This is a genomic window from Paraburkholderia tagetis, from assembly GCF_022213065.1.
GTDB classification, from domain to species: domain Bacteria; phylum Pseudomonadota; class Gammaproteobacteria; order Burkholderiales; family Burkholderiaceae; genus Paraburkholderia; species Paraburkholderia tagetis.
The window spans coordinates 1-44798 of record NZ_JAKLJA010000047.1; the positions used below are offsets into that span (position 1 = coordinate 1).

Annotated in this window: 41 protein-coding genes and 3 pseudogenes; 33 read left to right on the forward strand and 11 right to left on the reverse strand. The window is 62.4% G+C overall.

Features of this window, described 5'->3' with window-relative positions; genetic code table 11:
- Positions 1-125: 125 nt before the first annotated feature.
- The 6 genes and pseudogenes from L5014_RS32425 to L5014_RS32450 all read left to right on the forward strand — a co-directional run.
- Positions 126-944 (forward strand): annotated as a pseudogene (locus tag L5014_RS32425) (SPASM domain-containing protein); the annotation flags it as partial.
- Between the two features lie 537 nt (positions 945-1481).
- Positions 1482-1805, forward strand: a complete 324-nt coding sequence (locus tag L5014_RS32430) for an energy transducer TonB (RefSeq protein ID WP_238467884.1) — start codon at positions 1482-1484, stop codon at positions 1803-1805.
- A gap of 13 nt (positions 1806-1818) precedes the next feature.
- Positions 1819-2517, forward strand: a complete 699-nt coding sequence (locus L5014_RS32435; RefSeq protein WP_338019366.1) for a MotA/TolQ/ExbB proton channel family protein — start codon at positions 1819-1821, stop codon at positions 2515-2517.
- Complete coding sequence (locus L5014_RS32440; RefSeq protein WP_238467885.1) at positions 2514-2930, forward strand: ExbD/TolR family protein; 417 nt, start codon at positions 2514-2516, stop codon at positions 2928-2930. Before L5014_RS32435 ends, L5014_RS32440 begins: the two co-directional genes overlap by 4 nt.
- 82 nt (positions 2931-3012) lie before the next feature.
- Positions 3013-3537, forward strand: a complete 525-nt coding sequence (locus tag L5014_RS32445; RefSeq protein WP_238467886.1) for a helix-turn-helix domain-containing protein — start codon at positions 3013-3015, stop codon at positions 3535-3537.
- Between the two features lie 10 nt (positions 3538-3547).
- The gene (locus tag L5014_RS32450) at positions 3548-4051 is read left to right on the forward strand and encodes an IS630 family transposase (protein WP_238467920.1); all 504 of its coding nucleotides are present in this window, start codon (positions 3548-3550) and stop codon (positions 4049-4051) included.
- A gap of 912 nt (positions 4052-4963) precedes the next feature.
- Here L5014_RS32450 and L5014_RS32455 read toward each other — a convergent pair.
- Together L5014_RS32455 and L5014_RS32460 are read right to left on the reverse strand one after the other, a co-directional pair.
- Positions 4964-5407 carry a hypothetical protein gene (locus L5014_RS32455; RefSeq protein WP_238467887.1) on the reverse strand — a complete coding sequence of 148 codons (444 nt, stop codon included), beginning with the start codon at positions 5405-5407 and terminating at the stop codon, positions 4964-4966.
- A 161-nt stretch (positions 5408-5568) separates the two neighbouring features.
- On the reverse strand, positions 5569-5994 hold the full coding sequence (locus L5014_RS32460; protein WP_238467888.1) for a GNAT family N-acetyltransferase: 426 nt from the start codon (positions 5992-5994) through the stop codon (positions 5569-5571).
- A gap of 141 nt (positions 5995-6135) precedes the next feature.
- Between L5014_RS32460 and L5014_RS38885 the strand changes: the two genes are divergently transcribed.
- The gene (locus tag L5014_RS38885) at positions 6136-6324 is read left to right on the forward strand and encodes a hypothetical protein (protein WP_338019367.1); all 189 of its coding nucleotides are present in this window, start codon (positions 6136-6138) and stop codon (positions 6322-6324) included.
- 39 nt (positions 6325-6363) lie between these two features.
- Positions 6364-6543, forward strand: a pseudogene (locus L5014_RS38890) (DUF7673 family protein); the annotation flags it as partial.
- Positions 6544-7129: 586 nt separating this feature from the next.
- Here L5014_RS38890 and L5014_RS32470 read toward each other — a convergent pair.
- From L5014_RS32470 to L5014_RS32480, 3 genes are read right to left on the reverse strand one after another with little or no spacing between them, the layout of a single operon-like run.
- Positions 7130-8188 carry an LLM class flavin-dependent oxidoreductase gene (locus L5014_RS32470; RefSeq protein WP_238467889.1) on the reverse strand — a complete coding sequence of 353 codons (1059 nt, stop codon included), beginning with the start codon at positions 8186-8188 and terminating at the stop codon, positions 7130-7132.
- A gap of 31 nt (positions 8189-8219) precedes the next feature.
- Positions 8220-8624, reverse strand: coding sequence for a DoxX family protein (locus tag L5014_RS32475; protein WP_238467890.1), 405 nt, complete (start codon positions 8622-8624; stop codon positions 8220-8222).
- A complete protein-coding gene (locus tag L5014_RS32480; RefSeq protein ID WP_238467891.1) occupies positions 8621-9313 on the reverse strand; it encodes an alpha/beta hydrolase in 693 nt (230 codons plus the stop codon). Before L5014_RS32480 ends, L5014_RS32475 begins: the two co-directional genes overlap by 4 nt.
- Positions 9314-9488: 175 nt before the next feature.
- Between L5014_RS32480 and L5014_RS32485 the strand changes: the two genes are divergently transcribed.
- From L5014_RS32485 to L5014_RS32515, 7 genes are all read left to right on the forward strand, one after another.
- Entirely contained in the window at positions 9489-10400 is a 912-nt protein-coding gene (locus L5014_RS32485; RefSeq protein ID WP_238467892.1) for a LysR family transcriptional regulator, read from the forward strand.
- 531 nt (positions 10401-10931) lie between these two features.
- Positions 10932-11666, forward strand: coding sequence for a type IV toxin-antitoxin system AbiEi family antitoxin domain-containing protein (locus L5014_RS32490; protein WP_238467893.1), 735 nt, complete (start codon positions 10932-10934; stop codon positions 11664-11666).
- Positions 11663-12646, forward strand: a complete 984-nt coding sequence (locus L5014_RS32495) for a nucleotidyl transferase AbiEii/AbiGii toxin family protein (protein WP_238467894.1) — start codon at positions 11663-11665, stop codon at positions 12644-12646. The genes L5014_RS32490 and L5014_RS32495 overlap by 4 nt, the downstream gene beginning before the upstream one ends.
- Before the next feature lie 1080 nt (positions 12647-13726).
- A complete protein-coding gene (locus L5014_RS32500) occupies positions 13727-14776 on the forward strand; it encodes a fatty acid desaturase family protein (RefSeq protein WP_238467921.1) in 1050 nt (349 codons plus the stop codon).
- A 60-nt stretch (positions 14777-14836) separates the two neighbouring features.
- Entirely contained in the window at positions 14837-15145 is a 309-nt protein-coding gene (locus tag L5014_RS32505; protein WP_238467895.1) for a MocE family 2Fe-2S type ferredoxin, read from the forward strand.
- A 4-nt stretch (positions 15146-15149) separates the two neighbouring features.
- Positions 15150-16382 carry an NAD(P)/FAD-dependent oxidoreductase gene (locus L5014_RS32510; RefSeq protein WP_238467896.1) on the forward strand — a complete coding sequence of 411 codons (1233 nt, stop codon included), beginning with the start codon at positions 15150-15152 and terminating at the stop codon, positions 16380-16382.
- 79 nt (positions 16383-16461) lie between these two features.
- Positions 16462-17325, forward strand: coding sequence for a sugar phosphate isomerase/epimerase family protein (locus L5014_RS32515; protein ID WP_238467897.1), 864 nt, complete (start codon positions 16462-16464; stop codon positions 17323-17325).
- 6 nt (positions 17326-17331) lie between these two features.
- On the opposite strand, the gene L5014_RS32520 is transcribed toward L5014_RS32515, so the two are convergent.
- Positions 17332-18396 (reverse strand): LacI family DNA-binding transcriptional regulator, encoded by a 1065-nt coding sequence (locus L5014_RS32520; protein ID WP_238467898.1) that lies wholly within the window; start codon positions 18394-18396, stop codon positions 17332-17334.
- Between the two features lie 310 nt (positions 18397-18706).
- On the opposite strand from L5014_RS32520, the gene L5014_RS32525 reads away from it, so the two are divergent.
- The 11 genes from L5014_RS32525 to L5014_RS32575 all read left to right on the forward strand — a co-directional run bounded on the left by L5014_RS32525 (position 18707) and on the right by L5014_RS32575 (position 32915).
- Complete coding sequence (locus L5014_RS32525; protein WP_238467899.1) at positions 18707-19552, forward strand: TIM barrel protein; 846 nt, start codon at positions 18707-18709, stop codon at positions 19550-19552.
- Between the two features lie 147 nt (positions 19553-19699).
- Entirely contained in the window at positions 19700-20620 is a 921-nt protein-coding gene (locus L5014_RS32530; protein WP_238467900.1) for a sugar ABC transporter substrate-binding protein, read from the forward strand.
- An 80-nt stretch (positions 20621-20700) separates the two neighbouring features.
- The gene (locus tag L5014_RS32535; protein WP_238467901.1) at positions 20701-22266 is read left to right on the forward strand and encodes a sugar ABC transporter ATP-binding protein; all 1566 of its coding nucleotides are present in this window, start codon (positions 20701-20703) and stop codon (positions 22264-22266) included.
- Positions 22267-22308: 42 nt separating this feature from the next.
- Positions 22309-23331: an ABC transporter permease gene (locus L5014_RS32540; protein WP_238467902.1), complete on the forward strand. Its 1023-nt coding sequence runs from the start codon at positions 22309-22311 to the stop codon at positions 23329-23331.
- Positions 23332-23372: 41 nt separating this feature from the next.
- Positions 23373-25337 carry a bifunctional 5-dehydro-2-deoxygluconokinase/5-dehydro-2-deoxyphosphogluconate aldolase gene (locus tag L5014_RS32545; protein ID WP_238467903.1) on the forward strand — a complete coding sequence of 655 codons (1965 nt, stop codon included), beginning with the start codon at positions 23373-23375 and terminating at the stop codon, positions 25335-25337.
- Positions 25334-27247, forward strand: coding sequence for a 3D-(3,5/4)-trihydroxycyclohexane-1,2-dione acylhydrolase (decyclizing) (iolD, locus tag L5014_RS32550; protein WP_238467904.1), 1914 nt, complete (start codon positions 25334-25336; stop codon positions 27245-27247). Before L5014_RS32545 ends, iolD begins: the two co-directional genes overlap by 4 nt.
- Positions 27244-28203 carry a myo-inosose-2 dehydratase gene (gene iolE / locus L5014_RS32555; protein WP_238467905.1) on the forward strand — a complete coding sequence of 320 codons (960 nt, stop codon included), beginning with the start codon at positions 27244-27246 and terminating at the stop codon, positions 28201-28203. Before iolD ends, iolE begins: the two co-directional genes overlap by 4 nt.
- A complete protein-coding gene (iolB, locus tag L5014_RS32560; RefSeq protein ID WP_238467906.1) occupies positions 28200-28997 on the forward strand; it encodes a 5-deoxy-glucuronate isomerase in 798 nt (265 codons plus the stop codon). Before iolE ends, iolB begins: the two co-directional genes overlap by 4 nt.
- 207 nt (positions 28998-29204) lie before the next feature.
- Entirely contained in the window at positions 29205-30323 is a 1119-nt protein-coding gene (locus L5014_RS32565; RefSeq protein WP_238467907.1) for a porin, read from the forward strand.
- 96 nt (positions 30324-30419) lie between these two features.
- A complete protein-coding gene (gene iolG / locus L5014_RS32570) occupies positions 30420-31442 on the forward strand; it encodes an inositol 2-dehydrogenase (RefSeq protein ID WP_238467908.1) in 1023 nt (340 codons plus the stop codon).
- 753 nt (positions 31443-32195) lie between these two features.
- A complete protein-coding gene (locus tag L5014_RS32575; RefSeq protein WP_238467909.1) occupies positions 32196-32915 on the forward strand; it encodes an IS6 family transposase in 720 nt (239 codons plus the stop codon).
- A 632-nt stretch (positions 32916-33547) separates the two neighbouring features.
- On the opposite strand, the gene L5014_RS32580 is transcribed toward L5014_RS32575, so the two are convergent.
- The 4 genes from L5014_RS32580 to L5014_RS32595 form a co-directional block, all read right to left on the reverse strand.
- Positions 33548-34564 carry an IS110 family RNA-guided transposase gene (locus L5014_RS32580; protein WP_238467922.1) on the reverse strand — a complete coding sequence of 339 codons (1017 nt, stop codon included), beginning with the start codon at positions 34562-34564 and terminating at the stop codon, positions 33548-33550.
- 283 nt (positions 34565-34847) lie between these two features.
- The gene (locus L5014_RS32585; RefSeq protein ID WP_238467910.1) at positions 34848-35978 is read right to left on the reverse strand and encodes an IS110 family RNA-guided transposase; all 1131 of its coding nucleotides are present in this window, start codon (positions 35976-35978) and stop codon (positions 34848-34850) included.
- 458 nt (positions 35979-36436) lie between these two features.
- Entirely contained in the window at positions 36437-37456 is a 1020-nt protein-coding gene (locus L5014_RS32590) for an IS110 family RNA-guided transposase (protein WP_238467911.1), read from the reverse strand.
- Positions 37457-37940: 484 nt separating this feature from the next.
- A complete protein-coding gene (locus L5014_RS32595) occupies positions 37941-38846 on the reverse strand; it encodes a LysR family transcriptional regulator (protein ID WP_238467912.1) in 906 nt (301 codons plus the stop codon).
- A 96-nt stretch (positions 38847-38942) separates the two neighbouring features.
- Here L5014_RS32595 and L5014_RS32600 point away from each other — a divergent pair, with 96 nt between their 5' ends.
- From L5014_RS32600 to L5014_RS32630, 7 genes are read left to right on the forward strand one after another with little or no spacing between them, the layout of a single operon-like run.
- Positions 38943-39893 (forward strand): ketopantoate reductase family protein, encoded by a 951-nt coding sequence (locus L5014_RS32600; RefSeq protein WP_238467913.1) that lies wholly within the window; start codon positions 38943-38945, stop codon positions 39891-39893.
- On the forward strand, positions 39890-40282 hold the full coding sequence (locus L5014_RS32605) for a VOC family protein (RefSeq protein ID WP_238467914.1): 393 nt from the start codon (positions 39890-39892) through the stop codon (positions 40280-40282). The genes L5014_RS32600 and L5014_RS32605 overlap by 4 nt, the downstream gene beginning before the upstream one ends.
- A 2-nt stretch (positions 40283-40284) precedes the next feature.
- Positions 40285-40743, forward strand: a complete 459-nt coding sequence (locus tag L5014_RS32610) for a MaoC family dehydratase (protein ID WP_238467915.1) — start codon at positions 40285-40287, stop codon at positions 40741-40743.
- Positions 40743-41966, forward strand: coding sequence for a CaiB/BaiF CoA transferase family protein (locus L5014_RS32615; RefSeq protein ID WP_238467916.1), 1224 nt, complete (start codon positions 40743-40745; stop codon positions 41964-41966). The genes L5014_RS32610 and L5014_RS32615 overlap by 1 nt, the downstream gene beginning before the upstream one ends.
- Entirely contained in the window at positions 41963-42796 is an 834-nt protein-coding gene (aroE, locus tag L5014_RS32620) for a shikimate dehydrogenase (RefSeq protein ID WP_238467917.1), read from the forward strand. Before L5014_RS32615 ends, aroE begins: the two co-directional genes overlap by 4 nt.
- A gap of 29 nt (positions 42797-42825) precedes the next feature.
- Positions 42826-43332: an enoyl-CoA hydratase-related protein gene (locus tag L5014_RS32625; RefSeq protein ID WP_238467918.1), complete on the forward strand. Its 507-nt coding sequence runs from the start codon at positions 42826-42828 to the stop codon at positions 43330-43332.
- A gap of 43 nt (positions 43333-43375) precedes the next feature.
- Complete coding sequence (locus L5014_RS32630) at positions 43376-44077, forward strand: IS6 family transposase (RefSeq protein ID WP_238467919.1); 702 nt, start codon at positions 43376-43378, stop codon at positions 44075-44077.
- Positions 44078-44359: 282 nt separating this feature from the next.
- On the opposite strand, the pseudogene L5014_RS32635 reads toward L5014_RS32630, so the two are convergent.
- A pseudogene (locus L5014_RS32635) lies at positions 44360-44634 on the reverse strand (DUF4148 domain-containing protein); the annotation flags it as partial.
- Between the last annotated feature and the right edge of the window lie 164 nt (positions 44635-44798).

Sequence of the window (44798 nt, forward strand, 5' to 3'; positions counted from 1 at the left end):
TGCGCATCTTCTCGGCAAAAATCGAGAATGTACGCAGGAAACCGAACTGTTAACAGAGCCACGCCCGGACGCTGTTGCGCGTAAACGTCAGCATGTCGCGGCCAGATTTATGCAACAACGCCGCGGCGCGTATCGAGCGGCTCAAACTGGCCGGACTCGATCACATTCAGTTGTCCCTGCAGGACTCCACGCGCGAACTGAACGACTTCGTGACGAGCACGCGCACATTCGCGCTCAAGCAGGATGCCGCCCGGCTCATCAAGGCGCACGGCTATCCGATGGTGCTCAACTGCGTCCTGCATCGTTACAACTTGCCGCATGTGGCGCAGATCATCGAGATGGCACTCGATCTCGGCGCCGACTACCTCGAACTCGCCAACACGCAATACTACGGCTGGGCCATGCTCAACCGCGACCAGTTGATGCCGACGGCAGAGCAACTTCTCCAGGCCGAAGAGACGGTCAATCGCTATCGCGAGATCATTGGCGGGCGCTGCAAGATCCTGTTCGTCGTGCCCGATTACTTCGAGCGGCGTCCCAAAGCCTGCATGAGTGGTTGGGGCTCGGTGTTTCTTGGCGTCGCGCCAGACGGCGCCGCACTGCCGTGCCACGCGGCGCGCTCACTGCCGGGACTCGTGCTGCCCAACGTGCGCGACATGCCGCTCAGCCAGATCTGGTACGAGAGCGACGCATTCAACACCTTTCGCGGCGACGGCTGGATGCGCGAGCCATGCCGCGACTGCGACGAGCGTCACGCCGATCATGGTGGTTGCCGCTGCCAGGCCTGGATGCTGACTGGCGACCCGGCGGCGGCCGATCCGGTATGCGAAAAGTCGGCGCATCACGGACAGGTCGTGCAGACGGTGCAGCTTGCCCGGCAGCCCAAACAGGCGGACGAGCGGCCGCTCATCTTTCGGAGCAAAGAGAATTCGCTGGCGCTTTGAACGGAGAGGGGCATGAGTTCGGTCGCCGCACAGGCGGATCATGACAGTCGTCCAATGCTTTTACGTGGCGTGGATGGCGGCACAAAAACCGCGAGGGCGACGAAGGCGACGAGAGCAGCAGGGCGCGCGTCAGTCGTCGCGGCGGTGATCGCGCTGCACGTTCTGGCGCTTGCGATGCTGGCGCGCGACATCCCGCGGCGCAACGAGGCGATCGACGTGAGGGTCCTGAACGCAGTGCTCGTTTCGCAGCCGGCAGCGAGCGATCGGGCAGCCAGGCCCGCGCCTGCGCGGCGGGCGCTGCGTGATGCGATGCGCACTGCGCCATTCCCGCACGAAATCCGCCCGCCGGTACGCGAACGCGTGTCGCACCCCGCAAAGTTCACGTCGCCAATAACGTCTCCCGCCGCAGTGGAGCCTTTTCATCGCGAGCCCATTCATTCTGCAGTGCAAACAAAACAGCAAACCGCGCGTGCAGATACGCAAGCCGATCAGCCTGCAACGGCCACGCCCCAAGTCGCGTCAGCCGCGGTGCCGTCCATGGCGGCGTCCCCCACACCACCGATGACGCCGCCAGTTGCGACGCCTCGCCGTGTCGCCCGCCTCGACTGCGCGCTGGTGAAGCCCGACTACCCACCACAATCCCTGCGGCGAGGCCAGGCGGGCACCGTCGTCGTCGAGCTCGATACCGATGTCGCTGGCCGCGTGAGCGCCGCACGCATTGTCACGAGCAGCGGCTATGAGCATCTCGACGAAGTGGCGCGTGCCGCAGTGCTTGCGAGCCATTGCCGGCCCTACGCGGAAGACGGCAGAGCGCTGCCGGCGCGTGCCGACGTGCCGGTGACGTTCAATCTTGATGAATGAAACGGAGTGCATCATGCCGACGTATGGATTTACCCATCTGTGGACGCAGGGCGATGCAATGACACGCGTCGTTGCACTGCTGCTGATTGCGATGTCGATCGTCTCGTGGTCGGTGATCTTGTTGAAGGCCATCGAGCTTGGCCGCATCCACAGCCGCGCAAAGCGCGGACAAACGCGCTTCTGGGACGAGGGCGGCAGTCACGACGGGCTTGACGCGCTCGGCCGTCCCGGTACGCCGTTCTTCGACCTTGCGAGCGCCGGGCAGGTGGCAATGACCAGCCTGGAGGCCGGCGCCGATCGCCATCTGGGGCGCATCGCCATCGACGAATGGCTGCTGCGCAGCCTGCGCACCTCGGTCGACGATACTGCGCGGCGGCTGCAGCGTGGCCTCGGCCTGCTCGCTTCGATCGGCAGCACGGCGCCGTTCGTCGGGCTGCTCGGCACCGTCTGGGGCATTTACCATGCGCTGCTGTCACTCGGCGCGAATGGCGACGCCAGCATCGGGCGCGTCGCCGGGCCGGTCGGGGAGGCACTCATCATGACCGCGCTCGGACTGTGCGTCGCGATTCCCGCAGTGCTCGGCTACAACGCGCTCGCACGCCTGTCTCGAGGCATCGTCGCGCAGCTCAATCGCTTCGCCAGCGGGTTGCATATGTTGCTGCTGACCGGATGTGTGCCACAAGCGCCAGTGAACGTGAAGGAGCGTGTATGAACACTCGTCTGGATCCGCTCGACGACGATACGCTCACCGCCGACATCAACATGACACCGCTGATCGACGTGATGCTCGTACTGCTCGTCGTATTCATGGTGACGCTGCCGGTACTCCATCACGCAGCGAAGCTCGCGCTACCGCAGGCGAGCAGTCAGCGCGAGATGCCACACGCGCCGCGCGTGAATATCGTCATTGATGCGAGCGGACGCATGAGTTGGGATGCGCGGCCGCTTCAGGAGAGCGAGTTGCGAATGAGGATCGCCAGTGCCGCGGCTCAATCGCCGCAGCCAGAGCTGCAACTGTATGCCGATCGCGCGGTGCCGTATGGGCGCGTCGCCGAGTTGCTGGCCGCTGCGAGCAGGAGCGGGCTCACGAAAATCGCCTTTGTGACCGAGCCTCTTCCGAAGTGAGAAGCAGGTGCTACTAAACACGACGACATAAATATTGCAGCATAGTATGCTCGCATGGTTACTCTCTTTTTGTGGAGCATCCATGCGCAAGCTTGAAATAGCAGATGCGGAGATCATGCAACTCGCGATTCGACAGGAAATTGAGCGGAGCGAGGAATCACGGTATGACCACCGCCTGCATGGGGTGCTACTGGTTAGCTGCGGCTACTCTTGCACCGAGGTGGGCCAACTGCTCGGACAGGCCGCGACGACAGTGCAGCGATGGGTTGGTCGTTTCGAAAGGGACGGTTTTGACGGATTGCGCGAAGGCGACCGGCCTGGGCGTCCGCGTGCACTGGATGAATCGCAATGGCATCGCGTGGAGGCTGATTTGCGCAAGACACCACGCGAGTTCGGATTCGAGGCAGGTCTGTGGGATGGATCCCTACTGTCGGAGCATTTGCGCAAGAACTATGGCGTCAGGCTCGGCGTGCGCCAGTGCCAGCGGCTGTTTGGCCAGATGGGTTTCCGGCTGCGCAAACCGCGTCCACAGGTCGCCCAGTCTGATCCCGCTCGCGTAGCGGCAGTAAAAAAAACTCCGGCGCCTGGCAAAGCGCGAGGACATTGAGCTATGGAGTCTGGATGAATGTCATTTCCAGCAGCACGGATCGCGCTGTCGCATGTGGGTAGCCCCGGAAGTACGCGATCCAGTATTGATGCATGCCCCCACGCGCAAATCGGTAGCGTGCTTTGGTGCCGTCAGCCTCAGCACTGGTCGCTTCGTCTGGCAGGTTTGCCCTGTGTTCAACGCAGAAACCTTCATGTCATTTCTGCAACGACTGCTGCGCCACCGACGAAGCGGCAAGCGGATCGTGGCTGTGCTGGACAATGCCAAGTACCACCATGCCATCCTGCTTAAGCCGCTGCTGCAAAAGTACCGACGGCATCTGACGTTGCTGTTCCTGCCGCCCTATAGTCCGCAACTGGCGCCTATCGAGCGTGTCTGGAAACTGACACGGCGTCTGGCAATGCACAACCGCTACTTTGCCACGCTCGTCGAAGTGCTCGCGGCCGTCGAGGCTTGTTTCCGACATTGGATCAGGCCAAACGAGGTTCTACGCAGATTATGCTGCATTATTTAAGACGCTGTGTTTAATTCGACGAGCGTTCGCATGGTGTGAGACCAAACCAGGGCATCAACTGCCGCAGTGGTCGATGCGTGAGAAGCCGCCAAGCTTGCCGGCGGCGGTGATGATAGTGAACTAAACGCCACGCGAGGGCTCTTCCGCCGGCATCTTCGCGCGCTCGAGTCTTGCCACGCACCAAGTCAGCGTGAAAGCGCGATGCCTCTTGGATTAGATGGTCGTAAACAACTAGCGAACAGAGCGTTACTTCGTACGACACAATTGTTCAACTTGACCCGGACTATGCCGTCAATGCCACGTAGGAGCTTTTTTGTCTAGCGATAGCGGCTGGAGACGCATAGATAGAGCGGTTTCGTCGTCGGAAAACAGTCTATGGAGAATTGTGTAGAACGAGCCGTACGAAGAGGGCCGCTACCCACATTCTCGGGTTGACATAATACAATTGATCATATTTTTATATGTAGGAAGGCTAAGCATATGCTGTTGACGAAAAGGGGCCGTCGCACAGCAGGAACCGAGCACGGGCGGGCCGTTGCATGTCCCGCCCATCAGCTCAGCTTCGGCCAATTCACTGGAGCACTTTGCCGGTACCGCCGCACACGGGGCAGCGCCGCCCTTCCACGATGCCTGTGCCGTGGCATGGATGTAGTTGAAGACCTTGTGCAGGCCAGCGTGGGGGGAGGGCCGCGGCGGCCACGGCCCAGAGACTGGCAAGTCAAACTGCTCGGCACTTGCCAGCATGGGTTTCCGGCCAATTGCTGCATCCAGAAATCTGGATATAACCGATCGGGCGTCACCAACCAGAAATCCCCTCCTGGCGCGGCGCGCAGACGAATGCGGCGACCCTGGAAAACGAGCAACCAGTTGATCCGAGGTCGCCCCGCGATCTTTGTGCGAACAGTACGCGCGTCAGGCCTCGCAGACAATTGCCGATAGTATCAGCGGTATGACCTGTTGAATTTCTGCATGACCGCCAGCTTTTCGCACGAGTGCTTCGACAGAATCGGTCGAACCGAATACCACCGCTCCGTAGACTGGACCCGAGGAAGTCTTGCCATTTCCGGGTTTGAAGAATGGGTCACCCGGCTGGTATCCAAACACTGCGCGAACGCGCAATCCGTAAGCAGTGAGATCCGTCGTATGACTGGGACGAAACGCATTGACCGAGTCTGCCTCGACGCGAATCGGGGTGGGGTCAATCGACTGATCATTGATGAGGTTGGCAATGAACGAGTGTGCACTGGATTTGCAGGCGAACTGTTCGTCGAGCGTGCGCCCGAACGCCGACGTTGCGCAAATTCCGCCACTCATTACGACTGCGGAAATCAGAGGGACCAGAAGGAGCTTTTTCATGGCATGACCGTGGATTGCACTCGGCTCAATATCGTTGCCTGGCGACACGCATAAGTTACACGTGTATTCGCGAAACGATGTGGATGCGGGCGCAGGGGATATTGCATTTCTTTTCTGGAAACAATTCGAACGTGCTGACTGCCTATGCGCATGGATGGCTACTACAACGCAACCTGCATGATGTCGAGCGCGGCACAAGGCGACGTGCGTTCTAGTGAACGGCGCAGATCGTCAGGCAACTCCGATGTCTCGGCTGCCGTAAATCCGATCTGCTCAAAATAGCGTTCGGCGCCTGTGGAGTGGACGACCAGTGACTCGATCCCGCGCTCGCGCGCATCGGCGACGAGCAGCGAAAGGATGAAGTCGCCGAGCCCCGCGAACCGCGCGCGTCGTGCGACGGCGAGGCATCGAAGTAGCCCGACCTTGCCATATTGCTCCAGGCCGGCGCATCCAATGATGCCGCCACTGTCCCTGGACACCAGATAGCGATTGATGTGTTCGCGGACGCCCTCGACCGGCAATTGGCACGTACGCAGCAGGTCCTCGACCTCGGGGACGTCATTCGTAGTTGCATAGCGGGGACGCATCACACCATCTCGACAAGCAAAACACTGGTGTCGATCCTATATCGCCGCGGTCGTTCGTGCGCCTGGGGATACTTCGTAAGGGGGGGCCACAGGGATCTGCCGGCTACAGCGGCTCATGCGGCCGGGTTCTGGCGGAACGCGATGAACGACGAATGCAGCCTGATGCGACGGTGCGTGCATGTCGTGGAGGAACTTGTTCGAACGGCAGCAGAGGGTCTACCAGAGTCAGCTTCCGGATTGAAGCCGGGCATGGTCGGCATGCTTGAAGGCGAGATACAGGCCCTCGAAAAACTACTGAAGATTGCCAGCGGCGACCCTGAGCAAAGCTGAAAGTTCGCGGACTTTTTGCTTGCCTGATGGAACGCGGGCAAGTGCGGCGGCTACGGCTTGACGACCGCATGGCGCATCAATGACGAGATCGCGGAGGCCATGACCACCGTGTTCCGGCTGGCGTCGCGAGCGCACCGCTATCCCAACACGCTGGGTTACGGCGAGCAGTTCGGGGCGCTGGTGCGCGATTGGCATCCGGAACTCGTGCCGGACGACTAGATCGGCTCCGGTCGGCGGGCTAGTCCCGGCAACTCGCGCAAGCTCATTGAGTCGCTCGGGATCCAACGTCGGGCCGGCCCCTCGCTCGGCGAGCGTGATTTTATATAAAATAAATGATCAGATTTTTTATTTGTAATCCTTTGTAAATGGACTGCCGGATGATGCTCGGATTGGAAGTAGTCCGGTTGGGGGGAGATGCAGAATCGAGAGCAGGGTACTCTTTATCTGGCTTCTGACCGAAAGAGCAAAACGCACGCGAAGCTGATCGTCTGATAGCAGCCTGGGTAGGCAATTGGCCGCCAGGCATGCGCGGTGTTGCTGGCCGGAAGCGGATCTTTGAGGTCGTGCTGTCCGCGTGTTTCGCAACTTGCTGCACTTTCTTCGACGCTACGGATCCCGTCGCTGTACTGAGCATGGGAGGCGCCTTCTGCGTGGATAGGGGTTTTGCCAGCGTGAGGTGCTGGCCGATGGCCCCGACTAGAAGTCGGGCGTCAGAAAAAGAAGGAGAGGCCCGGACAGGCCTCCCCGGAAACGCGCCTGCGCGGTGCGCAGTGCGTGGAGAAAAAACCTTCAGGAGAGCGGTACGCTAAAGGGACGAGGACGATGATTTCCGAACTGCACTTCGTGTGATCGCGCGGCGCACTGCAGGTATGACCTCGGTAGCGAACAGCTCGATCGATTGCCGGACCTTGTCGAATGGCAGTCCGCCGATATCCATCTGGGCCATGTAGCGCTGGTGCCCGAATAGCTCGTATTCGAAGAGAATCTTGTCGACGATCTCATTGACGCTACCGACGAACAGCGCGCCACGAGGCGAAGCCAGGGATTCGAAGTCTCGACGCGACATTTCAGGGTGGCCCTGCGGCAGGTTGTTCGCGATGTAGCGGCGGTAGTGGGGAAAGAAGTCGTCGCGCGCCCGGGCGCCATCTCGCTGCACGTGGAAATGGCCGGAAATGGCCACGTGCAGATGCCCGGCCGGATGCCCCGCGGCGAGGCCGGTCTGGCGATACAGGTCGATGAAGGGCACGAACTGCTCCGGCGATCCACTGATGTTGGCGAGGTTCAGCGGCAGACCGGCACGGCCGGCGCGAATGGCACTCGACGGCGTGCCGCCCGCGGCCAGCCAGACCGGAAGACGCCCGCGCACCGGCCTCGGCATGATCGCGGCGTCGGTGAGGCCCGCGCGATGGCGTCCCGACCACGTGACGCGCGCTTGCTCGTTGATTGCCGTGAGCAACGCAAGCTTCTCCTCGAACAGCGATTCGTAGTCCGCAAGCGCATAGCCGAAAAGCGGAAACGATTCGACGTATGCGCCTCGCCCGACGAGCAGCTCCGCACGTCCGCCCGAGATCAGGTCGAGCGTCGAGAACTGCTGATAGAGGCGAACGGGATCCTCGGAGCTGAGGATGCTGACCGCGCTCGTCAACCGCAGGCGACGGGTCACGGCGGCAATCGCGCCCAATACGACGGGCGGCGAGGAAACGGCGAAGTCCGCGCGGTGGTGCTCGCCGACGCCGAAGACGTCGATGCCGGCCTCATCGGCGACTCTCGCGGCCGAGACGATGGCTTCGATGCGTCGTTGCGCTCCGGTGGCGCCGGACGCCCCGGTCGCGAGATCGCCGAACGTGTAAAGGCCGAATTCCATGGCATCAGTCCCGGGCAAGGCGCGTCATGCGTCAGGCGTTGCGCAGCGTCGGCTTGAGCGCGAACGCGCCGTCACCGAGCAGCGCCAGGACAGCTGCAGCGACCGCGAGGAACACCGGGTACTCCCAGCCGCCGTTCGCGCTGGTGAACATCCATCCGTTGCCGAAGTGGACCGTCGAGGCCATGAACAGCTCGATCGCGGCAAGCGCGGCAATGGCCCGCGCATACAAGCCCGTCAGCAACAGCACGCCGCCAACGATCTCGAACGCGATGATGGGCCAGGCGAGCCAGCCGGCAAAGCCGACGGATGCGAAGAATTTCGCGGTGCCGGCGGGCGTGAAGACGAGCAGCTTGGTCAGGCCGTGCGCGACGAACATGAGGCCGAGCGCGAGGCGCAGGAGGAGAGCGGCATACGGGGCGGTGCGGGTATCGGTCATGATGGGCTCCGGTTGGGTGAGTCGAGAGTGATCTGCTGGTGGATCCAGCGCGAGAAGTCAGCCACGATGTCGGCGCTGAGCGTATGGCCGACGGGGTACAGGCGCGTGTCGTGCTCGACGCCGAGGCGGGTGAGCCAGCCATCGGCATGTTCGGCGAAGCTCACGGGCAGCTTGTCGTCATACTGGCCGTGCGCGATGAAAGCCGAGACCGGCGCGAGCCGGTCCGGGGACGCGAGATGCGGCTCGATCTCGGGCAGAATGCGGCCGCTCAGGATCGCGAAGCGCGGCACGTCTTCGGGCGCGGACAACGCGACGCTCGCGCTGAGGATGCCGCCCTGGCTGAAGCCGGCCATCACGGCAGGCCGGGCCACGGGGGCGTCGGCGCGCGCCAGCGAGCGCACCAGTTCGCGCAGACGCGTGCGGCTCTCGTCGGCCTGCCCGGCGTTGATGACGGGACCTTGTGCGCTGAAGCGGACATGGAACCAGGCGTGCTGTCCCGGGCCGAGCGTGAGCGGTCCGCGCACGAAGACGAGTTCGAGGCGAGAGTCGAGCGCTTGCGCGAGCGGCATCAGGTTCGTTTCGTTCCCGCCCACGCCGTGAAGCAGGAAAAGCCGGGCGGCCGCCTGGCCCGCCGCCGGGCGCAGGCGGAACGAGAGACCTGAGGGGATGTCGTTGTGCAGGATGTCCATGAGTCGAGGGGCTTCGATGGCGTTACTTCGCGCGCCAGGCCGGCGCGATGGCAGTGAGCTTCATGACTTGCGCCTTGCTTTCCGCGTGAGATGGGATGGGCAGATTTTATTGATCACAGTAATGGAGATAAACTTGGGTACTGTGGATTGATAATCCCGACAAGCGAGACAATAGATGGACCGAAGTCAGGAAATGGCTGTATTCGTCGCAGTCGTCGACGCGGGCAGCTTCGTCGGCGCCATCGATACGTTACGGATGTCGAAGGCGGCCGTGTCGCGCTATGTCGAATCGCTTGAGCAGCGCATCGGGGTGCGACTCCTGCACCGGACGACGCGCCGTCTGTCATTGACGGAAGAGGGGCGCCTGTTCTACCAGCGGGCGCGCGAAATTCTCGAGGCGATGGACAATGCGGAAGCCGAGGTGAGCTCGCGCACGCAGGTGCCTGGCGGGCTGGTGCGGGTCAACGTCCCGCTCAGCTTCGGCGTGTCGCATCTTGCCCCGCTATGGGGCGACTTCATGGCCGCCTGGCCGCAGATCGACCTCGACATCACGCTGAACGACCGCGTCGTCGATCTCGTCGACGAAGGCTACGACCTGGCCGTGAGGATCAGTACGCTGCCGGATTCGTCGATGGTGTGTCGCAAGCTGGCCTCGACCGCGATGGTTGTGTGCGCCTCGCCCGGCTATCTCGCGCGCCACGAAGCGCCGCGCCATCCGCGCGATCTGGCCGCACACCGTGTGCTTGCCTACACGCATTTGTCCGGCCGCGACGAGTGGCACTTTCATGGGCCGGACGGCAAGGTGCTGGTGCGCACGGAAGCCCGTGTGTATTCGAACAACGGCGACACGTGCCGCGCCATCGCGCTGCGCGATGGTGGCGTCATCCTGCAGCCGGACTTCATGATTGGCGAGGACGTGAAGGCCGGACGGCTGATCCGGTTGATGCCGGAATATCGTTCAATCGAACTCGGAATCTACGCAGTCTATCCAAGCCGGAAGCAGTTGCCGCTAAAAGTGCGTTGCCTGATCGACTTCCTGTCAGACGCGTTTCGCGTACCGCCCTGGGACCTTCGCCCGGAAGCGTGAGGCGTATCTGACATGATTCAAGTTTTGCGTGGCTCCGCAAAACGGGAGGTCGGCAAGCAGGAGGCAGGCTCTTCGACAAGCCTGACTGGGCTGGCGAGCGCCATTCGCTGTCAGGCATAGCCGGCGCGCTCCAGCAGAAACCCACAGAGCAACTGCGTGTTCGGCGTCAAGGAATGATGACACTGGGCGCCCGGCCGCCGCCTGGTACGCGCAGAAGGCCCATATCCGGTCGCGGATCCGGCGTCCGCCCCGGTTGATTTCCTTGAGCGCGTGGAATATTCGTAAAATCTAAAATAAACTTGCAAATTAGCAGAAAAATCCAAACATCATTATCGTCCCGGTGTCTCGCTCCGGGCGTGAGGCACCGTGCGTTGATGCACAAGGCACCTTGAGGTGTTGCCAGTCAGTGATACGCCCCTAATTTAATTGCTTCAGCCATTGTCCCCAGCCCGACCAGGTGTCGTTAAAAAATCTGATAAACTAAAGACTTTCCCGGTTAATTCCGAAGAAAACCACGCGGCCGGAGGGTCCATGGCTAGCAAGACGCTTCAGCGCCTCATGGAGGAGGCGCCACGCGGGCAACCGCTCGACACGGAAATGCTCGGAGATATGGGCGTCAGCCCGGCTCTGGCGACCTATATGGTCAAGTCCGGCTGGCTGCAGCGGCTGTCCAAGGGCGCCTACCTGCTCAAGGGCGACAGCCCCAGCCGCGACGGCATCATCGCGTACCTCAGCCGGAGGGTGCCGGGTCTTCACGTCGGGGGCAAGACGGCACTCGACTGGCAAGGCGTGCGTCACAACATCGCCTTCCGCGCGAAAGTCGTCCTCTGGGCGCAGAAGCCGTACGAGATCCCGTCGTGGGTTGAGCAGCACATGCGCTACTCGTTCCAGACGACCAACATCTTCGACAACGAGCTGCCTTGCGACACGGGACTCAAGCCCCTGCCGGGCGGCAATCCGCACGTGCTCGTTTCCGTTCCGGAACGCGCGCTGCTCGAACTCGCCAGTGACATCGGCAAAGGGCAATCGCTGGAGGAAGCGATCAACCTGATGCCTTCGCTGAGAAATATCCGGCCGGCCGTACTCGGGCAGTTCATGACGCACTGCAAGCGCGTCAAGGTCGTCCGTCTGGTTCGGGACCTGGGCAAGAGCAGCGACTATCCCTGGGGCGAGGACCTGCAGCGCTACGTCGAGCGGCTGGGCTCCGGGACGCGGTGGTCTAACGTGAACAAGGACGGTGAACGCCTTACCCTGAATCCAAAATGAACGACATCTATCTCGACACGGTCCGCCTGCTCCTGTCGATCGCGCCCGACGTCTTCGACACACCGAACTTTGCGATGAAGGGCGGTACCGCGATCAACCTGTTCCTGCAGAACCTGCCCCGGCTGTCGGTGGACATCGATGTTGTCTACACCGATCACGTGCCGGATCGGGACGAAGCGCTCAAGCACATCGGGGAGGAGCTCGCACGCGCGAAGGCCGCCATCGAAAGACAGGGCTTCAACGCGAAGTACAGCCAGGCTGCGGCAAACGGCAAGCAAAAGGGCAGTGATGTAAAGCTGACCGTTTTTTCCGATGAGACATCGGTGAAGGTTGAAGTCAACTATGTCTTTCGCGGCACGCTGCTGAGGCCGCAGTCGCGCCAGCTTGTTCCGGCTGCACGCGAGAAGTTCAATGTCGACCTGGCGTTGCCGACCCTGCACGAGGCGGAGCTGTACGGAAGCAAGCTGGTCGCCGCGATGGACCGGCAGCATCCACGAGACATCTTTGATGTGATGCACATGTATGAGACGTTCGGTCTTCGAGATGACTTCGTCGATGCCTTTGTCGGCTACCTGGCTGGTCACGACAGGCCTGTTCACGAGTTGCTTGGCGCAAGACCGAAGTCGCTGGAGTCGGCGCATGACGCGGAGTTCGCCGGCATGACGCTTGAGGAGGTCTCTGTCGATACGCTCCATACGATTCAGGCACGACTCCATCACGAGCTTCCCCGGGCGCTCTCGCAACGGCATCGCGAGTTTCTCCTTTCGCTCGTGCGGCTGGCCCCCGACTGGGGCCTCATGCCATACGCGCACCTGAAGGACATGCCGGCCATCCGGTGGAAGCTCCAGAATCTTGAGAAGCTCGAGAACAGGAATTCCGGGAAATTTGAGGCCCAGGAACGGTTGCTGAGGGGGTGCTTCGATGACCTGGGCGCGGTTGATGACGCCATCCAGGCGGGGCAAGGAACGAAAACGCGCTAACGGGTACTCGATGTACCCGGTTCAGATTCCAGGGCATTGGCGCGGGAACATCAAGGAACCTGCGCCTGGCAAAGCCGCCTGACCAGTCAAGACGCGCCAGACGAGACTCGATGATGCCGCAACCGGGCTCGATATTCGACGCGAACGAAAGCCTGTGCTGCACCGTGTTCCGACATAATAAGTACTACATATAGAACCTTGTAGCGGTTACACGGTAACGTCCGCCGAGCTAGGTGGCAAGAGCGAGTCTTCGGATCGCATGCCTTGCGACTCGTGCGGACTCAATCGGCGTGTCGTCCCGATTCGGTCGCAGAGTGTGAGAGATGGGGGTGCCGTAGCGCGGAGGCTGGTGCGAACACAGAGAGGCGGTCTGGTAGAGAGGGGGAGTGAACCGGCAAACAGATCGATCGAGCGCAAAGCCTACTTAGAAAACTTATCATAATAGCTCTGTTGTGCGCCACGTTTTGGGGTAACACTCGCGCTCGCGCAGGTTATAACCACTGCGTATCTCGGCATCGCGTGTCGCACGGTTGCTGCCTTTGCACCCATATCCGTACTCCGCAATCCCACGCCACGATCATTTCTGGTCACCCGGCTGTCCATTGCATTTAACCTAATTGACACCCGAGGCGAAACTCGCAAGTCGAACGTGCGCCGGCGCGTCGCCAAGCGCGAACTGTTCTAGCGATCCATCTCGGCGAGCGAATTCAAGACGCTGTTCTGGAGTCTTCGCACCCTGGGCGGCCACCTCAGGAACAGTGAACAGACGATGTTTGTCTACTCCTTGAATAAGGGGCAAGCACGTGAAGGGATTCCACGTCTAGTTCGATTGATGGCAACGCGGCGCCAAGGGCGCGGCAGCCACGCAGCGTCGGGTCGCCCAGGCACGGCAGGGTGGCGCGTCGCGCTGCGTTGCCGTTTCCCTTCCCGCCCCGCCAGATTGACGAAAAATCATCAACGTTTCCGTTGAGCGCCTGGGGCCCGGGGCTTATGTTTGATCCAACGATAATCACGCCGCCTTCAGACGCGGCGAACCGGATCAAGGAGACATAGGTGTCGAACACGCAAACACGCTCGCGCATGGCGTCTGCTGTAACGGGGCGCCAGGCTTACCGGCTCATTGGCGGTGCCGGAGAGGAGGCATACGCGGCGGGCCTCGTCAACGCACAATGGTACAAGTGCCCCGTGCCGCGCCCCACGATGAAAGCACTGATGCAGCGCGGCGACGCGCGCGCGATTCGCGACACGCTGATCTGGTACGCGGCGATCGTCGCGAGCGGCGTGCTCGCATGGTTCGCATGGCGCGCCCATTCGCTGTGGGCCATTTCCGCGTTCTTCCTGTACGGCACGCTCTACTGCAGCCCGGCCGATTCGCGCTGGCACGAGTGCGGCCACGGCACGGCGTTCAAGACGCGCTGGATGAACAGCGTGGTGTATCAGCTCGCTTCGTTCCAAGTGTTCCGCCGCCCGACCGTCACGCGCTGGTCGCACGCGCGGCACCACACCGACACGCTCGTCGTCGGCCGCGATCCCGAGATCGCCGCGCCCCGGCCAACCGACTGGATGGCACTCCTGCTCAATATCTTCGCGATCAAGCACGTGGCGGGCGAAGTGCCGAAGATCGTTTTGGCGGCGCTCGGCAACATCGGTGCGGAAGAAAAGTCCTTCGTGCCCGAGTCCGAGTGGCCGAAGGTGGTGCGCGAGGCGCGTCTGACGTTGATCGTCTATCTGGCCGTGATCGCCTCGTGTTTCGTGTTCCACTCGGTACTGCCGCTACTGTATATCGGCCTGCCGAGCCTCTACGGGGCCTGGCTCTATCTCTACTTCGGGCTGACGCAGCACGCCGGCCTGCCGGAGAACGTGCTCGATCATCGCAAGAACTGCCGTACGGTGATGATGAATCCGGCGTTTCGCTTCCTGTACTGGAACATGAACTATCACATCGAGCATCACATGTTTCCGATGGTGCCGTTCCATGCGCTGCCGCGCCTGCATGAGACCGTCAAGGCCGACATGCCGCCCTCGTATCCGAGCAGTCTGGCCGCATACGCGGAGATCATTCCCGCGCTCGTGCGCCAGACGCGCGACCCGCAATGGCATGTGACGCGGCCCGTGCCCGAGACAACCTGAGCGTACATCGTGCGTGATCCGCACGCCAACGAACATCGATATCACTGAAGGAGACACGACATGACCCAATGGATCGACGCGGCTGCGCTCGACGACATCGAAGACGAGGATGTCATGCGTTTTGACCACGCAGGCCGCACCTTCGCCATCTACCGTGTGGACGATGGCGTCTACGCGAGCGACGGACTTTGCACGCACGAACAGGTGCACCTGTGCGATGGTCTCGTGATGGGGCACACGATCGAATGCCCGAAGCACAATGGCCGCTTTGACGTGCGCGATGGACGCGCACTCTGCGCGCCCGTCTGCGACAAGCTCACGACATATCCGGCGAAGGTCGAGGCCGGACGCATCCTGATCGAGATCTGAAATCATGACTACGCAACGGGTCATGGCGATCGTCGGCGCGGGCCATGTGGGCGGGCGCGCCGCGCAGACGCTGCGCGAAACGGGCTGGCGCGGCGGCATCGCGCTGATTGGCACGGAGCGTCATCTGCCTTATGAGCGGCCGTCGCTTTCCAAAGGACTGCTCACGGGCGAGCGCGCTGCCGCGCAATGTGGCCTGCGCGAGCCCGAGGCGTGGCGCGAGGACGATATCGAGCACGTGGTGGCGACCGTGCAATCGTTCGATCCTGCTGCGCGCACGCTGCATTTGGGCGATGGCCGGACCATCGAATACGAAGCGCTGCTGCTCGCGACCGGCGGACACGTACGGCGGCTTTCGATTCCGGGTGCGAGCGAGCCGGGCGTGCAATGCCTGCGCACGCTGGACGACGCGGCGGCGATCGGCGAGCGGCTCACGCCGCGCTCGCACATAGTGGTGGTGGGGGGCGGCTTTATCGGCCTCGAAGTTACCGCTTCGGCGCGCGCGCTCGGATGCGAAGTCACTGTCGTGGAGGGCGGCCCGCGCTTGATGGGGCGTGCCGTGCCGGCCGCGATTGCGGCGAGCGCGCAGGACTTGCACGCGCGCAATGGCGTGACGATTCGCCTGAATACGGCGCCGCGCAGCTTCGAGCGACGCGACGACGGCACGCTCGCCGTGAGACTCGAAGCAGGTGAGGTCCTGAATGCGGATAGCGTGATCGTCGGCATCGGCATCGAGCCGGCAGACGAGCTCGCGCGTGTAGCGGGTCTCGAAGTCGAGCGCGGGATTGTCGTGGACGAAGCGCTTCAAACTTCGGCGCGCGGCGTTTACGCAGCGGGCGACGTCGCGGTGTTTCCGAGCCGGTTCGGCGCGCATCGCATCCGTCAGGAGACCTGGCACAACGCCGAAACCCAGGCGAGGGTGGCGGCGCGCAACATGCTCGGCGCGCGCGATGCCTACCGCGAATTGCCGTGGTTCTGGTCTGATCAGTACGACCATCAATTGCAGGTCGCTGGCGAGCCCATGTTGGGCAGCCGCTCGATCGTGCGCACGCTGGACAGCGGTGCCCAGATTCATTTTGATCAGGATGGGGAAGGGCGGCTGGTTGGTGCAAGCGGCTTTGGCCTCGCGAGCGCACTCGCGAGAGAAATGCGCCTCGCGCGGATGCTGGTCGAGCGCGGCGCACCAATAGGCGGGGCGCAGTTGGCGAACCCCGAAGTCAAGCTAAAAAGCCTGCTCTGAAAGCAGGGCAACGCGAAACATCCCGCCGCGTGAACGACGCCCGAATGGCGAGGCGCCGACGCGGCAACACGGAGACACGATGGCGCAACGACTACTGGTGTTCCAGTCGCTTTGGGCGATGGAGCGCCGACACACCGATGGCTACGAGCGCTCGCTCGAAGAGAACGTCCGCATGATCGCGCAAGCCGGCTTCGACGGCGTTAGTGCACACTGCACGAACCGCGAGGACGTGAAGCGTCTGGCCGAATTGCGGCGCGAGTACGGCCTGGCGGCCGAGGGCCAGTGTTTTCCACAGACCGTGGACGACCTCCAGCCGGTGCTCGAACTCGCGACCGAGTTCGGCCTCCATCATGTCGATCTCCAGCCCGACGTGCGGCCGCGAACCGTTCGCGAAGCGCTTGCATTGCTGGATGGCTGGCGTCGTCTTGCGGAGCAGGTGGAGATTCCGGTCTACATCGAAACGCATCGCGATCGCATGACCACGGACCTGTATTTCACGCTCGATTTGCTCGACGCGCGGCCCGATCTCAGGCTATTGGGCGACATCTCGCACTTTCTCGTCGGGCGCGAGTTCGCATGGCCCGTCTCGGACGAGAATCATGCGCTCATGCATCGCATACTCGACCATTCATGGGCGTTTCATGGACGCGTGGCGAGCCGCGAGCAGGTGCAGATCGAACTCTCGTTTGCACCGCACCGCAAGTGGGTGGATCTGTTTCTCGGCTGGTGGGGCTATGGCTTTCGCTCGTGGCGGCGCCGGGCGGGCGAAAACGATACGCTCGCGTTCACCTGCGAGCTGGGCCCGCAGCCCTACGCGATCATTGGTGCGGATGGCAACGACACCACCGACCGTTGGGCCGAATCGCTGCAGCTGCAGGCCTGGATACGCGAGCTCTGGCGCGAGATCGAAGCGCAAACGGCGCGCGATCCCGCTACGGCGTAGCGGGGCTCAATGCCCGGCGGCAAGATAGGGGTTACGCCTCACATTCGCCGAGCAGAATATCCGGAACTCGACGGTCCCGAGCGGCGCGGGCGTCTGCACCACGCCGCACGCATTGAGCACGTGCTGCAATGCGGATATCACTTGCCCGTCCGGGTCCTGGTCGATTGCCATGTCCATGGTGCCCTGCTCGATGTACTCGCGATGCCGGTCGAGCATCTCATGGCCCACCCACACGACTTTCCCCGCCGCCCCCACCTTGCGTAGCGCCGCCTCGATGCCCTCCGACGCATAGCCGCTGTTGTAGATGCCCACCACGCCGCCGCGCTTGAGCTCCTTGAGCACCGCGCGATGGCACTGGTCCACGTCGTCGAGCGTTTCAACCGCATCCGCATCGCAGACGAGATGGGGAAACGCCTCGGCCAGTTGCGTGCGGCAGCCGCTGATACGCTCGATATGCGCGCGATAGTCCTTGCGCGAGCAGATCAGCAGGACGCGGCCTGGCCGCGTGGCGAGCCGCCCGACGAAATAGCCCGCCGTGCGCCCTGCATTGGCGTTGTCGATCCCGGCGTAATGCACGCGCTCGACCTCCGGGATATCGGTGACCATCGTGACCACGGGCTCGCCTTGCGCGATGACCGTGCGCAGTGCGTCGCGCACAGGCGCCGTGTCGTGCGTCGTGACGATCAGCCCGGAGCGCTTGTAGTTCGGGCGGAGGATGGCGCGCGTGATCACGTCGTCGTCGGCTTCAGGAAGGAACTGGCGATGTAGCACGATGCGCCGGTCGAGCATCTGCATCGAGCGTTCGAGCCCGCGTGTCAGGCGCTGGAAGAACGGCGTGCTGTTCTGCGGCAGCAAGACGTCGATATGCACGAGGCTATGGCTGGTTTGCGGCAAGACGCGCGGCACGCCGAGCTGCTGCGCTGCCTTCACGACGCGCTCGCGCATGGCCGCGGAGACGCTGCCGCGCTCGTTGAGCACGCGATCGACCGTTGCGGGACTGACGCCCGCCGCTTCGGCAATTTCAACGAAACGCGCGCTGCGTTTGCGGCGCGGTGGGGGTGCTGCGGCCATGGGTGTCTCCGTATTTTTGCCGTGCTTTTTTGTCGCGCATTTTCATCGACCTGATGCGCGAGGCATGCGCAACTGGCGCTCTCGCATTGCAGCATCGGTTGCTGCCTGAATTGCACCACGAAAGGGCGATTTCCCGCGCATTCGCGCTGACGAAAAATCATCAATCTTTTCGTTGAGGCGAGTCAATGGGTCACTTACCTTTCTCACATCGGCAAAGCCAAGTCATGCTGAACCGGGACGTAATCAAACGGCTAGAAGTGGTCGGGAGACCACGCATAAAACTTTCGATTTGCATTCACTGGAGACAACGATGAGCGAGGCAGTGCAGTTTTCCCTCAACCGAATGAGCGCGCCGAAATTGAAGTTCCCGGACTATGTGGCGCTGTGCCAGCGTCTGGGTATCGACGCCATCGAGATCCGCAACGACCTGCCTGGCGTCGAGATCACCGACGGCACGCCCCCCGGCCAGATCAAGGAGGCATGCGAGCGCGCGGGTCTCACGATTCTCTCGATCAACGCGTTGCAGCGCTTCGAGCAGTTCGACGCCACGCGCCGCGAAGAGGCGCTGGCGCTCGCGAAGTACGCGGCGGGTTGCGGCGCGAAGGCGCTCGTGATGTGCCCGACCAACTCGATGCTCGACAAGCGCACGGCGAGCGAGTGTCACGCCGATCTGGTCAACGCGCTTGCGCAACTCAAGCCGATCCTCGACGACCACGGCCTGCTCGGTCTCGTCGAGACGCTCGGCTTCGGGGAGTGCGCGCTGCGCCGCAAGTCCGATGCGGTGAAGGGCATCTACGACGCCGCCGGCGAGCGCCATTTCAGGCTCGTGCACGACACGTTCCATCATCACCTGTCTGGCGAAGACATCTTCTTTCCCGACCTCACGGGCCTCGTGCACATCTCGGGCGTCGAAGCGAGCGCGGTGACCGTGAGCGAGATGCGTGACGGCCATCGCGTGCTCGTGGGCCGCGACGACCGGCTCGGCAACGTGCGCCAGCTCGCGACGCTGCGTGCGCGCGGCTATCGCGGCTACGCCTCGTTCGAGCCGTTCGCCGAGGAAATTGCCGAAGCCGCCGACATCGAGCCGCTCCTTGCCGCAAGCATGGCCTATATCGGCGAGGCCCTCGAAGCGGCGAGCCTGCGCCAGGCCGCCTGATACCTGGCCACGGACGCGGACGCGCCGCGCCGGCAAACGAGTCGGCAAACAAGCCGCAACGAAGCAGTGGCAGACCGTGCACCGCACGGCTTGAAAGGCTCTGTGCGCCCAAAAAACAGAGCCGCAAACAAATGGATGGAGACAATCATGAACTTCCTCGGCCGGTCCCTGCTCGCGCTCGCGGCAGCCCTTCCCATTGCAGCTTACGCAGGCACGACGATAGGCGTTTCGATGGCGCACTTCGACGACAACTTCCTCACGACAGTGCGCGAGTCCATGGCGGCCGAAGGCAAGGCGAAGAACGTGAGCCTCGACTTCGAAGACGCGCAGGGCGACGTCGGCCGCCAGGTGAGCCAGGTCGAAGCGTTCGTGGCACAGCACGTGGCCGCGATCATCGTGAACCCCGCCGATGCTTCGGCTACGAAGCGCATGACGGATGCCGCGCGCAAAGCCGGCATCCCCATCGTCTACGTCAACCGCAAGCCCGACGAACCGCTTGGCAACGGCGCGTACTTCGTGGGCTCCGATAGCCTCGTGGCGGGCCATCTGCAAATGGAGTACCTCGCGAAGAAGCTCAATGGCCACGGCAATATCGCGCTCATGCTCGGCGAGCTCTCGACCGACGCCACGCGCGACCGTACCCGCGGCGTGAAGGACATCGTGGCGAAGAACCCCGGCATTCATGTCGTTGCGGAGCAGACCGCCAATTTCGATCGCAGCCAGGCCATCAACCTGATGAGCCAGTGGCTGAGCGCGGGCAAGAAGTTCGACGCCATCGCCGCCAATAACGACGAGATGGCGCTGGGCGCGCTGATCGCCATGCGCCAGGCCGGCGTCTCGCCGAAGACGGTGCTGGTGGGCGGCGTGGATGCGACGAAGGACGCGCTCTTTGCGATGTCCAGGGGCGACCTCGCCGTGACCGTGTTTCAGGACGGCAAGGGCCAGGGCAAGGCGGCCGTGGACATGGCCGCGAAGCTGGCAGGCGGCGACAAGGGCGTGCAAAGCGAGGCCTGGATTCCCTATCAGCTCGTGACGCCGGAGAACTACAAGGGCTTCGTGAACCGCTGATCCACGCGGCTTCGCGGCGGACGACGCCAGTCGTCCGATTGCTTCCATCGCTTCATTTGCCAGGTCAGGCGAGGGTAACCATGCAAGATTCGACGTTCACCGCATCGCGTCCGGCCGAGCGGCGCAGCGAGCTGCCCCCTGTGTTTCACGGCCATGCCGCGCCGCTGCTGGCGGCGCGACATGTCCGCAAGGCGTTTCCGGGCGTCATCGCGCTCCAGGACGTGTCCATCGAGATCCGGGCGGGGCGCGTTCATGCCCTGATGGGCGAAAACGGCGCCGGCAAGTCCACGATGATGAAGATCATCGCGGGCGTGTATACGCCCGACGGCGGCACGCTGCATTTCAAGGGCGAGCCCATCGCATTGAAGTCGCCGCGCGACGCGCTCGACCGCGGCATTGCGATGATTCACCAGGAGCTCAATCTGCTGCCGGAAATGACGGTGGCCGAAAACATCTGGATTCGCCGCGAGCCGCGCGGCCGGCTGGGTCTCGTGAATCACGGCGCGCTGAACCGGCAAACGCGCGAGCTGTTCGCGCAGCTCGGCATCGAGATCGATCCGCAAACGCCGCTCGGCAGGCTCAGCATCGCGAATCGGCAGATGGTGGAGATCGCGAAGGCCGTCTCGTTCGACTCCGATCTGCTGATCATGGACGAGCCGACTTCGGCCATCACGGACAAGGAAGTCGAGCACCTCTTTCGCATCATCGCGGAGCTCAAGACGCGCGGCAAGGCGATCATCTACATCACACACAAGATGGACGAGGTGTTCCAGATCGCGGACGACATCTCGATCTTCCGGGACGGGCATCACATCGTCACGCGCGAGGCGAGCCGCTTCGACAAGCAGTCGCTGATCGCCGCCATGGTCGGCCGCGAGCTCACCCAGGTGTTCCCGAAGGAAACGGTGCCGATCGGCGAGGTGGCGCTCGCCGTGCGCGATCTGGGGCGGCGCGGCGTGTTCTCGGGCGTGAGCTTCGACGTTCGCTATGGCGAGATTCTCGGCGTGGCGGGCTTGATGGGCTCGGGGCGCACCGAAGTCATGGAAGCCATCTTCGGCGTTTATCCGGCTCACAGCGGCGAGATCCTTTTCGAAGGCAAGCCGAAGACGATCCGCTCGCCCGCGGACGCCATTCGCGCTGGTGTTGCGTTCCTCACCGAGGACCGCAAGGGCACGGGTCTGTTCTTGCAGCTCTCCGTGGGCGAGAACATGGAGATCACCGCGCTCAAGCGCCATAGCGCGCTCGGCTTCGTGAAGCAGCAGCGCGTGAACGAGGAATGCGAGGCGCTGTGCCGGAGCCTGAAGGTCAAGACGCCGGGGCTCGCGCAGATCATTGAGAACCTGAGCGGCGGCAACCAGCAAAAGGTGCTGCTCGCGCGGTGGCTGCTCAACCAGCCGAAGATCCTCATTCTCGACGAACCCACGCGCGGCGTGGACGTGGGCGCGAAGTCCGAGATTCACGCGCTCATCACGCAACTGGCCAGAAACGGCGTGGCGGTCGTCATGATTTCCTCGGAGCTGCCCGAGGTCATCGGCATGAGCGACCGCGTCGTGGTCATGCACGAGCGCAGGGTGAGCGGCATCCTGCCTCGCGAGCTGGCAACGCAGGAAAACATCATGACACTCGCCTCGGGCGAGCACATCTGAGCATCCAGAGATTTGAAGCCGACCATCGGCAAGGAGACGGACATGAGTGCATCAACCATCAATGGCGCCGCCGAAGCGGCGGCCAGCGCGCCGCGCAAGTGGCGCTTGCCCCAGGAGACCAGCATTCTGGTCGTGCTCGTCGCGATCGCGCTCGTGTTCGAGGCGATCGGCTGGATCGAGCGGGGGCAGTCGTTCCTGTACAACCCGCAAGGACTGCTAATCATGGTCCTGCGGGTCTCGGAGATCGGCCTCATTGCCGTTGGCGTGACGATGGTCATCATCGCGGGCGGGATCGATTTGTCGTCGGGCTCGCTCGTGGCCTTGTCGGCCATGGTGGCGGGCAGTTTCGCGCAGGCCGGCGGCTTCGGCGCGACGGTATTTCCCGGCGTGGCCGATTTGCCCGTGCTCGTGCCGGTGTTGGCGGGCACGCTGGTGGGCAGCCTGTGCGGACTCCTGAACGGCGCGCTGATCGTGCGCTCGAACGTGCCGCCTTTCATCGTCACGCTCGGCATGATGGTGTCGGCTCGCGGCCTCGCCCGCTACTACACCCACGGCCAGCCGATCAGCATGTTCACCGACGCCTTTTCGGCCATCGGCTCGGGCGCGCGCCCGGTCGCGATCTTTCTTGCCGCCGCACTGATCTTTCATATCGTGCTGCGCTACACCCGCTTCGGGAAATGCCTCTATGCGATCGGCGGCAATGTGCAGGCGGCGCGCGTCTCGGGCATCAGCGTGGGGCGCAACCTGATTGCCGTCTATGCGATCGCGGGGCTCCTGAGCGGGCTGGCGGGCGTGGTGGTGTCGGCGCGGGCACAAACCAGCCAGTCGGGCATGGGCCTCTCGTATGAGCTCGACGCCATTGCGGCCGCGGTGATCGGCGGCACGAGCCTCGCGGGCGGCATGGGCCGTATTACCGGCACGGTGATCGGTGCGCTGATCCTCGGCGTGATCTCGAGTGGCTTCATCTTCCTCGGCATCGACTCGTATATCCAGGAGATCGTCAAAGGCGGAATCATCGTTGCCGCCGTGATCGCCGATCAATACCGCAAGCGGCGCGCCCGCTGAACCGGGATGCTCAACCGATTCCCTTACGGACATCAATCTTCATGAACCGAAACACTTCATTCGCTGCGCAACGCCCGCTCGACATCATCTGTCTCGGCCGCCTCGCCGTCGACCTGTACGCACAGCAAGTGGGCGCACGGCTCGAAGACGTCACGAGCTTCGCGCGCTACCTGGGCGGCTCCTCGGCCAACATCGCATTCGGCTGCGCGCGTCTCGGCCTGAAAAGCGCGATGCTCTCGCGTGTGGGCAACGACCACATGGGCCGCTTCCTGGTTGAAGCCCTCGAGCGCGAGGGCTGCGATGTGAGCCATGTAAAGGCCGACATGGAGCGCCTCACGGCTTTGGTGCTGCTCGGCCTGAAAGATCGCGACACGTTTCCGCTGGTGTTTCATCGCGAGAATTGCGCGGACATGGCGCTCGACGAGACGGATTTCGACGAAGCGTTCATCGCGTCGAGCAAGGCGCTGCTGATTACGGGCACGCATTTTTCGACCGGGGGCGTGCATCGCGCGAGCATGACGGCGTTGCGCTACGCGCGGCGCAACAATGTGCGCACCGTGCTCGATATCGACTACCGGCCGGTGTTGTGGGGCCTCGCCAGCAAGGGCGACGGTGAAACGCGCTTCATTGCGGATGGCGGTGTCAGTGCACACCTGCGCGGCATCCTGCCCGAGTTCGACCTGATCGTGGGCACGGAGGAGGAGTTCCGCATTGCAGGCGGCGAGGACGATTTGCTCGGCGCGCTGCGCCGCGTGCGCGAGGTGAGCGCCGCGACGCTCGTGGTGAAGCGGGGGCCGCTCGGCTGTACCGTGATCGACAGTGACATCCCCGCGGATCTGGACGGCGACGCGCATTATCGCGGCGTGCAGGTCGAGGTGCTGAATGTGCTGGGCGCCGGCGACGCGTTTCTCTCCGGCTTCCTCAAAGGCTGGCTGCGCGAGGAAGACTACGCGCGCTGCTGTGCCTATGCCAATGCGTGCGGCGCCCTGGTGGTCTCGCGCCACGCGTGTGCGCCCGCGATGCCCACGCCTGTCGAGCTTGACTATTTCCTCGCCAACGCGGCAAGCCTCGCACGGCCTGACCGGGACGCGGCGCTGCAGCGCTTGCACCGCGTGAGCGTGCCGCGCAAGCCACGCGACGAAGTGCTCGGATTCGCGTTCGACCATCGCAATCAGCTCTTCGAACTTGCGCAGCACAGTGGCGCGCCGCAGTCACGCATCGCAGCGCTCAAGCAACTGTTCGTGCAGGCGGTGGGGCAGACCGAAAGCGAAGGCGGCCATACGGGCAAGATGGCCGTGCTGATCGACGACCGCTACGGGCAAGACGCACTGAACGCCGCCACGGGGCGTGGCTGGTGGGTGGGCCGCCCCGTTGAGCTGCCGGGATCGAACCCCCTGGTGTTCGAGCATGGGCGCTCGATTGGCTCGGCGCTGGTTAGCTGGCCCGCGGAGCATATCGTCAAGTGTCTCGTCCAGTATCACCCGGACGACGCACCGGCGCTGCGGCTCGAACAGGAGAGCCAGTTGCGCGCGCTCTACGAGGCGACCCAGGCGAGCGGCCATGAGTTGCTGCTCGAAGTGATTCCGCCCAGGCGCGGGGCCAGCGCGCCGGATACGGTGGTGCGCGCGCTCAAGCGGCTCTACAACATCGGCATCTATCCCGACTGGTGGAAGCTCGAGCCGATGAGCGCCGCCGCGTGGCAGGAGGTGGACGCATTGATCGAAGCGCGCGACCCGTACTGCCGCGGCGTGGTGCTGCTGGGCCTGAACGCGCCCGCCGAACAGCTTGCCGCGGGTTTCGAGGCGGCGAGCGCGAGCCGCACCTGCCGGGGCTTTACGGTGGGCCGCACGATCTTTCATGAGCCGGCGCGCGCATGGCTTGCCGGCGAGATCGACGATGCTGCACTGATTGGCGCCGTGCGCAGAAACTTCGAATACCTGATCCAGGTCTGGCGCAAGACACGCCGCAATGCGGCCGAGGCTGCACGCGAGGAGTGTGCCGCATGAGCCAGACGATTCGACTCACGGTGGCGCAAGCGCTCGTCCGCTATCTCGCCGCGTTGCGCGTTGCCGACGAAGAGGCGCCGGGCTCCGCGCCCGAGCCGCTGTTCGGCGGCGTGTTCGCGATCTTCGGGCACGGCAACGTGGCCGGTATCGGCGAGGCGCTGCATCAGTATCGCGACGCGCTGCCGACCTGGCGCGCGCACAACGAGCAGGCGATGGCGCACACGGCCATCGCCTACGCGAAGACACACATGCGCCGGCGCATGATGGCGTGCACCACGTCGATCGGGCCCGGCGCGACGAATCTGGTCACCGCGGCGGCGCTCGCGCACGTGAACCGCTTGCCCGTGTTGCTGCTTCCCGGCGACACCTTCGTGTCGCGCGCGCCTGACCCCGTGCTGCAGCAGATCGAGGACCCCCACGACGCGGGCATCTCGGCCAACGATAGCCTGAAGCCCGTGTCGCGGTACTTCGACCGGATCGTCGCGCCGGCACAGTTGCTGAACGCGCTCCCCCGTGCGATTCGCGTCCTGACCGATCCCGAGCTGTGCGGGCCCGTTACGCTCGCGCTGCCGCAAGACGTGCAGACGCATGCATACGATTTTCCGCTGGCGTTCTTCGAGCCGAAGGTCGTCACGCTGCGCAGACTGCAACCGGCCGAGGATCAGCTCGCCGCGGCCGCGGAGGCGGTGCGCGCCGCGAGGCGTCCGTTGATGGTCGCGGGCGGCGGCGTGCTGTACGCCAAAGCGTCCGCGGCGCTGCGCGCGTTCTGCGAGCGGCACGGCGTGCCCGTATGCGAAACCCAGGCGGGCAAGGGCGCACTCGCATGGGACCATCCCTTGCAGCTGGGTTCCGTGGGCGTGACGGGCTCGCCCGCGGCCAACACGATGGCGCGTGAAGCGGATCTCGTGATCGCGGTGGGCACGCGCCTGCAGGATTTCACCACCGGCTCGCACTCGCTCTTCGGTCAGGCAGCGGCGCTTGCCATCAACGTGAACGGCTTCGACGCGGGCAAGGCCGGCGGCGTCGAGCTGATCGCCGACGCACGGCTCGCGCTCAATGCGCTCTCCCGCGAACTGGGGGGCGGCGGCCAATACGAAGCAAGCGGGCACGCCGCGTGGCAAAGCGACGAGGCGTGGCGCGAGCAGGCACGCATGGCGGCGCGCGGCTGGCGCGCGACGGTGGCGGAATTGACGGGCAGGCAAACGCTCGAGCAAGGCGTACTGCCTTACGACGCCGAAGTCATCGGCGCCGTGCAGCGTTCGCGCGGGGATTCGCCGTTGCACGACATCGTCGTGTGCGCGGCCGGCACACTGCCCGCGGAGCTGCACAAGCTCTGGCGCGCAGGCCATCCCGGCGCTTACCACGTGGAATACGGCTATTCGTGCATGGGCTATGAAATCGCGGGCGGGCTGGGCGCGAAGATGGCGCGGCCCGATCGCGAGGTGATCGTGATGGTGGGCGACGGCAGTTATCTGATGATGAACAGCGAGATCGCCACCTCCGTCATGCTCGGCCGCAAGCTCATCGTGGTCGTGCTCGACAACCGTGGCTACGGATGCATCAACCGGCTTCAGCAGGCATGTGGCGGCGCGCCGTTCAACAATCTGCTCGAAGACTGTCTGCAGGGCCCGCTTGGCGCACCGCCGATCGACTTCGCGGCTCATGCGGCCGCACTGGGTGCGCACGCGGAGCATGCCAGAAATATTGAGGAATTCGAAGCAGCGATACAGCGGGCACGGGCCTCGGATCGCACCTATGTGGTCTGTATCGACACGGACCCGGCGCGCACCACGAAGGAAGGCGGATGCTGGTGGGAGGTCGCGGTGCCGGAGGTTTCAGAACGCGAAGCGGTGCGCTCGGCGCGTGCCGATTATGAACGGAACAAACAGATGCAAAAGGTCTCGCAATGACGATCGCACATGACATCGCAGTACACCGTTTCGACGTGAAAATCGGCATCAATCCGATCTCCTGGTTCAACGACGACCTCCCGACGCTCGGCGGGGAGACGCCGCTTGAAGTCGCACTGACCGAGGGCAGCGAGATTGGCTACAAGGGCTTCGAGCTCGGCAACAAGTTTCCGCGCGAGCCACGCGTGTTGCGCGAAGTGCTGTCGCGCCATGGGCTGGAGCTGGTTTCGGGCTGGTATTCAGGGCGTCTCGTCGAACGATCGGCCGACGAGGAAATCGCTGTGGTCGCCCCGCATCTGGAATTGCTCGCGCAAGGCGGGGCCACGGTGATGGTGTACGGCGAAGTATCGGGCTCGATTCAGGGCGATCGTGGCGTGCCGTTGTATGCGCGCCCGCGCTTCACGTCGGACGAGCAATGGCGCGCCTATGCGAAGCGCCTTGATACGCTTGCGCGCTTTACGCTCTCGCGCGGCGTGCGCCTCGCTTATCACCACCATATGGGCGCCTATGTCGAAACGCCCGACGACGTCGACCGGCTGATGGCGTTGACCTCGCACGACGTCGGCCTGTTGTTCGACAGCGGTCACGCCGCATTCGGCGCAAGCCGCTCGAGATTCGACGCGGCGGCGCCGGCCGCGCTGCTGGCACGGCACATCGGGCGGGTTTGCCACGTCCATTGCAAGGACGTGCGCGCAGAGATCGTCGAGGCGGCACGCAACCGAGACTGGAGTTTCCTGGATGCGGTCATCCACGGCGCGTTCACTGTGCCGGGCGATGGGGCGATCGATTTTGCGCCGCTGATCGAGCAACTGCGCGGGCATGGGTATCGCGGCTGGCTCGTGGTGGAGGCGGAGCAGGACCCCGCCGTCGCGCCGAGCTATCCGTTTGCGCAAGCGGGATTCCGGCGTCTGCAGGCGCTCGTCGAGGGCGTGCAGGCACGCGCGGAGGCCGCATGAGTCTGCTGGTGAAGGGAAACCGAAGCGGGCGGCTCATTGCCCAGGTCACGCCGGAAAGCGCGCAGTGGCGCCATGTGGGTTTCGCGGCTCACCGCTTCACGCGCGGCGACACGCTCTCGTTCGACACGGGCGAAACGGAAATCTGCGTGGTTGTGCTCACGGGCGTCGTGAGCGTCACGACGCCCGCGCAGGCGTGGCGCGAGATCGGCGCGCGCCGCAGTGTGTTCGAGCCGAAGTCGCCTTATGCGGTCTATTTGCCGCCTCGAACGGCGGTGTCGATCGAGGCCCACGACGCCGCGGAGGTCGGGCTCGCCAGCGCACCGGCGCAAGGCCGTCTGGAAGCACGGCTGATCGAGCCGGGCACGATGACGCGTTCGACGCGGGGCAGCGGCGCGAACCTGCGCTACGTGTGCGACATCCTCCCCCAAACCGAGCCAGCGGAATCGCTGCTCGTGGTCGAGGTGCTGACGCCGGCCGGGCATTCGTCGAGCTATCCGCCGCACAAGCACGATGCCGATGACATTCCCGTCGAGAGCTTTCTTGAAGAGACCTACTATCACCGGATCGATCCGCCACAAGGGTTCGGCTTTCAGCGCGTCTACACCGACGCGCGCGACCTCGACGAGACACTGGCCGTCGAGGACCACGACATGGTGATGGTGCCGCGCGGCTATCACCCGGTGGTGATGCCGCACGGCTACCACGGCTACTACCTCAACGTGATGGCTGGACCGAAGCGCGTGTGGCATTTCAAAAACGATCCGGCCCACGAGTGGATGCTCGCGGGCAGGTGAGTGGGGTAGCAGTCCGGTAACCCGCAATAGCGCGGTCCGAAGATGTAATCAGTAGCAAGCGCAGTCGAGCATTCAAGCTTTATGTATTTAGTCATGCGAATAAAAAGGCAATGAAACGTACCGCCCTCACGTTGCGGACGACGAATGCGCCGTCCGTCGCGTGAGGGGACAACTCAATGCAAGAACGAAAACACGTTTGGAGACGCGATGAAAAAGGCAGTACAGATCGGAGTGGCCGCGATGAGCCTCGCGGCCCTGCAAGCCCACGCACAGAGCTCGGTCACGCTTTATGGCGTGGCGGATGCGGGCTTTGACTACCTGAGCCAGGTGCAGACGGGCACCGGCACCACGGCGTCGCGCTTTCGTGCGGAGAGCAGCGACTGGGGCGCGAGCCGCTTCGGGCTGCTGGGCCGCGAGGATATCGGCGGCGGCTACGGCATCATCTTCAATCTCGAATCGGGGACGAATCTGATGTCCGGAACGGCCGGCGATGGCAATGGCCGGCTGTTCAGCCGCAAGGCGCTGGTTGGCGTGCAGAACGACCAGTTCGGCAAGTTCACGATGGGCCGCAACCTGTTCATCGCCAATGACCAGTGGGATTTCGACCCGATGCTGCAACAGGCCTATTCGTCGACGGCGCTGGTGCGCAGCCGCAACGTGCCGATTACCAGCAACAACATCGAATATCAGTCGCCCTCTTGGGCGGGATTCAGCGTTCACGCGCAATACACGCTTGGCAACCAGGCGGGCGGGTTCAATCTGGGCGCGCCGAACGAAGTGGGCCGCAGCGACGGCATTCAGGTAACCTACGCGAACTCGCTGTTCATGCTGCGCGGCATGTACGACGAGATTCGCGACGCGAACGGCAAGATGAGCAATGTCTTCGTGAGCTCGCGCGAATTCTTCGCGGGCGCGAATCTCTATTTGAGCTCGCTGGAACTGCAGGCCGCGTACACGCACCTCAATGCACCGGACACGCCGGCAGGGCTTGCGAGCAACGCCGACCACTACTGGGCGGGCGCGAAGTATCGCGTGACGCCGGCGCTGAGCGTCGATGGCGCGGTCTATTACGTGCACGTGGGCTCAGGGGCGGGCGATGCGACGCACGATCCCTCGGGCCACGCGACGATGATCGCGCTGGGCACGACCTACAACCTCTCGAAGCGCACGCTGCTTTACGCGACGGTTGCGCATGTGTACAACGCGAGCGGATCGAACTTCTCGGTGGCGAACAACAACCCGGGATCGAATAACGACAATCTCGACAACCCATTGCCGGGACGCTCGCAAACGGGCGCGTATCTCGGCGTGAATCATTCCTTTTGAGCGTTCGGGGCGTTGAGTTCGCCCCTATGCGATTCACCGCTCATGCCGCGAGGCATGAGCCCTATTTTGATGAAGGCATTGAAACCGGAGAAGAGCATGATTGAATTTGCATTGTTTGGAGCAGGGCGCATCGGCAAGATTCACGCGTCGAATCTGGTGCGGCAACCGGGCGCGCGCCTGAAATACGTGGTCGACATGCACGCACCTTCGGCACAGGCGCTCGCGCAGACGCATGGCGCGCAAGTGGCTAGCGTCGAGCAGGCATTGGCCGATCCCGCGGTGGGCGCCGTGGTGATCGCCTCGAGCACGGACACGCACGCGAATCTGATCATTGCCGCCGCGAACGCGGGCAAAGCGGTGTTCTGCGAAAAGCCAGTCGATCTGACCATCGCCCGCTCGCGCGAGAGCGCCGAGGCCGTGCGCCGCAATGGCGTGGTTTGCATGATCGGCTTTCAGCGCCGCTTCGATCCCACTTTCGCGGCACTGAAGGCGCGTATCGAGGCCGGCGAAATCGGTGTTCCTGAGATGCTGATTGTCACCAGCCGCGACCCGGGCGCGCCGCCCGTCGACTACATCAAGAGCTCGGGCGGGATCTTCAAGGACATGCTGATCCACGACTTCGACGTGTTCCGCTGGATCATGGGCGATGAGGCGCAGAGCCTGCACGCCACAGGCAGCTGCCTGACCGATCCGGTAGTGGCGGCGGCTGGCGACATCGACTCAACCGCTGTGACGATCCGCACGAAGCGCGGGTTGCTCTGCCAGATCAACACGTCGCGGCGCGCGGCGTATGGCTACGACCAGCGCTTCGAGGTGCTGGGCAGCAAGGGCATGCTCCAGGCAGGCAACGTGCGGCCCACGGAAGTGAGCGCATGGCTCGGCGGAGGAATCTCGACGGATGTGCCGGAGCCGTTCTTTCTCGAGCGCTACCGCCAAGCTTATGCGGCGGAGATGGCTCATTTCGTCGAGGCGCTCACGAAGGGAACGCCGGTGCGCACGACAATCGAGGACGGTGTGAAGGCGCTGGAATTGGCCGAGCTTGCAATGTCGTCATGGCGTAGCGGGGCGGCGACGCAGGTGCCGTCGAGCGAACCCCTCGGCGTTGCCGAGACGGTATAGTTACGGCGCGGTCTTCGGGAGGGCACCACGGGGTAAGGTCTTCCTGGTAATCAAGAACGGTCGATGCATGCACGAATCGCATGCATCCCTCAATCGCATCCGACGCTCAGAGGCGTCGGCACCGCAAGAGGCACACGAAGTCTCGGCCTGATACCCGGCGAGCAGCGCAGGTTCCTCGATCGACCCGTGATGATGAAGCTGCCGCCACACACCATCGATTCAGAAGGACGGCCGCTTGCTGCAGGGGCAAGATTGGGCGTTGCCCAATAACCAATCTGGGCGGTCGATCAGAGGATCATTAACAGATATCTCGCGCAGCTTCTGCCAGAACTTGCGATTGACGATCTTCCTGTTGGACGGGATGCGAGTCCGCGAGGCACGGTCCAATGAACACAACTAACGGCCTAATCGTGCATCCCATGGATGCCGGCGCTAGCGCGCTGAAAGCCGGCGCTCGCGATATTGCGTTGCGTCAAGGCGAACAGCGATGCCTTACCGCGGAGAGACAGACCGTGTGAAGTTGGCGAATGTACCGACGAACACCGGCGACGCTGGATGAACTTGCGCAGCAATGCAACACCTGCCAGTTCGCGAGCTACCGCGATCACAATTGGGGGACGCGTTTTACCGCGACGAGGTGAGCGTGCTCCGTAGTGTCAATCCTGGCAAGACGGGCACCGTAGGCGACCGGGTTGTGGTGCAAATCCGATGCGTCGGCCTGTTACCCTTGAATTTTTTGACGACCGCGAGCCAATGAGCAAGTTGAAAGATCTCGAATGGTTGTTCAACGGGCGTCATTTCGACCGCGAAGTCATCGTGCTTTGCGTGCGTTGGTACCTGCACTACAAGCTCAGTCTGCGCGATCTTGTCGAGATGATGGCTGAGCGCGGCCTGTCCCTCGCTCACACTACGATCCTGCGTTGGGTGAAGCGCAACACGCTGGAGTTCGTAAAGCGCTGGAATCGGTTGGCCACGGTAGCCGGCGCGTCGTGGCGAGTCGACGAGACCTACGTGAAGATTCGCGGCAAATGGGCCTATCTATATCGCGCCGTTGACCGAGCGGGAAAGACGATCGATTTTCGCCTCAGCGCCAGGCACGATGTGGCAGAAGCAAAGGCGTTCTTCGTGAAAGCGATCAGGACTCAGGGGCGCGCTCCTGAAACGATCACGCTGGACGGCTACGCGGCATCTCATCGGGCGGTCCGCGAGATGAAGGGCGACGAGTCACTACCCACGCGGACGAAATTGCGATCCTCGAAGTACCTGAACAACCTGATCGAGGAGGATCATCGTCACATCAAATCGCGGGTGAACGTGATGCTCGGATTCAAGCGGTTCCGGGACGCCGCCGTTACTCTCCCCGGAATTGAACTGATGCATTGCATTCGCAAAGGCCAATTCGATCTCACCAGCGTGCACCTCAAAGATACCACTTCGTCCTCGATCTGGATGGCGGTTCTTTCAGCTCGTTGAGGTCACAAAAATTTGGGCGATTTCTCGCCCGACTACCGAATTTGCACCACAACCCCAATCGGCGTGTTGTCCCGATTCGGTCGCCGAGTGACGAGAGGTGTGGGTGACGCACGCGAAGTCTGGTGCCAGCACGGAGAGGCGGTCTGCCATGTTGAGAGGGCGCGTGAATCTGCAAACAGATCGCCCAAGCGCAAAGGCTACTTAGAAAACTGATATGACTTTCCTTGTCAAGCACGATCGGTTTTCAAATTTTCTCGATCAGGCATTCGAATTTCCTGAGGGCGACGTAGCAGTAAAACCGACGGTGGATCACACTGACATGCGCGGATTGGGTACCGCATTACAGAGTTCTACATGAACGCCCCCGTTTGCGAGGGTTTTCGCGTGTGTTCGGTGACAGGATAGGTTGCAGCTCTACATTCGGCCTTCTTGCAGCCTGCTTCGCTGCGGGCCCCGATGAAATCCGCTGACTCGCGCCTCATTCCGTCCACGAGCTCAAGGCTCTCTCTGTAATCCAGGCTGTGCGAGTTCCGGTCCGACCTGTCATGTCATCACACTCGATTGCCACCGCAACCTTTGGACGTGCAATCCGTCCTGTAAAGGGTTTTACTGATTTCTAGTTCGTCTCACAATCACGCCGCTGTGCTGGCGTGGCCCTTTTCGTATGGTTTCCCGTGAGCAAGGATGGCCCAGATGGTGCGGGCCATCTTGTTCGCGATAGCGACGATTACCACGTTGCGATGTCGCCGTCTGGTGAGTTGATCGATCCATGCACCTGGCTCCCGGGAGTGCGAGAGCACGCTGCGTGCGCCGTGAATGAGCAAGGTCCGCAAATATGTATCACCGCGTTTACTTATGCCCAGCAGTACGGTCTTGCCTCCGGTGCCCACCTGCTTTGGTACGAGGCCGAGCCACGCCGCGAATTCGCGGCCGCTACTGAACGCTTTCGGGTCACCCATTGTTGCAACGGCGGCGGTGGAAGTCAGGAGCCCGACGCCCGGAATCGCCGCAATCTTCCTGCATGCCTCGTCGTCCTTCAACCATGCCCGCAGTCGCCGCTCAATTTCAGCGATCTGCCGGTCGAGATTCTGAAGGTCATTCCACTGTTCGCGCAGTGATTCGATGAGCATGGCAGGTAGACGGTCCGTGAGCCGCTCAAGCACTCCAGGAATTGCCTTGTCCAGGGAAGCGCGGCTCTTGCCCATCACTTCGCCATATTCGGTCAGCAGGTCACGCAGGCAGTTCATCTGCATGGTGCGGAACTTGATCTTCTGTTGGCGTATCCGGTGCAGGGCAAGTATGGCTTGCTGAGCCTCCGTCTTGACTGCCACAGAGTTGCCGGGCATCTGCGTGGCCATCCAGATGGCACGAGCGTCTGCAGCGTCGTTCTTGTTACGAATATTGAACGCTTTGGCGAACTTCGCCGGTATCAGCTTCACTTGATGCCCCATTTCCAGCAGCCGTCTGGCCCAATGCTGGGCGCCGCCGCATGCTTCCATGCCTACCAGGCAGGGAGCACGATTCGCGAAGTGCTCAAGAAATGCGGCTCGCTTGATTGCCTTGTTGACGATTTCGCCGGTATCCGGATCCACCCAGTGCAACTGCATGACGTTCTTGGCGATATCGGCCCCAACTGTCGTATAGTTCATCGTGGATCCTCCGGTTTGCCGTGGGAAATCGTCATGATCTCCCACCTTGGGCACTCTGATGCCGTCGGCCCGCGAGGATCCAGCTTCCTGCATTTCCTCACCAGCCGCAGTGGGGGCGTTCATTCCATTCCGTCTCGTGAGCCTGCCGCTATCTTAGGACGCAGGTCGGGTTCTGCCCGTTGCGAAGTTTTCACGCGGGTTGCTCGAGTACCGGGCTACGCCGCCTTCAGGAAACTCAAACTATGATCAGTTCATCGTTCGCCCATATCGACTGCCGCCGAGCTCATGCGGGCTGCGTGCTGCGCGGCAGCGCGAGCGCCATGGCGAGCCGCGCAATGTCCCAGATGAAGCCGGCCAGCTCGCGCGCAACGGCCACGACTGCGATGTTGGCGTCCTTGCCGCGTGCCACAAGCTTGCGATATCGCTGGCACAGCCGCACCTGCGCATCCCAGGCTCGATCGATGATCGCTTTGGGGAGCCCTTCGTGTCGCTGCTGGATTTGCCGTGCGACGCGCGCTGCATGCCTGTAACTCCATGCTGCCTCCACAAGCAGCTTGCGGGCATAGCTGTTGCCGGTTTTGGTGATGCTGCCCTGATGTCGCTTGTTACCCGACGAATGTTCGGAAGGTGTCACGCCGAGCCACGCCATAAGCTGACGCGGGTGCGTGAAGCGCGACAGGTCACCCAGTTCGGACACCATGCCGATGGCCGTGACGAATTGCACGCCGCGCATCGCCTGTAGAGCCAGCACCACAGGATAAAACTGCCAGTTGACTACGGCTTCGCGTAACGCCGCCTCGAGCCGCTCGCACTGCGCAAGGCGATCCTCAATCGTGCGTCGATATTCTTCAAACGCCAGTTGCTGCCATGTGTTGGCAAACGAATAGCTGCTCAACCAGCGCCGATGTGCTTCACTCCAGTCGGCGCGACCCGTATAGCGTACGCCGTGCGCGAGCAGGAACGACTTCAGGCGCTGCCTGGCCTGTCTCAAGTCCTCTCTAACCGCTGCCCACGCGCGGGCCAGATCACGGAATGCTTCGTCTTCCACACCGGGTACGTGCACGGCCGACAGATCCCCGGCGCGCAGCGAACGTACGAGCTTGATCGCGTCTCGCCGGTCCGTCTTCACGCGCTCACCCGGCTTCTTCGGGATCAGCGACGGCGCACAGACCATACTCTCGAAGCCGCGCTCGGTCAGTTGCCGGTACAACCCGTAGCCGCACGGACCAGCCTCATAAACGACACGCACGTGTGATGCTTTCGACTGCAGGCGCTTGCACAGGCGATCGATATCGGCCTTCGTTGTCCCGATCTTGCCGAGCAGTTCGACCCCGCCTGCACCGATCGCGTAGGCAACGGTGATCGAATCCTTGTGAACGTCGAGCCCTACATACAATGTGCTATCGTGTTCCACGCTGGCCTCCGTGATGGATATCGCCGGGTGTGGCCCTGTCCACACCGTGCGGCTCTGGCGTCATGCTAACCCGCGTTTGATTCCTCACAAGGGGCCAGCCCCTGTCACGCGGAGTCATATTGACCCGCGTAGATGACCCACGCGCGGCCGGCCCTCGTTTCGCGGAAAGTCATACTGCCTCTATGAACGCGTCCCGTTTTGCAACAGTTTTCGTTTGTTCAGACTGACAGGATGGGCTGCAGCTCTCTATCCGGCCTTCGTGCAGCCATAAAGCCGCTGCGGGCCCCTATGAAATCCGCTGACTCGCTCCTCATTCTTACAACGAGCTCGAAGCTCGAGACAGTATGCAGGTTTAGCGGGTCCCAGGTCCTACCTGACTGGTCATCACACTCGATTGCTGCGCAACCTTTCGACGTTTACTCCGTGTTCAAACGTTAATCTTCTACATCAAACACCATTCAGGCGGGCTTCACACTTACGTAGTCCCTGCGGTATGGCCTGTCGTGAGCAAGCACCGCCCAGATTGTGCGAGCCATCTTGTTTGCGAGCGCGACGATCACGACATTTTTGGGTCTGCGCTTGATCATCTGCTCGACCCACGGACCAGGCTCTTTCGCGTGCTCTAACACCGATCGCGCACCGTGAATCAGCAGCGTGCGCAGGTAGGTGTCGCCGCGCTTCGAGATGCCGTGCAAGATCACCTTGCCGCCGGAGCCCGTCTGCCGGGGGACAAGACCGGCCCAGGCGGCGAACTCACGGCCCGAGCTGAATGCCTTCGGATCGCCCATTGTCGCGACGGCCGCTGTCGCGGTCAGCAACCCCACGCCCGGGATCTCGCTGATGGCCTTGACCGCCTTATCCTCTTTCTTCCACTCCCGCATCCGGCGTTCGATCTGCGCAACCTGCTCATCGAGCTTCGTCAACCCATTCCATTGCTCGCGAAGCGAGTCGATAACAACCGCAGGCAGTCGCTCGGCAACACGTTCGAGTACGCTGGGAATAGCCTTATCAAGTGCAGCACGACTCTTGCCCATTACCTCGCCATACTCCGTTAGCAGTCCCCGCAGGTTGTTGACCTGCATCGTGCGAAACTTGATAAGTTGCTGGCGCATCCGGTGCAGCGCCAACATCGCCTGCTGCGCCTCGGTCTTTACCGCGACCGGCTTGACTGGTTGCTGAACGGCGAGCCAGATAGCGCGTGCGTCCGCGGCATCGCTCTTGTTGCGAATGTTGAAAGCCTTGGCAAATTCCGCTGGTATTAGTTTGACTTCGTGCCCCATTTTGATGAGCTGCCGTGCCCAGTGATGCGCACCACCACATGCTTCCATGCCGATGAGGCACGGGGCACGATTCGCAAAGTGTTCGAGAAACATCGCTCGCTTGATTGGTTTATTCACGATCTCTCCGCTTTCCGGATCAACGTAGTGCACCTGGAAAACCTGCTTGGCGATGTCAACACCTACGGCCATACTATTCATCGTGGATCCTCCGGGCGCCGGGAAATACATGCATTTTCCACCCGGGCACATTGATGCCGTTGGCCCGTGAGGATCCACCGTTCTCCGCTCACACGTTCACGGGCGGGACGCGTTCATTTCATTCTTATCGTAATAGCGCGATTGTCCCTTTGATTTTCGTGCGGGTTCCCGCTTAGGGGCACCAAGCCTGGCGGGGCATTGCCTTGCACCTCCCCAATATTTTCAACAAAAAATCATTCGGTTGCTGTTTACCTGACCAACGTCGGTTGCCCACGCCCCGTGAGCCCGTGACTTGGTCCTAATTGGCATTGTGAAGTTATAAACGGTTGCGCGTTGGGTGCACAACAGCCGTTCGCGAAGAATTCAGGCGATCTATCCAGAACTCAGGCCTTTTAGACAGCGTCAAGCAGCACGGCCGGTCAGCGTCTCTCACCGGGTAGGTGGGGGCGTTCATTCCATTTGGCGCCGTCCACCTTTACGGCCGTCAACGCGAATCGCCAAATAACTGGATTACGAGGCTGCGTAGCCATCGATTCCCGGCTTCATGGTGATATCGCGCGTGCCAGTGCTGCCGAACTGTAAAGCCTTCGACGGCAACTGGGCACGCGTGCACGGCAAGGTCATTTGCCTGCGCCAGCGTTTCTCCGATATGGCGGGGCAGGGTCGTAATGAGGTCGGTGCTCTGGATGATTGCTCCGAGACCCAGAAATCCCGGCAATTCCAGGACGACCTGCCGCTCTATACGAGCCCGCATAAGCGCCTGCTCCAGCAGCTGGGCACCGGTCCCGGCCGTTATCGCAACGTGGCCTTCCGCGCAAAACTGTTTGATTCCAAGTCGGGATCGAATCCTTGCATGATGACGGTTTGCCAGGCACACCCAGTCCTGATCGTACAGCTTCTGCTGATAGATGCCACCGCCGAGCCACGGAACGTAACCAACAGCGAGGTCCGCTTCACCGGATTCGAGGGCGCGTTCAGTGTTGCCATCGATACGCGCGGCTTCCAGGCGGACGCCGGGCGCCTGCGCACGAACATGGGCAAGCATCCGCGGCAGCAGCGTGATGTGGCTCGCGTCAGTCATGCAGATCCGGAATCGCCTCTGGGCGGTGGCAGGGTCGAACGCAATTTCCCAAGCCGCGAAGCGGCGCAGCGACTCGAGTATCTCCCGGCACGGCCCGATCAGCGCGTCGGCCTGCGGTGTCGGCGCCATACCGCCAGGTGTCCGGATGAACAGCGGATCGTGAAGATATTCCCGCAAACGCCCGAGCCAGATGCTGATTGTCGGCTGGCTCTGGCCAAGCTGTTCGGCGACTCGCGTGACGCTGCGGGTGTCATAGAGGAGGTCAAACAGCTGAAGCAGCTTCAGGTCGGGGAGTTCGTCGGGAAACATTGCAGTATTGTGTTTTTCAATGATGTCATTGTAGTCATTATATTGCCAGAATGAATGGCGACTTCTATCGTATTGCTACGATTCAAGGAGACGTCATTGAAGATTGCGATTCTGGGCGCCGGCGCACTGGGCTGCGCCATTGGTGCCACCCTCACTGAAGGCGGCCATGAGACCTGGCTGATCGACCGCTCGGCGGCACACGTCGACACCATGCGCCAAGATGGACTTCGGGTGGATGACGCGAGCGGTTCCCGGCAGGTCCGCGTTCGTGCGACAACGCAGGCAAGCGAGGCCGGCGCAGCGGATGTGGTGATTGTTCTGGTTAAATCATTCCACACGGATTCGGCCATTCGCGGGGCGTTAGATCTTGTCGGGTCGGAGACGGTCGTGCTGTCGCTGCAGAACGGTCTCGGGCACGAAGACATCCTTGCAGACGCCGTTGGTCGCGAACGCGTGCTCGCTGGCAAAACCTATGTGGGCGGCGTCCTGCGTGGCGCTGGTCACATCGAGTCCGGTGTGGTCAGCAAGTATACGTATATCGGCGAGCTCGATGGCCGAATCACGCCCCGTGTACAGACTCTCGCGAACGCATTCAGCGCAGCCGGGCTGGCGACAATGGTCAGCGACAACATCGTCGGCACGATGTGGGACAAGCTGCTCGTCAACGTTGCCACGGGCGCACTGACTGGCCTGACTGGCCTGACCTACGGACAGCTCTACGACGAGCCCCTGCTCAAGGCCACTTCCCTTGCGGCCGTAGCCGAGGCGATTGCCGCTGCTCAAGCGGCTGGCGTCAAGCTGTCGATGACGGATCCCGAGCAGGCCTGGATTCTCGCCGCAGAGGGTCTCCCTGCGGCCTTCAAGACTTCCATGCTGCAGAGCCTGGAGAAGGGTTCGGTAACCGAAATTGACTTCATTAACGGCTCTGTGGTGCGCTGGGGACAAAAACATGGCGTGCCAACTCCCGTGAATGCGACGCTCGTCGCCTGTATCAAGGGCATCGAGCGCGCCATGGCAGACCACCAACTCGAGGGAGTCGCGGCATGAGTGCAACCCGAGCCTATCTGGAGCACGTTGCCGTCTGGGTGAAGGACATCCATTGGCACATTCGCTTCTTCGAGGACGTTCTAGGCATGCAAATGCGCGAGGTCGACGGAACGCCAGACGTGCCCCGGCAGTACTGGACGCTCGGCGGCATGCAGTTCATCCACGCGCCTGAATTCGACGGACCGGAAGGTCGACTTGCCCACCTGGGCGTGATATGCGAAGACCTGGAAGCGGCACTCGCTGCCGCTCAGCAATTCGGGGTGGCCGAAATGACGCAAGGCCGTAACTGGCTGCGCTTGCCGGATGGTCTCGCGGTCGAACTGATACAGGCAAAGCCCGCATCGTGTGTCGCGCGGGCGCTGGCGATCAATCCCCGCTCGGAGGCATGAACATGACTATCGTCGAAAAATACTGGGACGACGCGCGGGAAGGCGACGAGTGTGTCAGTCCCAATTACACGGTGACAAAGGAGCGCATCCTCGCCTATGCGGATCTCACCGGCGACCACACGGCTGTGCACGTCGACGAAGCGTATGCAAACGCGAGCCACTTCGGCTGCATCGTCGCGCACGGCCTGTTCGGACTGTCTATCGCGGACGGTCTGAAGACGCAAAGCGACTATCGCTTCCTCCCTGGCATGTCGCTCGGTTGGACCTGGGACTTTCTCCTGCCTATCAAGGTCCACGACGTGCTGCACGTGAAGTTTCGCGTGGCTTCGATGAGGGCGAGCAAGAGCCGCCCGGGCTGGGGCATTGTCGTATTGCCGTCTGAACTGATCAATCAGGATGGCGAGGTTGTTCAACGCGGAGAGCATCGCCTGATGATCCCGCGCCGCCCGGGAGCATTCTGATGCAGGCACGTCCTCTCGAAGGCATTCGCGTCGTCGACTACAGTCACTTCCTCGCCGGCCCCTATGTCGGGCGCTGCCTCGCGGCGCTCGGTGCCGAGGTTATCAAGGTGGAGCGCCCCGGTACGGGCGACGCCGGGCGCCAGCACGCGACCGTACTGGACGACCAGCAAAGCGGCTACTTCCTTCAGCTCAACATGGGCAAGCGCGGTGTGAGCGTCAATATGAGGGACGCACGTGGCAAGGTTTTCATGCAACGGCTGTGTGATTCCGCGGATGTGTTCATCGAGAACTATCGACCGGGTGCGCTCGACAGGCTCGGACTCGGGTATGCCGAGTTGTCGGCCCGCAATCCGCGCCTTGTCTACTGCTCGATCTCCGCGTATGGCCATACGGGACCCGACGCACATCGGGCGGGCTTCGGTCTGATCGCCGAAGCGAAGAGCGGAATCATGCAGATGGTCGGGACACCGGGCGAGCGGCCGCCGCTGCTGCGCATCTCACTCGGTGACATGTACACCGGTATCCATGCTGTGGCTGCCATCAATGCGGCGCTGCTCGGACGTGTGAAGAGCGGCCGCGGGCAGCACATTGATATGGCGTTATACGACACGCTTGTCTCCATGCACGAGTACGCGGTTCAGTGTTACACGCTGCAGGGTGTGCTCCCCGAGCAGACGGGGCACGACATGCCCACGTCGACATTGTATGGCGTGTTTCGCGCAGCAGACGGCGACCTCGTGATCGCAGCCCAGGTTGACGACGCCTGGAAGCGCTTTGCTTCGCTAATTGAAACGAACGGCGGCCCGGCGGGGTTCGGCGCCGACGTTCGATTCCACGATAGCGTGGGACGCAACGCACGGCGTGCCGAAATCCTGTCGGTGGTTGAACCGTGGGTGGCCGCCCGCCCCGTGGCATCGGTTCTCGAACTGCTGGACGGCATCGATGTTCCGTGCGCGAAAGTGCAACGTATCGACGAGGTGCTGGCCGATCCCCAGATTCAGGCCCGGGGCATGGTCGTTGAGCAGGAGCATCCGCGCTACGGGAAGTTGCGTCTGCCTAATCTGCCGTTCCGCTTTTCTGATTGCGACACGACGATACGCGAAGTGGCGCCTGATCTTGGGCAACACAACGCCGAGATCGCGCGCTCGCTGGGTTTCGGGCCGGCGGAAATCGACGCGATGGAGACAGATGGCGTGCTCTTTTCGAAAGTGAGTCAATCATGACTGACCAGTATGCCGTAATTGGCAATCCGATCGGACACACAAAATCGCCGCTGATTCACGGCATTTTCGCCAACGAAAGCCGGCAGGACATGAGCTACACGGCGATCGAAGGGCCCATCGAACCGGCAGATGCCTTCGTCAGCGTCGTTCGAGCCTTTGCCGCAAAGGGGGGCAAGGGCATTAATATCACTGCGCCGTTCAAGCTCAAGGCGTTCGCCATGTCGGATGAGTGCAGTGAGCGGGCCGAACTGGCGGGCGCGGCCAATGCGCTCAAGTTTGAGAACGGGCGCATCGTTGCCGACAACTTTGATGGAATTGGCCTCGTACGTGACATCGAAGTGAATCTGCATCTGCCGATGGAGGGCAAGCGCGTATTGATGCTTGGCGCGGGTGGTGCGGTGCGTGGCGCGCTGCTGCCGTTTCTTGCAGCAAGACCGGCAGAAATGGTCATTGCAAACAGGAACATTGCCAAAGGTCATGCACTGGCAACCCAGGTTTCGGGGCGGGGCCCGTTGGTCGCCTGTGGCTACCCCGATCTCGAGCAGATGGGTCGATTCGATCTCGTTGTCAACGCGACATCGGCGAGTCTCACCGACGATCTGCCGCCCGTTCCCCCGGGCGTCTTCAGCCCACAAGGCACGGCCTATGAACTCGCCTACGGCAAAGGACTGACACCTTTTCTTCGGCTAGCGCGGAATGCGGGTGTACACGGCGTTGCGGACGGCGTGGGCATGCTGGTCGAGCAGGCTGCAGAAGCATTCCTGTGGTGGCGGGGCGTGCGCCCGTCGACCAGTGCGGTAATTGACCGCCTCAGCGTCCCGCTCGCCTGAGCAAGTGAACCCGTCACCCGAGCACGCGCATGAACGATCCGCATTATCGCTACTGCCGTTATGAGGTTGAAGGTCCGCTGCTAACGCTGACAATCGACCGCCCAGAGGTACTGAACGCGTTTCACCCCGATGCCCATCGGGAATTCAGCGATGCATTCGACCGCTACGCAGTGGACCCCGGGCTACGTGTTGCCATCGTCACTGGTGCGGGGGAGAAGGCGTTCTGTGCTGGAACAGATCTGAAGGCGCTCAGTACCACGGGTGACCACACGAAGCCGCGAACTGGCTTCGCGGGGATCACCCACCGCTTCGAACTGTGGAAGCCGCTAATAGCGGCGGTCAATGGGCTGTGCCTCGGTGGTGGCATGGAAATTCTCGCTGCATGTGACCTTGGGGTTGCCGCCGCGCACGCCGAGTTTGGCCTGCCCGAGCCCCGCGTCGGGCTCGCCGCGCTAGGAGGTGGCCTGCTTCAGCGTCTGCCACGGCAGATCGGCATGAAGGATGCGATGGCACTTGTGCTGGCTTTGTCGCAATAAGGGACCTGCTATGCTGAAGTCATGGAAACGCACGATCTGATCAATGAAGCAGAACCTGAATCCAGCTGTCGCGAAGGTGCTCAAGCGTTTGCACTATCCGCTCGATGTAATCCTTCTCTGCGTGCGCTGGTACGTTGCGTATCCGCTGAGTCTGCGCCACCTCGAGCAGATGATGGCCGAGCGAGGAATTTCGGTTGACCATTCGACCGTGCATCGCTGGGCGCGCAAACTGTTGCCGGTGCTGGAGAAAGCGTTCCGGCGCAGCAAGCGGGCGGTCGGCAGGAGCTGGCGTATGGACGAAACTTACATTCGGGTCAGGGGCGAATGGAAATATCTGTATCGCGCCGTGGACAAGGCTGGCAACACGATCGATTTCCTGCTGCGAGCCCATCGTGACAAGGTTGCGGCCCGGCGCTACTTCGAAAAGGCAATCGCCCAGAATGGCGAACCGGAGACCGTGACGATCGATAAAAGCGGATCAAATCTGGCGGCGCTACAGGCGCTCGACTCTGAACGTGAGGCGCCGATCAGGATCCGCAAGAAGAAGTACCTGAACAATGTCGTCGAGCAGGACCACCGTGCCATCAAGCGTCGCACCCGACCGATGTTGGGCTTCAAGAGCTTTAGTTGTGCGCGCATCATTCGTGGCGGCATCGAATTCATGCACATGATCGTCAAAGGCCAGATGAAAGACGGTGGCATCGCGCAATCTCCCGCCCAGCAGTTCTACTCGTTGGTCGCATGAGCAGTCCTCACCATACCTAAAGTTGCTTGACTCGCCTTCCTTATCGCGACAAAATCAGAATTTTTGCACTGGCAGGTGAATGATGCTCCTCGCAATTGAGATTGTTCCCCCCAAAGTTCGATAGCCTGTTATCAAGCCGGCGCGACTTCATTGGAGATACGCGCATCGGGCCTCGCCGCAACCCTGCGGCGGCCCATTGTCAGTCTGCGCACCGTCGTCTACCAGAATTGAAGGCAGGCAATGATCCATTTCTGCTTGCCCTTCAGGGATGACCATATATCGCGTTCCAGGCGGCTTCGCAGGAACGGACTGTGACATTCCAGCTGCGGTGCCGCCGTAGCCCGTATTTACGCTTCCTGCTGCATCACTACACGCAGCAACTCGAGCCTCGGCAGCCTGGATATCCGCAGGATAGTATGTCGTGCTCGGCATGTAACCAGCATGTTCGAGTTGAACAAGCTCTCCCCGTACTTCTGCGCGTGTTACTGGTCCTCCGGACGGCTGGGCAAATGCAATGCGGCAAATAAAAGGCTGAGCGCCCTGATCAGGGTGTTCATGAGAAGTGCCTCCCTGATGAGCCTGTTTCCCCGGGAGTTGGGGGAGCAATCGTCAATACTGGTGTACGCGGGCGGGGCGGCATGATCAGGCGGCCAGCGCTTGAGGAGCCGGTGTGCTGTCGATCACCGGGGTTCCGTCTTTGAAGGGGACGCCCTTCAGAAGC

Excerpts from the sequence above, each read along its gene's own strand:
- L5014_RS32430 (WP_238467884.1), top strand. The coding sequence starts at position 1,482 with ATGGCGGCGTCCCCCACACCACCGATGACGCCGCCAGTTGCGACGCCT.
- L5014_RS32435 (WP_338019366.1), top strand. The coding sequence starts at position 1,819 with ATGCCGACGTATGGATTTACCCATCTGTGGACGCAGGGCGATGCAATG.
- L5014_RS32440 (WP_238467885.1), top strand. The coding sequence starts at position 2,514 with ATGAACACTCGTCTGGATCCGCTCGACGACGATACGCTCACCGCCGAC.
- L5014_RS32445 (WP_238467886.1), top strand. The coding sequence starts at position 3,013 with ATGCGCAAGCTTGAAATAGCAGATGCGGAGATCATGCAACTCGCGATT.
- L5014_RS32455 (WP_238467887.1), bottom strand. The coding sequence starts at position 5,407 with ATGAAAAAGCTCCTTCTGGTCCCTCTGATTTCCGCAGTCGTAATGAGT.
- L5014_RS32460 (WP_238467888.1), bottom strand. The coding sequence starts at position 5,994 with ATGCGTCCCCGCTATGCAACTACGAATGACGTCCCCGAGGTCGAGGAC.
- L5014_RS38885 (WP_338019367.1), top strand. The coding sequence starts at position 6,136 with ATGAACGACGAATGCAGCCTGATGCGACGGTGCGTGCATGTCGTGGAG.
- L5014_RS32470 (WP_238467889.1), bottom strand. The coding sequence starts at position 8,188 with ATGGAATTCGGCCTTTACACGTTCGGCGATCTCGCGACCGGGGCGTCC.
- L5014_RS32475 (WP_238467890.1), bottom strand. The coding sequence starts at position 8,624 with ATGACCGATACCCGCACCGCCCCGTATGCCGCTCTCCTCCTGCGCCTC.
- L5014_RS32480 (WP_238467891.1), bottom strand. The coding sequence starts at position 9,313 with ATGGACATCCTGCACAACGACATCCCCTCAGGTCTCTCGTTCCGCCTG.
- L5014_RS32485 (WP_238467892.1), top strand. The coding sequence starts at position 9,489 with ATGGACCGAAGTCAGGAAATGGCTGTATTCGTCGCAGTCGTCGACGCG.
- L5014_RS32490 (WP_238467893.1), top strand. The coding sequence starts at position 10,932 with ATGGCTAGCAAGACGCTTCAGCGCCTCATGGAGGAGGCGCCACGCGGG.
- L5014_RS32495 (WP_238467894.1), top strand. The coding sequence starts at position 11,663 with ATGAACGACATCTATCTCGACACGGTCCGCCTGCTCCTGTCGATCGCG.
- L5014_RS32500 (WP_238467921.1), top strand. The coding sequence starts at position 13,727 with ATGGCGTCTGCTGTAACGGGGCGCCAGGCTTACCGGCTCATTGGCGGT.
- L5014_RS32505 (WP_238467895.1), top strand. The coding sequence starts at position 14,837 with ATGACCCAATGGATCGACGCGGCTGCGCTCGACGACATCGAAGACGAG.
- L5014_RS32510 (WP_238467896.1), top strand. The coding sequence starts at position 15,150 with ATGACTACGCAACGGGTCATGGCGATCGTCGGCGCGGGCCATGTGGGC.
- L5014_RS32515 (WP_238467897.1), top strand. The coding sequence starts at position 16,462 with ATGGCGCAACGACTACTGGTGTTCCAGTCGCTTTGGGCGATGGAGCGC.
- L5014_RS32520 (WP_238467898.1), bottom strand. The coding sequence starts at position 18,396 with ATGGCCGCAGCACCCCCACCGCGCCGCAAACGCAGCGCGCGTTTCGTT.
- L5014_RS32525 (WP_238467899.1), top strand. The coding sequence starts at position 18,707 with ATGAGCGAGGCAGTGCAGTTTTCCCTCAACCGAATGAGCGCGCCGAAA.
- L5014_RS32530 (WP_238467900.1), top strand. The coding sequence starts at position 19,700 with ATGAACTTCCTCGGCCGGTCCCTGCTCGCGCTCGCGGCAGCCCTTCCC.
- L5014_RS32535 (WP_238467901.1), top strand. The coding sequence starts at position 20,701 with ATGCAAGATTCGACGTTCACCGCATCGCGTCCGGCCGAGCGGCGCAGC.
- L5014_RS32540 (WP_238467902.1), top strand. The coding sequence starts at position 22,309 with ATGAGTGCATCAACCATCAATGGCGCCGCCGAAGCGGCGGCCAGCGCG.
- L5014_RS32545 (WP_238467903.1), top strand. The coding sequence starts at position 23,373 with ATGAACCGAAACACTTCATTCGCTGCGCAACGCCCGCTCGACATCATC.
- iolD (WP_238467904.1), top strand. The coding sequence starts at position 25,334 with ATGAGCCAGACGATTCGACTCACGGTGGCGCAAGCGCTCGTCCGCTAT.
- iolE (WP_238467905.1), top strand. The coding sequence starts at position 27,244 with ATGACGATCGCACATGACATCGCAGTACACCGTTTCGACGTGAAAATC.
- iolB (WP_238467906.1), top strand. The coding sequence starts at position 28,200 with ATGAGTCTGCTGGTGAAGGGAAACCGAAGCGGGCGGCTCATTGCCCAG.
- L5014_RS32565 (WP_238467907.1), top strand. The coding sequence starts at position 29,205 with ATGAAAAAGGCAGTACAGATCGGAGTGGCCGCGATGAGCCTCGCGGCC.
- iolG (WP_238467908.1), top strand. The coding sequence starts at position 30,420 with ATGATTGAATTTGCATTGTTTGGAGCAGGGCGCATCGGCAAGATTCAC.
- L5014_RS32575 (WP_238467909.1), top strand. The coding sequence starts at position 32,196 with ATGAGCAAGTTGAAAGATCTCGAATGGTTGTTCAACGGGCGTCATTTC.
- L5014_RS32580 (WP_238467922.1), bottom strand. The coding sequence starts at position 34,564 with ATGAACTATACGACAGTTGGGGCCGATATCGCCAAGAACGTCATGCAG.
- L5014_RS32590 (WP_238467911.1), bottom strand. The coding sequence starts at position 37,456 with ATGAATAGTATGGCCGTAGGTGTTGACATCGCCAAGCAGGTTTTCCAG.
- L5014_RS32595 (WP_238467912.1), bottom strand. The coding sequence starts at position 38,846 with ATGTTTCCCGACGAACTCCCCGACCTGAAGCTGCTTCAGCTGTTTGAC.
- L5014_RS32605 (WP_238467914.1), top strand. The coding sequence starts at position 39,890 with ATGAGTGCAACCCGAGCCTATCTGGAGCACGTTGCCGTCTGGGTGAAG.
- L5014_RS32610 (WP_238467915.1), top strand. The coding sequence starts at position 40,285 with ATGACTATCGTCGAAAAATACTGGGACGACGCGCGGGAAGGCGACGAG.
- L5014_RS32615 (WP_238467916.1), top strand. The coding sequence starts at position 40,743 with ATGCAGGCACGTCCTCTCGAAGGCATTCGCGTCGTCGACTACAGTCAC.
- aroE (WP_238467917.1), top strand. The coding sequence starts at position 41,963 with ATGACTGACCAGTATGCCGTAATTGGCAATCCGATCGGACACACAAAA.
- L5014_RS32625 (WP_238467918.1), top strand. The coding sequence starts at position 42,826 with ATGAACGATCCGCATTATCGCTACTGCCGTTATGAGGTTGAAGGTCCG.
- L5014_RS32630 (WP_238467919.1), top strand. The coding sequence starts at position 43,376 with ATGAAGCAGAACCTGAATCCAGCTGTCGCGAAGGTGCTCAAGCGTTTG.